Below are 53,779 nucleotides of genomic sequence, written 5' to 3' on the forward strand. Positions count from 1 at the left end.
GTGCGGCCCGCGTGCGGTCGCGATCTGCGGTACGGTTGAGCGCCCGAATGAGTGCCAGTTCGACTTTTGGACCGAACTGAGCGATCAATGGTGCGGGGTCGAATTCGAGGAAAATAGCGGCGGCGCTCACGCGAGAATACCTTCCCATGCGGGACCGGTGGTATTCGTCGCGGCGAGCAGGGCGGCAAGTTCGGCAGCGGGCACCTCGGCGACCTCCACCTGGATGTAGCCGTCGACTTCCGGCTCGGTGGTTCCGGTGCGGTAGGCTTCCGATGCCCCGAGGATGACATAAGCCTTGCTCAGCACTTCGGCGACTTCGATGGTCTGGAAGATAATGCGGTTGGTCTCGTCCTGCAGCGATGCTGTCGGCAGCCAGTCGCGGGACTGCACTTTCGAGAGCACCTGTTTCAGATGCAGACGGACATTGGCGCGAACAGCCACGCCGGCAGCGTGCGTAAGGTACACTGCCGGAATCTCGAAGGTTCGGTGAATGTCACCGCGAGCCTTCCGCTTCTGTTCGCGCCAGCCAGCCATCAGACAAGCGGGGCGTCGACAACGTCGGAATCAACCGGAGCCGGGGTTTCCGGGGCAGCGGGCGCGGCAGGCTCAACCGGTGCCGGAGCCTTGGCGGCTTTGCCCGACAGCTTGGCAACTGGCTTCACGTTCGCAACATCCAGCTTCGCAGGTTCGATCGGACGATGGGTCATGTTGTACAGTTCGACTTCGGTATCGGAGGGCTCGCGGATGGCGCCGACCTTCAGCAGGTCCTCGTAATCCGTGTCGCTGAAATCGATGACGGCGCCCACCGGAAGGGCTTCCTTTGCGCGGTGGATCGTGTGGATGGTGTAGCCGAGATTCATTGGGTATCTCCCGTTGGGTTTGAGGAAAACCAGCCCTCGGTCAGGAGGACTGGTCTTTGAAGTTCACCGCGTAGAGTTACGCGATGACGTTGCCGAGCAGAGTGGCGTTCGGGTTCACCGGAACGTACAGCGGAGCCGACTTGTGGGTGATGAACTCGACCTGGACATCATCCATCGTCACCCAATTCTTCGGGAAGATCGGCAGCGCCTCCCAATTCGCGGCGCGGTCGATGATGCGGCCGTAGGCACGAGTGCCGCCGATCGCTTCGGGAACTGCCGTGAATAGGATTTGCGAATTGCCGATGTAGCGGGTGGCCGCGCCGGTGTCGGGATCGATATAGGTGGAGTTGTCCACCCACAATTCGATCGACTGGCCGGAGCCGCCGCCCAGCAGCATTTCGCCGACCTTGTAGACCAGTTCCTTGGAGGCAACGAGACCGCGTTCGTAGGTGATGTTGCCACCACGGGTCATCACGTCCATGTGCTTCAGGAACTCAGGGTCCTTCCGCATGACCCCCCAAACACCGCCGCCCATCGTAGCGCGAACCGGCACGCCGCCGAAATCGGCCTGACCCATGGTATCCACGACGCCCTGAACGAAGTCGACGATCGAGACACCAGAGTCGCCGAAGCGATTGCCGCCCGTCAGGGTGATCGTGTGACCGGCCGCGCGCTGGAAGTCGATGAGCGTGGTCGGATAGTTCGGCCCCGAGATCGTGCACTTGCCGTCGCGGAGCGAGGTTGCGGCCATCCAGTTCCAGCGACGATGAATCGCACGGACATGGCTTTCGGCCATCGCCGCACGGATCAGCACCAGGCGCTGAGCCGGCGACAACTGCACCGGCATCTGCGTCATGTTCTGATCGATACCGACGCGCCGGATCAGGGGCATCAGCGGATCAATCTGGTCTTCGACCTTGGTGTAGGCCGGCTTGAAACGGAAGCCCTTGCCGGAGTCGTCATAAACCGATGCGCCACGGGCGAGCGGCATGACGAACGGAGCGAGCTTGCGACCCTGGATCGGCAACTTTTCGAAGTCGATCCACTCGGTGTTCGAGCGCAGTTCGTAGGCGAACATGTCGGCCCAATAGAGCGGATCGGGCTTGATGTCGCGGAACACACCGAGGAAGGTGTTCGTGTCCCACAGTTCGTAGTTCTGGCTGTTAGATGGCACAGGAGCCTCCTTTTGGGGTTACACGCCGCGCTTCGCGACGATGATGGTGGTAGGGGTGGGCGCGCCACGGAAAGCCGCCTGCTTCTGCGCATCCGTAGTGAACGAGGCGTCCCAAACGAGGGCGTTCTGGTTGAAGCAGCCCGAATACCAGACCGGGCCGTTGCCCGAACCGGAAGCACCGAGCGAAGACGCATGGGCGAGAACGCCGATTGCCTTGATGTCGTTCGCGGGATCGGCGTTGCCGCGCGTTGCGGGAACCAGCTTGCCAGCGGCGCTCAGGCCGACGACCTGGAACTGCGGATAACTCACGCTGTTCGGCAGCGGGAACGAATAGGCCGGCGCCAGTTCGGGATCGCTGCCTGCAAGCAGATAATTCTGCGTGTAGGTGTCGAGTTCCTGAAAGACAGCGCGGCCCGGATCGGCATAGGGAGGAAGAATGGTGGACATCGCCCGTTACTCCTTGTTGCTGAAGCCGGAGAGACCGAACGAGGTGATCAACGCCCGGTTCTGCTCAAGCTTGTTCGTGGTTTCGTCATCCGCGCCGGTCTCGGCGTTGATGTCGGGGTTCTTGGTGCCGTTCATGGCAGCCGTGAACAGCGCAGCCGGAACGCCTGCACCAGGGGCCGGTGCTTCCGCCGTGGCCTTGGGTTCCTCGGGGAGGTCCGCCAGATATGCGATGGCTTCGTCAGCCGGCATACTGGTCTTGAGGGCGGCGCTGAGCGCTGCCTTCGGGCGAGCCTTGCCGGCGTCGGAGCCGATGATCGCGGTGAGACGCGCCATTGCGGCAACAGCGCCTTCCTTGTGCCCTTCCGCCTTGCCCGCATTGGTGGCTGCGAGGATGCCTGCGTCGTGGTCGGCCTGTGAAATATCGGCCATCTCTTCTTCTCCTTCGGAAAATGTGGCCTCAAAGGCCGTTACTGCGTCGTCCAGGGCGCCGACAGCATCGGCCAACCCATTTTCGATCGCCTGTTGAGCCATGAACGTGTGCGCGTCGGTGTCATCGACCGCCTTCACTTCCAGTGACCGATTCCTCGCCACGCTGGCGACGAACTGCTTGTGGAACTCATCCACGCGCTCTTGAATCCGCTCACGGGCGCCGGGAGAAAGCGCCTCGTATGGGTTGCCCTCCATCTTGTCGGGCTTGGAGCGGATGATGTTGATCGTGATGCCGGAGTTCTCCAGCATCTTCGAATATTCGAAGGCGGTCACAACCACGCCGATCGAGCCGACACCACCGGTGCGGGCGACCGTCACATGATCCGCCGCCGAGATGATGTTGTATGCGGCAGAGTAGGCGTGTTCAGCAGCGAAGCCACGGATCGGCTTGGTGCCGCGCACCGCGAAGATGCGGTCGACGAGATCGAAGTTGCCGGCAACCATGCCGCCGCCCGAGTTGACGATCAGAGCAATGCCCTTGACCGCCGTATCGTCGAGGCCGCGCTTGATCGCCTCCCAAATGTACTCGTAGCCGGTCGCGTAGCCGCTGAAGGCATAGGGAAAGTCATTCAGCAGGACGCCCTTGACCGGGACGTAGAGGATGCCGTTCTTCACGACATAAGGGCGAGCCCAACTGTTGTTGCCCCAAAAGTCGTCCGAGTCGCCGGCCTGCTCAGCCTGCTCGACTTCACCGAGGCGAGCCGCGACGGCCGTCAGGCAGCCTTCGAGCCAGGCACGGTGGCCTTCGTCGATGAGTGCCGGCTGATCCTGGAACCGTGCGAGGATCGGGTTCATTACTTTCCACCTCCGTCGCGCGGCGATGCCGTCAGCGAATTCTGCATATCTTTGCTGTTCTGGTCGTAGATCGAAGGGTTGCCGTAGCTGGCATCCAGCGCACGCTCGCGGCCGATCTGACGGGCGGTCTTGCGCCAATCGCTGCCCGACATCTTCGCGATCTCGACTTCCTTGGTGGACAGGCCGCCCTTGATCTTGAGCAGGGCCGCCTGTGTTTCCTTGAGCGGGTCGATCTGACCCTGGCCGGCGCCAATCCACTCGCAAGCGCTGTACGCTTCGGCGTTCAGGGCCTCGTAGAATTTCGGCACATTGCGGCGCTTGAGGGTTTCCAACTTGTTGTAATTGATGGCTTCTTCGAGCCACAGGCGATAGACGAAGTTGGCCGTGGCATCGGCGACCATTTTCTTCTTGGCCTGCATCGTCTTCCAGGTTTCACCCATCGCGGCGCGCGCCGACGAGTAGTTCGTCTGCGTGTAGTCGCGCGAAAGCTGCTCGTAGGAGACGCCGAGCGCCGCCGCGATGTAGCGCAGCAGGCTCTGTTCAAACTTGTCGCCCATCGGGCCGTTGGCGCCGGGGTTCTGAATCTTGAGATGCGTGCCAGGCGCAAAGATCGGAATCTTCGCTCCGTCCATGTGCAGGTTCGTGGCGCCGCTCGAATACTTGGCAATCGCGGCGAGATAATCGTCCATCCACGCCGTCGTCGGGTTGCCTTCGCCTGCTGCCGAACCCATCGCGGCGGTCACGTCGGTCGGGATTTCCGATTCGATCGAGGCGGCGTAGGTCGCGGAGACCACGGCCCTTTCCAGTTCGGTCTTGCGGAAATGCTTCGTCATCCGCATCTCGGTCAGCGCCGAGACGATTTTCGAGATGCCGCGCGTCTGGTCGGCGCGAAGCTGCTCGAACAGGTGCAGGATCATCGGGCGGCCCCATGACTTGCGGGCCGGGACGCGGGTCCACTGCATCGCGGAAATGTCGAGGGCGTTGAAGAACGGCCCTTCGCTCGGATGCGAATTGCGAATGTGATAGGCAACCGGGGCGCCGCGACGATCGCGCTCGACACCATTGCGAATGAAACTGTTCGACAGGAACGCCTTATCGAGCGGCGTGGACAGCCGGTCGGCGTCGATCATCTGCATGGCCACGCGGAACGGACGGCCGTCATCGGGCATCCATTCGGCCGAGGCGAGCACTTCGCCGCCGCTCATGTCGACGCCAACAGCCAGCCGAATCTGCGAGGTGAAGTTGTTGCGACGTGCGGCGTCGATCCAGTTCTGCGGGCTCTCGGCGAACAGGCTGAATTTGGTCTCGACTTCTTCCTGGTATTCGTTCTCCCAGGTTTCGTCGTCCTTGCCCCAAAGCACCTTCGTCTCGGGCTTCGAGTTCAACTGGAACTGCGCGCCAACGATGGAGTCCTTGTAGATCGCGGCGCCACCGGCCACGTAGGCGTCGTTGCTGAACGTGTCGCGGACGCGGGCATCGAGCGAGGTCTTGGCGGGCAGCAGATCGGCGTCGGCCGACCGCAGCGCCGGCTGCCACCGAGCAAGCCGATCGGTGCGCGAGGCACCATCATAGGCAACACCGCCCGCTGCCACCGCCGAGGCAACGGGCGGCTGCACCGCATGGGACACCGGGGAGACTTCGGCGTCTGGTCCAAGCAGGTCTGTGAGATCGAAATCGGTCATCCCCACGTCGGCCTCAACGGCTTGACGACGGCGGCCGTGCCCGCAAGATCGGCTTCGAGGCGTTTGATATAGGCCCAAAGGCGAGAGGCGTTGGCGCTGGTGTAGCGAATGGATTCGCCGTTGCTGTCGCGAATCTCCGCAGCCGCCTCGCCGATTTGCAATCGGTGATAGGCCGCTCGGGCATCTGCAAGAAGTTCGGCGGTGGTCGCCATTGATCATCCAACGCTGGGTTTCACGTATGAGTAGCCGAAACGTGAAACTTATGCAATATGTAATTGATTATCACTATAAAAGTGAAATCTAAGCGAGCAGTTTCCCTAGCTCAGCGAGGCTGAGCTTCTTCGAGACAACCGGCGCGACTGGAGCCTCGCCGCCGAACACCATGTCGTTGGCGTCCCACTCTGCAGCCCAGGACGGCGGCTCGTCGTAATTGATGCGATCGATGTTGAAGGTCACGTAGGGCACGGTCAACTCGATCGGGCGAATGGCCAGCCCGAGCGCGTAGTAGGCCAAATCGAAAGTCTCGTTGCGACGCTTGCGCGGATTTTCCCAGCCCTTGTCGGTGCGAATTTCCGTGGTCATCTGGTTGTAGAACCAACCCGGCATCCAGTCGGGGTAGCGCAACATCCCACCCACGGTCTCATCCTCTCCGGTGTCCTCGACACGGCGGGCCAGCATCGTGGCGACGCGATCTTTCATCAGATTCGAATGCAGCAGGATCACCGGCACGTCACCCTTGGCAATCGCCAGCTTCCCCTTCTGGCTCGAGTCCGGCCAAGTCGTGCGCGCGTGCGGTGCACCCTTCGAGGACTCACCCTTCACGAGGCAGAACCGACGATGGAGACCATCAGCGCGCTTCCGTAGACGGCGCCAGAAGTTATAGGCGTGACCTGTAACGCCCTCGGCGCCGCCGCTGTCGCCGCCAGTCGCTCGGATGCGCATCCGACGCCCGCTGCCATCCGCCAGTGGATAGGTTTTCAGGATCACCCCGTCGATCAGAACATCCCAATCCTCGGCGAAGGCAGCCGGGTCAATCGGCAGGCGTTCGCCGGCACCGTTCAGACGGTTGGACAGCCGCAGCTTAAAACCGTCGATCACCACCATGTCGCCGGTCGCGGTGAAGCCGTGGACCTGGACGACGAAGGCGGCCTTCTGCACGTCTACCGTAGCGATCTGGAAGCGAACACCGTGCGGAACGGAGGGCTCATCTTCGGTGGAGCCCCAATCCTCTCCCATGTTCTTCAGGTCTTCCGGCGACCGCTCCGACAGGCGACCCTGCGGTATGTAGTAGGAGCCCTGATCGGTCGTGACCGTTTTGCGCAGTGGGCCATCGTCACCGGTGTCTTCAAACGCCTTGAGGGCGCGCAGGTTCTTCTCGACCAGTTGGCCCCAATCCTGGTAGGCGGCGGCCGGCCCTTTCATCCAGAACGACGCGATGCTTGATCGCTCGGCCTTCATGCCATTGCGCTCGACGATCGCACCCTCTGGCGTCCAGATCATGCCCTCCTTGACCCACCGGCCGTTCCAGTTGAGTTCGTCCTTCATGTCCGGTTCGAGGATGCCACCGCAGACGGGGCACGCCATGTAGGTCTGCTCGCGCGCCTCCATGATGCTTGCACCCTCGGGATAGCGCAGCAGCTTGAAGTCGGGCTCGAACGCCTCGGTGCAGTGCGGACATTTCCAATACCAGCGGCGGCGGTCGCCACGGTTGTACAGTTCGAAGATGCCTCGGATCGGCGGCGCCTCATGCGGCGTCGAGGGCGTCCATTTCGGGTCTTGGATTTCTTTGTTCGGATTCGGCGAGGCTTCCGCCACGGTCATGCCGAAGCGCTTGAATGTGGTGGTTCGCATCTGCGCCAAGTCGAACGGGTTACCTTCGCCGTCAACGTTGTCATCCATGCGCTCGTAGTCGATCAACCACACGCGGCCGACCGTGATGCCGGATAGGTTGCTCGATGTCGGGTAGGTCAGGATGAACCGCATTCCCGAATCGAATTCCTTGTCGAAGGTGTTGTCGTCCTTCCGATTGGTCAGTTGGTGCTCACGGATTTTCGTGGACGCCTGCAGGTAGCGTTCGAGATCGCCCTTTGACCACTTGCGCGCATTCTCGCGGTCCATGTGGACATAGAGCATGTCGGCAGGGTCGGTTTTGACGGTGTGGGAAAGCCAATTTAACGACATCATCGTTTTGCCGGTTCTCGCCGGCCCGATGAAGATCATTCCCTGTTTTTCGAGACTGTTTAGTTCGTCCTGCGGCTCTTGGAGGTACGGCGTCCGCCGAAGTGACCATGGCGTGCTGTGGCCGCCCCCGCTGCCGATGCGAGTGTATGCTTCGCCTGCCTCCGTCACGGTCATGCGTGCGGCCGGCTGCAGGCTCTCGAAACCTCGGACGACAATGCTCTCGATGGTCTGGTGCCGGGCTCTGTCGATCAGTTCTTCAACTGACGGCGGCCTCATTCTCGCGGTCATTCGTCACCCAGGTCTGGCCGCGTGTCGGTGCCTGCAAGCTCCTTCTCGACCTCACGGGAATGCGCGTTCGTCTGGAACTCGCGGGGCAGGTCTTCGAGCTTCAACTTGATCTGCGTGTTCATCTCGTTCACGCGGTCGACAAGGAATCGATACTGCTCGTCGGTGAGTTGCTGGCGGCCGGGCATATCCTCGATCCACATCTTGCTTTCCTGGCGGATCAGCATCGAGACGCGGGCGAAGGTCATCAGCACGTCCTCATCGTGCCAAAGCTGGCCGGCGAGAGTCAGGGCGCGGATGCGGGCATTGGTCATTTCCCAATACGCCTTGGAGACGATCGGGGGCAGCGATGCCTGGTTCTGCTGCGCCAGCCAGTCTTCGATGCTGCCCTGCGGGGCGATCAGATACGACATGCCGGTGATGAAGTCGTATTGTGGCTGCTGCTTGTTGCCGTGGGCGCGCCACGCAATGGCCGGGCACTTCTCAAGCCGCTTCTGGATTTGCTTCGGCTGCACGCCGAGGATGTCGGCGAAGAATGTAATGCCTACCGGACGCCGGAACGCCGTGTAGTGCGGCAGTGGGTTTGCCATCTGCTGTTCCAGCTTGGCAGCCGCTTCCTCCCTCGTCGGGCGTCCGCGCTTCGGGCGCAGCGCCTCGGGCTCGTCGCCGAGCAGGTCGCCGAAATCGTCGTCGATCACGCTGAGTCCCTGTCCAATTCATCGAGAAAGCGGGCTCGGGGTTTCCGGCCACCGCTGCCGCACATATCGGGATGGCATCGCTTACCGTATGGGCCTTTGTCGGGGAGCCACCGCAGCCGCCTCGGCTCGCGGATCAGTTCCTGCGACGGCGCATCATGGTCAGCCATGGAGAACGCCGTCGATCCATGTGCCGACCTCGGCCTCGCTCCACCTGGCGACCTTGTGCGAGACACGTCGTTGTTTGGGGAACGCGCCGGCCGCGATGCGCCGGTAGATTTCGGTGCGGGAAAGCCCGGTCAGCGCTTTGACCTGATCGAGCTTCAGTAGACCTTCCAATGCCATTTTCACGTCTCCAGGTGTTGGATACGTTAATATCACTTTTAACGTGACTTTCAAGCGCAAACGGCGTAGATGTCAATTATTGATCCGGGTCACCGGGTTTTCGCATAGCGGTAAATGCCCCACGGCGAAGGGAGGTTGTCATGTAGATCGCGGCGCAAGCGCGCACTTCGGCAGACGGAGACCCATCCTCACATGACTGCACAATACGAACCTGAAATCCGCAAAAGGAGTTTCCCAATGAAGTTTTCTGCCAATCTCTGGCGCTGTGTCTTCTCGACGCTGGCCATCGCGTGTCTGACGCTCAGTTTCTCGATCGGCCGTCTCGCCGACTTCTCCCTTTCGGCAACCGACGAGATCAAGCTCCAGGCAGCCGTGGTCGCCCCGGTTCCGGCCGACACCGCCACGCTCAACGGCGCCCTGCGCTCGATCGAGATCCGCACCGCGCTCGAAGACACTCAGCGACTGCGATTCGAACTCGGCTGATTTCGTCTTTCGACGCTGCTGGTTTACCTGCAGCCCACCCCGCCCATCGTGGCGGGGTTTTTTGTTGCGCCAACTTGACTATTTGCCGCCAACCGGTAAAAGCCGTGTGTCATCGGCGCAGCCCTTTTTGCGTCTGTTGGGGAATAGGTTAACGGTAGACCCGCAGACTCTGACTCTGTTAGTCCTGGTTCGAATCCAGGTTCCCCAGCCATCTCCCCATGGGTTGCCTTTCCCCTCGTCAACGCCGATATAGCGCCTCATAGAGCAGGCGACACAGGCGACCACTGAATGGCAATCATCTATGACGGCAAAAGCACGCGCGGCAATTACACGCCGATTAACCTGGACAACGCGGACGGCACCAGGGGCTTCCTGTCGCATTTCAACAACTACCTGTTTTTGAAATTCGTCGCCAACAACCCGGAGTCCACTCTCAACGAGCGCATCGACGCCGAGAATGAGATGATCCTTTGCGAGAAGAAGCTTGAGTTTTGGGAACGTCATCCGCGCTTCGTTCTGTCGGCCGCCATTCGGCAGATCAGCATTCTGAAATCTCACTACCGCATGGATTTCGGAGACCTGAAATACCCGACGCTGGCGCCGCGAGCGGACGAGAAGAACAAGACCCCGTTCACTGAATTTCGATCCGGCGAGAAGCGTCGAGTTCGAAAGAGATAGTTCAGCCCAGCAAGTCTGTCAGATCGGTGTCCTTGGCCAGCAGAAACTTGCTGTAAAAATCCATCATGCGAATTCTTTCCGGCAGATAGAGCGCCGCGTTGTACGCGGACCTCACCTCGTCGAGCGGCACATGGCTTAGTTGGCGCTCGATCGCATCGGGCCGGAAAAGTCCGCTCTCGTTGAGCACCGTCGAGGCCGTGGTCCTGAAACCGTGAATCGTCGCGCGTGATCGGTAGCCCATCCTATATAAAGCAAACAACAGGGTGTTCTCCGAGATCGGCTTGTAACCTTCGACGCCCGGAAAGACCCACTCGCTGCCGTTCGATTCCTCTCTCAGCTTTTCGAGCAGCCCTTGCACATGCGACGTGAGCGGAACGATGTGCTCCTTCTTCATCTTCATTCGCTCTCCGGGAATGCGCCAGGTGTCACCCTTGAACTCTTCCCACTTGGCATATCGAAATTCAGCGGTCCGGACGAAAGTGTGAGCAACAAATTCTATGCCGAGCGCGGTCTGCTTTTCCCCGTCGTAGGCGTGCAATTTTTTGAAGAACTCGGGCAACGCTTCTTCGCGCAGCGCCGCTCGATGTTTCTGCCGTGGGGCTCTCTTCATCGCGTCACGCAGCGGGGCGGCAGGGTCGATCTTGGCCTTGTTGTCGGCCACCGCCCACCGGAAGATACCGCTCACTGTCTGGCGGACTCGCTTGGCCATTTCCAGTGCACCGCGATCTTCGATGGTCCGCAGCAACGCCAGCACCTCCGAAGGCTCGATCTCAGCCACATCCTTGTCGCCGATCGCCGGCAGCACATCATCCTCGATCCTCGACCAAATGCGATCCGAGTAGGACGACACCCATCCTGACGCGCGGCCGTTGAACCAGGCTTTCGCGACCGTGCGGAACTTCCGGTCGTCGGCAACAATATGATCGCGCATTGGGTCTTTCCCCGCTGCCAGCGTCGCCTTGGCCTCGTCACGCGTCGTCCGCGCAGCGAGCAGGGTGACGCCCGGATAAACACCGATCGAAAGGGTCTTCTGCTTGCCTTCGAAACTGTAGTTCATCCGCCATAGCTTCGATCCTGTCGTCTTCACAAAGAGGTAGAGCCTCCCCGAATCGGAAAGCTTGTAGTCCTTTTCGGCAGGCTTGGCGTTTCGACAGGCGGTGTCGGTCAGGGCCATCGCATTTCTCCCGTGTGGTATCGTTGAATCCAATACCACACCAGATACCACATAGCATATTGGGTTGCATTGGGACGCATGGGAATGCATCTGAACGATTTACCGTGGGTTTGCAAGGAGTTGCGCGGCAGAGTGGGACGCATTGGGAGGCATCGGGACCCTTCGAGAAGGGCGAATGGTGGGCCCGGAGGGACTCGAACCCCCAACCAAGCGGTTATGAGCCGCCGGCTCTAACCATTGAGCTACAGGCCCCACGCGGGCTGGATTAATGTTTTTCATGTCGCGGCACAAGGCTTTCCCGACAGGCTTTCGGAGATCGCCCAAATCAACCCATAATCGCGCTCTACGCGACGCTTGCGACTTGATCGCGGACCAAGGAGATTTTTCATGACCAGACATCTTTTGCCACTCGCGCTCGCCGCCGCAATCGCTTTTCCGGCGATGGCTGGAGCCGCCGATTTGCCGACGCCGCCCCGTATCATTGTGTCAGGCGAAGGCGAAGCAACCGTAGCGCCTGATCTGGCTATCCTGACGCTGAGCGTCATGCGCGAGGCCAAGACCGCGCGCGCCGCCCTTGACGCCAACAACGATGCCATGGCCGCCGTGATCGCGGCGATGAAGTCGGCCGGCATCAAGGACCGCGACCTGCAGACATCAGGCATCCAGATCAACCCGCGCTACAACTACACCAACAAGCCGGACGGCAGCCAGCAGGCCGAACTGATCGCCTACCAGGTGACCAACACGCTGTCGGTGCGTGTGCGCGATGTCGACAAGACCGGCGAGATTCTGGACAAGGCGGTATCGCTCGGCGTCAACCAGGGCGGCGGCATCGCCTTCACCAATGACGACCCGGCGGCCACCGTCACCGAGGCTCGCAAGAAGGCGGTTGCCAATGCCATGGCCAAAGCCAAGACGCTGGCCGAGGCGGCTGGCGTCAGCATCGGCCGGGTGCTCGAGATCACCGACCAGAACATCGCGCCGTCCCCGATGCCGATCAACGCCAAGGCCTTCGATGCCGCGCCGGGCGGTGGAGCTCCGGTGCAGGCCGGCGAGAATTCCTACAATGTCCAGGTCACCGTCACTTTCGAACTGAAGTAAGCGGCTCCTGACGATCCGTGGACGAGCCATGCTCGGCCACGGATCACCAACCAGTACCATCCATGAAAAACCCCGCGGGATTGCTCCCGCGGGGTTTTTTCGAGCCACGCTCAGGCTGATCTTCGAAGGCTGGTCTTCGCAGAAGATCATGCCGCCAAGATCATGCCTCCGAGCTGAACTCAGCGATATATAACCGGGCAGCCGCGCTCATTGGCGAACACGATGACGACGCGGTCGCCGTCCTGGCGGCCCACCACCTTCACCGCCCGACCGTTGACGTCGACGATGCGGGCACGACGGAGGCCCATGCGGTCGGCCTTGTCGAGGGCGCGGTCCGGCGAACAGCCCCGACGCCAGTCGCCACGGCGTTCGTCACGGCGATGGCGATAGCCGTCGTCACCGGCATAGACGCCGAAACGCGTGTCGTTGTTGTTGCCGAAACCGAGATAGAGGCTGTCGGCATGAGCGGGAATGGCCGCCAGCGTGCCGAGGCCGACCAGCGCCGAGAGGGCTGCCGTCTTGATCGTGTTGAACATCGTCTTCTCTCCTTTTCGCGGGCTTTCGCCCGTCCTCGTGAACCGATAGGGGGGGAGAATGCACTTGCCTGTCTGAACTTTTTGCGAACCGGCTGTTCATCTCCGGTTCATGTCGCCTGAGCACCGACGTGGCGCATGGCAACCGACCGCTAAAACGATTTCACCCGCAACGCCAGGCCGCACTGCCGGTTTCGACACCGGCCAATTTGCAATCAGGGCTCGTCGCCTCGGCGCGAGCCCTACGGCTCGTCGTCTCGGCGCGAGCCTCAGGGCTCGTCGTCCAGCATGTAGTCGAAATAGTCTTCCGGCTCGGCAAGATCGGTCTCGCTGGCCTTGACCCGGCCGCGCATCGAGATGCCGGCCTCATGCACGGTCTCGGCACTGCCCGACACCAGCCGGTGCCACCAGTAGAGATCACGGCCCTCGGCCACCAGCCGGTAGGCGCAAGTGCTGGGCAGCCAGCTGATGGTGCGCACATTCTGCGGTGTCAGCCCGACGCAGTCGGGAACGCGCGCCAGCCGATTGGCATAATCCGAGCAGCGGCAGCTCTGCGCGTCGAACAGCCGGCAGCCGACGCTGGTCCAGTAGATCTCGCCGGTGTCCTCGTCCTCGAGCTTCGACAGGCAGCATTTGCCGCAACCGTCGCAGAGCGACTCCCACTCGGCCGGGCTCATCGCCTCCAGCGTCTTGGCTTTCCAGAATGGCGTTTCCATTCCCGGGATGTGGCCCCGGCCGCCGGCAAGGTCAAGCGTGGCAATGGCCCGAATGCGGCACAGCCAGGCGAAAGACACGAAGTTGCCTTCAAAAGGCCGGCCAATCGCCCCGTACGGCCTCTATCCGAAGCAAACTGGAACCAATCGGCCCAAGATCGGTTTCGGCAAGGATGGGACCCCACAAGGAGAGTTTTCGATGAAACGCCAACCACGGATTCTGGCAGGCACCGCACTTGGCCTGCTGATGGCATCCGCGCCGTTGGGCGCGTTCCCGCTTCAGGGAAGTGCCGCGTCCGGCCCCGCCCAGCACACGTCAGCCGCGTTCATTTTGGCGCAAGCAGCGTGCGCCGAGGGTGAATCGGCCGAGGCCTGTGCACAGAAGCAGCAAGCGGAGCCGAAACAAAAGCCCGAGAGGAAGAAGGCCGAGCCACAGCAGCAGGCGGCGCCCGCCCAGAGCGAGCAGCCCGCCGAGCAGAAACAGCCGCGCAAGAAGGCGGCGGAGCAACAACAGACGGCACCCGCCCCTGCCGAGCAGGCCGCTCCGGCAGCCGAAGAGCAGCAGCCGCGCAAGAAGAAGCGTGATCAGCAGCAGACTGAGCAGGCACCGGCGCAAGCGGCCCCCGCAGAGCAGGCCGCGCCAGCCGCGGAGCAGCCGAAGCCGCGCAAGAAGAAGAACGATCAGCAACAGCAGACCGAAGCGCCGGCCGAACAGGCACCCGCCGGCCAGGCAGGACCCGCCAACGACAATCAGCAGGGCGAACAAGCCAAGCCACGCAAGAAACACAAGCAGGACCAGCAGGCGGCGCCGACCGAGGTAGCGCCGGCCGTCGAGCCCGCGCAGAAACCGGCGGTCGAGCCTACGCAGAAGCCCGAAAGGCAGAAGAAGCCTGTTGATGCCGCCAAACCAGCCGTCGTGCCGGAAGCCGCCCCGACGCCGACCGAGAAGGCAGCTCCTGCCGGAGAGGCGAAGCCAAAGGTCGAGCCGGCTCCTGCCGGCGAAGAGCCTGCGGCCCAGGGCGAGCAGCCGCAGGACAAAACCAAGAAGCACGGCAAGAAACCAGCAGGTGAGCAGCCTGCCACTGGCGAGCAGCCGGCAAACGGCGAGAAGCCGGCTGCCGGTGAGCAACCTGCCAATGGCAAGAAACCCGTCACCGCTGAACAACCCGCCACCGGCAAGCAGCCAGCCAATGGCGACAAGGCCGCGCCTGTCCAGGGCGAAAATCCTGTGCAGGGCGAAGCGCCGGCCGATCCGAACGCCGCTCCCCTACTGGACAGCCAGAAGGATGCCGAGCGCAATGGCGGCGGCAGGAAGCGTGGCGACAAGAACGGCCAGCAGCAGAATGGTGGGCAGAATGCCCAGAAAGGCGGGGATCAGGGCAAGAAGCCCGTGGTCGCGCCTGTCGATCAGGGGCCGCCGCCCACCGACGACAAGGCCGCCCAGCAGGAGATCAAGTCTGAAAAGATGGTCCCGGTGACCGAAGAAAAAGGGAAGCGTCTCGATCGTGCGCCCGACGAGAACATCCGCGACCGCCGCCGCCCCAAGGGCGTCGACGTGCTCAAGGAAATCGGCGACCGCGTCATCATCCAGCTCAACGACCAGACGATCGTCCAGAGCAATGACGGCTCGCGCATGAACCGCGGCGCCAAGGATGTCTACTATGAGGATCTGCCGCAAGGCCGCACACGCGAGACCGTCGAGCGCGGCAATGGCGTCCAGATCGTCACCATTCGCAACCGCTACGGCGATGTCATCCAGCGTTCGCGCATCACGCCCGATGGCCGCGAATATGTGCTGAGCTATGTCGACGAGCAGAACTATCAGGATGAGGGCGACTGGCGCGATCCCGGCGACGACCTGCCGCCGATGCGGCTGACCATCCCGCGCCGGCAGTACATCCTCGATTCCGAGAACGTCGAAAGCCCTGATGACTACTACACCTTCCTCGAACAGCCGCCGGTGGAGAAGGTCCAGCGCCTCTATTCGATCGATGAGGTCAAGCGTTCGGCCCGCGTGCGCGACATCGCACGCCGCGTCGACCTCGACACGCTGAACTTCGAATTCGGCTCGGCCTCGATCTCCGACACCGAGGTGCAGAAACTCGAGGGCGTCGCCAACGCCATGGAGAAGCTGTTGAAGAAGAACCCGGCCGAGACCTTCCTGATTGAAGGTCATACCGACGCCGTCGGCACGCCGGAGGCGAACCTGGCCCTGTCCGATCGTCGCGCGGAATCGGTGGCCGAGGCCCTCACCAATGCCTTCGGCATCCCGCCGGAGAACCTGACGACGCAGGGCTATGGCGAGGAGTATCTGAAGGTCAACACGGCGGCGCCCAACCGCGAGAACCGGCGTGTCGCCATCCGCCGCATCACCTCGCTGGTAGCACCTGTCGCCAGCAACAATTAGGTCATGATTTCAAAACCATGACCTAGTTTGCGGACTCCGCGCGAGAAGCAACCATCCCCGGTCCTGCCGGGGATGGTTCGACGTGCCAGGTTAAACAAGAATTGTACCGGCATCAGGCCGGCTCATTGAATCGCGGGCCTGCCCACACCAGATTCTGGACTGGGCATTCCCTGCCCCGTCCCGACTCCAGCGGGATGCATTGAGCCCCGCCGGTCCCTCTCCGGCGGGGTTTTTTGTCTTGCAAACAGGGACGACCTGACTGAAATACGGCCGACGACCTCACGGCCCGCTATCCCAAGAGAACCAACCGGAACCACTCTATGAAGCGTCTCGAATCGAATCGATCATCCTTGCCTCCCGCTGGCTGCTGGTCGTTTTCTATCTCGGGCTGGGCGTGGCGCTGGCCGTCTATGCCCTGTCCTTCGGTAAGAAGCTCTATGAGTTCGTCACCGTGGCCTTCACGCTTGGCGACACCGACACCATCCTGAAAATGCTCGGGCGGATCGATGCCGCGCTGGTCGCCTCGCTGGTGGTGATGGTCATCATCTCGGGCTACGAGAACTTCGTCAGCCGCTTCGACGATCAGGACGGCGGCGTGCATTGGCTGGGCACGATCGACGTCGGTTCGCTGAAGGTCAAGGTCGCCTCGACCATCGTCGCCATCTCGTCCATCCACCTCCTGCAGGTGTTCCTCAACTCGTCCTCTTACACGACCGAACAGCTGATGTGGCTGACCATCATCCACCTCGCCTTCGTCGTCTCGGCCTTCATGCTGGCCTATATCGACCGGCTGATGGGCCTGAGCAAAGGCAAGAAGGACGAGGCGTGAGGCTTGCGCAGTCCTGTGCTTGTTGGCATTCGGGAAAATTGATACCATCTATTGGTATTGGAGATTCATCATGCCCAAGAACACCTCCATCACCCTAGGCGATCAGTACGACGCCTTTATCCAGCGGCAGATAGCGAAGGGCCGTTTTGGGTCGGCAAGCGAAGCCGTTCGGGCCGGTCTTCGTCTTTTGGAAGAACAGGAACTCAAGCTCGAGCAACTCCGGTCTGCCATCGATGAGGGAGATATGTCAGGCGATCCGGAGCCATTCGACTTCGATGCCTTTCTAGAGTCAAAGAAGCGCGGATGAAGCGAACCGTTAGGTTCTCACCAACCCAAGCATCTTTAAAACGTATTCCTGATCTTGGTATCAGAATTCGCGAACACCTCGTCCGGCACAAAAAAATCGCCGGCCAGCGGCCCGGTCGCGCCTGGCGCATAGACCGAAAAGTCGCTGACGCCCTCGGCGCGCAGCACCTCCTCATCAATGTAGAAATGGCCGGTGGCCTCGCGCGATGGCCGCATGAAGATCGCGTGCGCGGCATCGGCCATGATGTCGGGCAAACGGCTCATCGCCGCCACCGTGGCGCCACCGAGCAGATTGCGCACCGCGGCAGTATCGATGGTCGAGATCGGCCATAGCGAATTGACCGCGATGCCGTCCTTGGCAAACTCAGCGCTCATGCCCAGCGTGCACATCGACATGCCGAATTTGGCCATGGTGTAGGCGACGTGGTTCTTGAACCATTTGGCCTTCATGTCGAGCGGCGGCGCCAGATTCAGGATGTGAGGATTCTTGGCTAACTTCAGGTGCGGAATGCACATTTTGGAGACGAGGAACGTGCCGCGCGTGTTGATCTGATGCATCAGGTCGTAGCGCTTCATGTCGGTCTCAAGCGTACCGGTGAGCTGGATGGCGCTGGCATTGTTGACACAGATGTCGATGCCGCCGAATTTTTCCACGGTCTTTGAAACCGCCTCGGCAACCTGCGCCTCCTCGCGGATGTCGCAGAGCACGGGCAGTGCCTTGCCGCCGGCCTGCTCGATCTCTTGCGCCGCCGTGTAGATCGTGCCCGGCAGCTTCGGATGCGGCTCGGCGGTCTTGGCGGCGATCGTTACATTGGCGCCGTCGCGCGCGGCACGCAGCGCGATCGCCAGCCCGATGCCGCGCGACCCGCCGGAGATGAACAGCGTCTTTCCCTTGAGCGACATTTTTCCTCCGCTACCCTTGCACGTCTTTGAGTGATCCTTGCCCGCGTCGCTGCCGGATACAAGAGCTTGCGCGGCGACGCCATGGTGATGCTGCGGAGGCTGGCGTAGGTGAGCACAGGAAACCCTTGGATTTAAAGAGCGACCGATATATATTCTATACAAACAGGTAGATTGTAGAATGGCTCTGTCCATCAAGAACATGGAAGTCGAACAATTGGCACGCGAACTCGCCCGCCGCCGCCGCGTGTCGGTGACGGAGGCGATCCGCCAGAGCCTCGAGCGCGAAGTGGCGCGCGAGCGGCTGGTGCCGCGCGACGAAACCGATGACTTGTTTCAACGGTTGATGGCGATTGCCGATAGCGCCGGAAAAGTTCCCAAGCGCGAGAATGCGATGACCGATGACGAAATCCTCGGATACGATGAGTTCGGAATCCCAACGAAATGATCATCGATTCCTCGGTCTTGGTCGCCATTCTGCGCATCGAACCAGGCTACGAACGTTTCGTTCTGGCGATCGCACAGGCCAAGAGGCGGCTGCTGGCAGCGCCAACCTTCCTCGAAACGACAATGGTGCTCGCAGGGGGCCGGCAAGATGACATCCTGGATCGCCTCGATAGCTTCCTGCGCAGCTCCTCGATTGAGACGATCGCCTTTACCGCCGACCACGCCGCCGTCGCCCGCCAAGCGTTCCTGCGCTACGGCAAGGGTCGGCACCCGGCGGCGCTGAATTTCGGCGACTGCATCGCCTACGCCACTGCGCGGCTCGAAGCCATGCCACTGCTGTTCAAGGGCGATGATTTCCGGCTGACCGACATCGAGGCGGCAATCTGATTAGACCAGCACCAGCCCCTGCCGCATCGCAATGGCAATGGCATCGGTGCGGTTGGCGGCACCGAGCTTGATCAGGATCGCGGCGACGTGGAATTTCGCCGTGTGCACGGAAATGTTGAGCCGCCGCGCGATCACCTTGTTGGGGGCGCCTTCGGCCAGCAGCGCCAGCACTTCCGCCTCGCGCGGCGACAGTGCGGGGCGGGTGGCGGCGCCATCGTCGAGCGGTTCTTCGCCGAACAGCCCGCCGTCGCTTCCGGCTCCGTTGGCTGCATCATCGCGGTCGAAATCGTCATGGCGATCCGGCGTCGAACGCCCGTCGCTGGACACTCGGTAGCCGGCCGCCGCCAATCTGGCGGCGGCGGCGATCAGCGTTGCATCCGCCCCCAGGGGTAGAACGGCAAACACCTGGCCTTCGGGCCGGCCAGCGCGGACCGACAGCAGTACCCGTGGCGCGGCGGTATTGCCGCCACCCCTGGCCCGATCGGTCCATGCCCCGCTGTCCGCAACGGCGTCATCAACGACGGCGACATCGACAATCGCGCCGCCACCAACCAGGACTGGGAGCAGATCGTCAGCCATGGCCAGCGAGGCTGACAAGCGCTCGGCGCGCGCGGCGTCACGGAGCGCGATCAGCACCACCAGCCGTCGCTCGCCGCCCGCCACCTCCTGCCTTGTCAGCGCCTCGCTTTCCATCGATCCTCTCAGCTCAGCGGCTTTTCGCCGATGGTGAGTTGAACATCGCGCTGCTCGCCGCCGCGCACCACTCCAAGCGTCACCGAGACGCCGGCGCTGTCGGGTCCGAGCCTGCGGATCAGGTCGCGCGGGCCATGCACGGCCTCGCCGTTCCACGCCACGATGATGTCGCCAAGCGAAAGACCGGCGGCCTTGGCCGGGCCTTCGTCGTCGAGGCTCATCACCATGGCGCCATGCGCGTCGCGGTCGCGCACCGGATGCAGCCCGGCGCCAAGATAGCCGCGGGCGACATGACCCTTTTCGCGCAGGGTCGCCACCGCCCGTTCGATCGTCTCGTAAGGCATGACCAACGCCCGGTGGCGCGGCCCGAACAACAGCATGCCGATCAGCGCGCCCTTGGCATCGAGCACCGGGCCGCCCTCGAAACGGCCGCCGGCACCGACAGCAAGATTGATGCGCCGGTCGATGGTGCCGCCGCGCATCGAGCGCCAGGCCGGGCCGACCTCGCCCACCGAACCCGACACAGCCAGCGCCGATCCCCGGCTGTTGCCGATGGCGATGGCGACATTGCCGGGCCGTACCGCATCGGCCTTGGCCAGCGACGCGGTATTGGACGCACCGGCCGGCTTCAGCAGGGCGACGCCGGTCGAAGGATCGCGGCCGACGAGTTCGGCCTTCACCGTCTCGCCCGAAGCCAGCGTCAGCTCGATTTCCTCGCCAGCCTCGACGGCCTCCTCGGCGGTGACGAAATAACCGTCGCGCCAATGGAAGGCGCTTGCCGTGCGATGATGATGCGTGGCGAAACTCGCCGTTGCCGGTGTCGCCTTGGCGACGAGATCGGCGATGGACTCGGAAAATGCGCTCAGATTGAATTCGCTCATAGGGGTCTCCTGGGTTTCTTGCATAGCCCAGATATCGCTCGACGGCGCGCTCGGAGGTACTCGCCTGACGGCTAGTTGCCGGCTTGACTGGCCATCTGGTCAGGTCGCGGCGGTTCCAGCCGCTCTGCACATATAGTGCGTGTCGCCCAAAAGTGCTCAGCGGTTTTGGGATAACGACCCGCACAGGAAAAGACCACGTTACGACCGAAAACACGGAGCCCGCCGATGGCCCTCGCCGCCACCAAATTCCAATCCGACGACACATTGCTCGACGCCTATTCGACGACGGTCGCTGATGCCGTCGACCGCATCGGCCCTGCCGTCTGCCGCATCGAGCGCATTGGCGGTCAGGGCGGCCATGGTTCCGGCTTCGTCATCGCGCCGGACGGGTTGGTCGTCACCAATTTCCATGTCGTGGGCGACGCCAAGACGGTGCGTGTCTCGATGCCGGATGGGTCATCCAGCGAAGGCCGCGTGCTTGGCCGCGACCCCGACACCGACATCGCCCTGGTGCGCGCCGACGGCAGCTTTGCCGATGTCGCGCCGCTGGGCGATTCCAAGCGGCTCAGGCGCGGCCAGATCGCCATTGCCATCGGCAATCCGCTCGGCTTCGAATGGACCGTCACTTCGGGCGTCGTCTCGGCCCTCGGCCGCTCGATGCGCGCCTCCACTGGCCGGCTGATCGACGACGTCATCCAAACCGACGCCGCGCTCAACCCCGGCAATTCCGGCGGGCCGCTGGTGTCGTCGGCCGGCGAGGTCATCGGCGTCAACACCGCCATGATCCATGGCGCGCAAGGCATCGCCTTCGCGGTCGCCTCCAACACCGCCAACTTCGTCATTTCGGAGATCATTCGCTTCGGCCGCGTGCGCCGTGCCTTCATCGGCGTCTCGGCCGATACCACCAACCTGCCGCGCCGCGCAGCCCTCCTGTCGCAAGTATCGACCAGCACGGCGGTGCGCCTGCGCAGCGTCGAGAAAGATGGCCCGGCGGCCAAGGCCGGCCTGAGGGAAGGCGACATCATCGCCGCCATCGACGGCCGTCCGGTCACCGGGGTCGACGACCTGGTGCGCATGCTCGACGCCGAACGCATCGGCCGCGAGACGCTGTGCACCGTGGTGCGCCGCACCGGCGTCAGCCAGGTGACGGTGATGCCGGCGGCGCGCAGCTGAGGTCTATCGCCGATCGAGCACCCGCCTGAATGCCGACATCAGATCGCCGGTCGGAGCGAGTCGGGATCGCATCGGCCTGCCCTGATGTCGATGCTTCGCGACGACATCCGAAGGGCTGCCTGCTTTCACACAAGCAGTTACTTGGAATATTTTGCCTTGCAGGCAGGGCTCAACTCGCTGATGTGCTTCTTGAGGCACGACGCGGCCCGACCCACAGGTGTTTTTGAGCAAAGCCGCTTGTAATCGGGAGCACAAGGCGATGCGGTGTGCATCGAGTGACCGCCTTTCGCATCCACCAGTCCGGCTGCGAAGAGACCGATGACGGCGGCAAGGCCTGCAACAGAAACTGCTTTGAACATGGATCCCTACTCCTTGAGACGGGGCAGACAAGCACCTTATCCCCGGGTAAGCTATTGCTAATGGCTTATGCCTGGGTAAGCCATTGCTAATGTTGCACGACTTCGTGATGCTAAGCCGCCGGGCGCGTGCATTGGCAGCAGGACTTTTTTTGCCAGGGCCATTGGTTCAATTCCCAGCCGCACCCTCCGCATATTGCGCCAGGAACGCCTCGCTGGGCGGGATCGGCTTGATGACGTCGATCAGCACGCCATTCGGATCCCTGGTGATGAAATGGCGTTGGCCGAAGGGCTCGTCGCGTAGCGACCGCAGGATCGGCAGGCCGGCCGAGAGGATCCGCTCGTAGACAGCATCCGGATCGCGGACCTCGAAATTGATCAGCAGGCCCGATGCGCGTCCCCGCCCCTCTTCGGGGATCGTCTCATGATCGCCCTGGACGATGCCAAGATTGACTCTGCTGTTGTCCACCGATTGCAGATGCACGTACCAATCGCTCTCGAACAGCGGCTGGAAGCCGAAATGCTCGACATAGAAAGCCGCCGTGCCGGCGACGTCGCCGGTCATCAACACCGGATAATAGCTCGTGGTCTTCATCTTTCCTTCTCCCGTCAAATAACATACAGTCTGCATGTAAATTGAATTAACATACAGGCTGCATGTATGCAACAGGAATCCGCGCGCCGCTCCAACCGCGACCGCACCGAGGCGACGCGCGCCGACCTGATCGCCGCCGCGCGAAAACTGTTCACCGAAAAATCCTATGCCGAGACCGGCACGCCCGAGATCGTCGCTGCAGCCGGCGTCACGCGCGGCGCGCTCTACCACCATTTTGCCGACAAGCAGGCGCTGTTTGCAGCCGTGGTCGAGCAGGAGGCAGCGACCGTGGCTGACGAGATCGAGCGCGCCTCGCCGCCCGCGCTCGATGCCCGCGACGCGCTGATTGCCGGCTCGGATGCGTATCTTGCCGCCATGCGAGCGCCCGGCCGCACGCGGCTGCTGTTGCTCGATGGTCCGGCCGTGCTTGGCCGCGCCGCCATGGACGCGATCGACAACCGCCACGGCAACCGCTCGCTGCGCGAGGGCTTGGTCGCCGCCATGCGGGCGCAGACGATGACGAGATTGCCGGCGGAGGCGCTGACCATGCTGCTCGCTTCCGCCTTCGACCGGGCGGCACTGGCCATCGAGGCCGGTTCGTCGCCCAAGGATTACCGCGTCGTTCTCATGGCGCTGATTGATGGACTGTCTCCGGCTCTTCCTCGGGCACCTCGCCCGGTTCGAACTCGTTGAAGCAGCCGAGTTGGCGCTTGAACTGCTCGATCAGCCAGGCCGCCGCCGGCTTCGGACTGCGATCGTTGCGGTGCATGGCAAACAGTGGCGAACTCACCTCCTTGAAAGGCTCGAGATCGAGTTCCACCAGCCGGCCGCTGGCCAGATCGTCGGCGATCAGCCAGCGCGGTAGCCCGCCCCAACCCAGTCCCTCGCGCATCAGCGTATGCTTGGTGCGCATATCCGTCAGCCGCCATGTGCGGTAGGCAAAGACGCCGTAATCGCGCCCCTTGGTGCGCTCGGACTGGTCGGTGACGACGAGCTGGGTGTGTTCGCGCACATCCTCGATCGCCACCGGTTTCGGTAGCAGCGCCAGCGGGTGGCTGGGTGCCGCGGCCGGCACCATCGACATGAAGCCGATGCGCACAAGATGCACGTCGACCTCGCCGAGCAGACCGCCAATGCCGAGATCGGCCTGTCCATTGACGACATAATCCGGGATCAGGCCGAGCGTGCCCATATGCAGGCGCAGCATCACGGTCGGGAACTGCGCTTCGAACGCCTTCAACACGCGCACCAGCACCGGCGATGGCAGCGCCACATCGACCGACAGCGCGACTTCGGCCTCCAGCCCCTGATGGTGGCCGTCGACGCGCGAACGGATACGCTGCAGCACGCCGACCATGCGCCGCGCATCCTCCAGCATCGCCCGGCCGATCTCGGTCAGCTGCGGCTCGCGCGTGCCGTCGCGCTCGAACAGTTTCAGCCCAAGCTGCGCCTCGAGATTGGCAATGCCATAGCTGATGACGGATTGCGCGCGGTTGAGCTTGCGGCCGGCGGCCGAGAAACTGCCGGTTTCGGCGACGGTCACAAAGATCTGAAGTTGGTCGAGCGTCGGATTGGGCTGCATGATCATATCCACTTTATGGATGGATAGTATAGAAAATATACCAGTTTTTCAAATGGGTCGATGGCCCCATATCCAGCGAGACAAATTATTTCAAACCCCTGGAGAGCCCACAATGTCCATCCTTCTCGTCACATCGAGCCCGCGCGGCGCTGCCTCGCACTCGACCCGCATTGCGACTGAATTCGCTGAAAAGCTTGTCGCCGCCGACCCGTCGAACACGCTTGTCGTGCGCGACCTCGTCGCCAATCCGCTGCCGCATATCGATGCCGACTATGCGACCGGTATCTACACGCCGGCCGAAGCGCGCACCCCGCGCCAGGCTGAAGTGGTCGGCGTCTCCGACGTCGTGCTCGACGAACTGTTCGCCGCCGACACGGTGATCCTCGCCACCGGCTTCATCAACTTCAACATCTCCTCGACGCTGAAGTCATGGGTCGATCACGTAGCCCGCTCCGGCAAGAGCTTTGCCTATGGCGAGAATGGCCCCAAGGGCCTCGTCACCGGCAAGAAGGTCTACATCGTGCTGGCTTCCGGCGGCATCTATTCCGAGGGTGCGGCCGTGCAGATGGATCACGCCATTCCTTACCTGCGCAGCGTGCTCGGCTTCATCGGCATGACCGATGTCGACGTCATCCGCATCGAAGGCGTCGGCATGGGTCCTGACGCGGTGACCGCCGCGCTCGCCAAGGCGACCGCCAAGGTCGATGCCGTGGTGGCGGTGAGCCGGGAAATCGCGGCGGCCGCATAAAGCGCCGATCATCATCCGCATCGAAAGGCAGGCGCCCGCGCCTGCCTTTTTTGTTCTAGCCGATCAGGTGTCTCAAAAGACCCGCCGAAGCGACCCCGATCAGCACGGTCGGCAGCATGGAGAGACGCGTTGCGGCGGCAAAAGTGATGGCCAGCGCCAGAAGGTCGGCGGGATTCCTCGACACGAAGGCCGGCGCGATCACCGAGATCAGCACGCAACCGGGTGCCGCCTCCATCACCGCCGTGGCGCGGGCGCTGAGCGTGCGGTTACACAGCACGACATAGCCGCCGATCCGGGTCAGATAGGTGACGCCGGCCATCAGCACGATGGTAAGAAGCGTCGTCGCGTCGATCATGCTTCTCTCCACAAGAACCAGGCCGAGACCAGTCCCGACAGCGCGCCCGCCGCGACATACCAGGCGCCGGGAACCATGAGATAGGTCAGCGCCGCGACGGCGAGGCTGACCAGCCAGGGCCGCGCGGCGGCCATGCCTTTCCACATGCCGCGCATCAACACCAGGAAGACGGCCGGGAACGCCATGTCGAAACCATAGGTCTCGACATGGCCCAGCATCGGCCCGAGCAAGGCACCCAGCGTGGTGAAGACCACCCAGGTGAGATACATCGCCAGCGCCGCACCCATATAGTAGCGCGGGCTGAAGGCCGGCGTGATGCCCGCCGCGGCCCGCTGCCTGGCGTCGGCAAGGCCGAGCGCCCAGCTTTCGTCGCATAGGAAAAACAACGCCGGGAACATTTTGCGCCGCGGCAAATGGCGCAGGAACGGCGCCAATGCCGCCCCCATCAGCAGATGGCGGCTGTTGACCAGGAAGGTGATGGCAACGATGAGCACGATGTGCGGCGGCGACGTCCACAACTGGATCGCCGCGAATTCCGACCCCCCGGCAAAGTTCAGCCCGGTCATGACAGACAGTTCGACGACGCTCAGGCCTTTCTGGGTGGCCTGGGCGCCGAGCACCAGCGCATAGGGGATGGTGCCCAACAGCACCGGCGCGCATGAAGCCACGCCACGACGGAACTCGGACCCCGAACCGTCGCCCGCCGTCTCGACTGCCTGTGAAATGCTCATGCTTTGCCATCGGCCGGCCTCGCGGCCGCCGCTTCCGGTTGCGTCTGGAATCTCGTGATGTCGGCGGCAAACATACCGATACCCACTCGCAATTTGGTTGCGAAGACTGTTGTATTTCACCGAATTTTGGCATTGAGTGTCACTGATCGCCAAAAAAATGGAATCCACAGCCATGAAGCTGGATGAGATCGACAAGCGCATCCTGCGGGCACTGCAACGCGACGGCCGCATGGCCAACAACGATCTGGCCAATGAGGTCGGGCTGTCGCCGTCGCCTTGCCTGCGGCGCGTGAAGCTGCTGGAGGAAGCCGGCGTCATCGACCGCTATGTCGCCGTGCTCAACCCGGCCAGCATCGGCAAGGGCCTCACCTTCTTCACACGCATCTGGCTGAAGGCGCAGGATGAGGACACGATCGAGCATTTCGCCACCGAAGTGGCCAAGCTGCCCCAGGTGATGGAATGCTATCTGATGCTCGGCGATTGTGATGCCATGGTGCGCGTGGTGGCGGCCGGCATCGACGATTACCGCCGCTTCCAGTCGGAGCATCTGAGCCGCATAAAGGGCGTGCAGAACGTCAAGACCGACGTCCCCAGCCAGACGATCAAGTACACGTCGGAACTGCCGCTCTGACGCATGTCGCCCAAAAGTGTGAAGCGGTTTTGGGACAACGAGATGCGTCCAAAAGAAGACCATATCGCCGGGAAAACAGCGTCATCTCAGACTGGATAAAAAATGCAACCGGATTGTAGGATCGGCCTCCGTGCCGGCGTCCTTCGGGTGCAAGCAGCGCGCAGCGCTGCCCTCTGGCATGGGAGATTTGAATGAACCTTTCCTATCGTTGGGTCATCGTCGCGGCTGGCGCGCTGATGTCCTGTGTCGCCATCGGCACGATGTTTTCGCTGGCGATCTTCCTCGAACCGATGGCGCTCGACACCAACTGGTCGCGCGCCGGCATTTCGAGCGCCATGACGCTCAACTTCCTGGTGATGGGCCTTGGCGGCTTCGCCTGGGGCGCCCTGTCGGACCGCTTTGGCGCCCGCATCGTCGTGACGATCGGCGCCGTGCTGCTCGGCCTGGCGCTGGTGCTGGCCAGCCGCGCAGGCTCGCTGCTGAGCTTCCAGATCACCTATGGCGTGCTCGTCGGCCTCGCCGCCAGCGCCTTCTTCGCGCCGATGATCGCGCTGACCACAGGCTGGTTCGACACCAACCGCAGCCTTGCGGTCTCGTTGGTCTCGGCCGGCATGGGCGTCGCACCGATGACGATCTCGCCCTTCGCCCGCTGGCTGATCTCGGCCTATGACTGGCGCACCGCCATGTTCGACATCGGCATCACCGCCTGGGTGCTGCTGTTGCCGGCGGTGCTGCTGGTCCGTCAGCCGCCAAAGCCGGCAACAGTCGATGCCGGCTCCACGCCGGTTGCCGAGGGCGCCGGCCTGAAGATCGGCCAGGCGCTGCGCTCACCGCAATTCATCGTGCTGGGGCTGACCTTCTTTGCCTGCTGCGCGGCGCATTCCGGGCCGATCTTCCACATGGTGAGCTATGCCATGCTGTGCGGCGTCGCCCCCATGGCGGCGGTCTCGATCTACAGCGTCGAGGGCCTTGCTGGCCTTGGCGGTCGGGCTTTTCTACGGCGTGCTTGCCGACAGGCTCGGCGTCAAGCCGGTGCTGATTGCGGGCCTGACGATCCAGGCGATCGTGATTGCCGCCTATCTCAGCATCAGCCAGCTCGAGCAGTTCTACATGCTGGCCGTCATCTTCGGCGCCACCTATGGCGGCGTCATGCCGCTCTATGCGGTGCTGGCGCGCGAATATTTCGGCCAGCGCATCCTCGGCACGGTGTTCGGCGCCGCCACGATGCTGTCCAGCCTCGGCATGGCGCTCGGTCCGCTGGCCGGCGGCGTGGTGTTCGATGCCTATGCCAATTATTCCTGGCTGTTCATCGGCTCGGCTATCATCGGGCTCGGCGCGGTCGCCATCGCCATCGCCTTCCCGCCACTGCCGCGCCGGGAATTGCAGCCAGCGTAGTCCTGGGAATTTACTCAAAATGGGCTTTCAGCAAGCCACGAAATTTTTGCATCGTCCTTTCGGTCGTCTGCGCATCGGCAGCCGCAAAGCCCATGACAAGCCCGTTTTGTTCCGTGCCGTGACGGTACTGGATAGACAAGGCCGAGACGTTGATCCCGTGTTGGAGCAACGCCTCGGCAATCGCCTTGTCGTTACATCCAGCGCGGAAAATGCCGACAATTTGGATGCCGGATTCCGTGGCATGGAAATCCAGCCATTCTCCGAGATGCCTTTGAGCGCTTTCCAGGAAGAACTGCCGCCTGTCCGCATAGAGACGCCGCATGCGCCTGAGATGGCGGGTAAAGTGCCCCTCGTTCATGAAGTCCGCCAGCGCAGCCTGGGTGAGCAAGGGGGCGAACTGGCCGGTGACGCTCAGCGCCGAGACGATCGTATGGTCTATTGCCTTGGGCGCCACCAGAAAGCCGAGGCGCATCGCCGGAAACAGGATCTTCGCGAAGGTACCGACATAGACCACGCGGTTTGACGCACCGATGCCCTGCAGCGCCGGGATAGGCTGCCCCTGAAAGCGGTATTCGCCATCGTAGTCGTCCTCGATGATCCAGGAGCGCCAGGTCTCCGCCATGTGCAGGAGATTGAGCCGCTGTTCCATCGGCATGGTTATGCCGAGCGGGTGATGGCAGGAGGGCGTCACGAAAATCATGCGCGGAATGACAGGCGGCGGATCAAGGTTCCAGCCTGCATTGCTGACGCGCAGCGGTGCCAGTTTCGCTCCGGCCGAGACAAAGGCCGAACCCGCCCCATAATATCCCGGCTCCTCCATCCACACCGTGTCGCCATCATCGATGAGCAGCCGGGCCAGAAGGTCGAACGCCGACTGGGCGCCATTGGTGACGACAATCTGCTCGGCGGTGCACTTAACGCCCCGCGACGCGGTGAGATAGCGGGCAATGGCCTCGCAAAGCGGTGGATAGCCTTTGACGTGATAGGTGCCGAACAGGTCGATATGGGCGAATTTTGCCCGGCGACTAAGCAGTTTCGACCAGGTGGTGAATGGAAAATTGTCCGGGTCCGGCATGCCCGGATGAAACGCAAGTATGCCGGGCCGGCCATGATGATAGGGTTGGGCGAGCATGGTCTGCCCGCGCAGCGATATCGGATTCTCGCCCTCGGCCGACACATGCTCCGCAGTGGCCGAACGGGTCGGCAGATCCATGACCACCGAGGGCCTGCGTGGCCGTATGGCCAGATAGCCCTCCAGCGCCAGCTGGTCGCAAGCGGCAATCACCGTGTTGCGGCCCACCTGCAGATCCCGCGCCATGACCCGTGTCGAGGGCAGCGCGTGGCCGCTCGGCAGCACGCGCCGCTCGATCAGGTCGCGCAACTGGACATAGAGCTGCCGGTGCAGGTTGGCGGGACTTTCGCGATCCAGGGCGATGCCGTCGATTGGAAAACTGGTCTTCATCGTGGTTCCGAAAAATCAATGCAATCTGGTTCTAACAATGGAACCAAAGCAGCCCTAGGCTCAAGAAAAAAGCGTTCAGGTTCAGATGGGGCTGACCGATGCAGTGCATAAGGGTGGGAGTGATCGGTGCGGGCGGCGTCGCCCAGGTCGAGCACATTCCCAATCTGCTCAAATTGCACCGGCAGTTCGAGATCCTCGGTGTCTATGATCCTTCGCGCAAAGTCCGCGACTTTGTCGGCGAGGAATTCTGCCTTAACACATTCGCCGATCTCGATGCGCTTCTTGCCATGCCGCTTGACGCCGTGATCATAGCCTCGCCGGATGCGTTGCACCGGGAACAGGCACTCGCCGCCCTCGCCGGGGGGCTGCACGTCTTCTGCGAAAAGCCGCTTTGCTACGGCGCCGGGGACATCGACGAATTGATCGCCGCCAGGGATCGCGCCGGCAAGGTGCTTCAGGTCGGCTACATGAAGCGTTTCGATCCAAGCTACGAGGCGGCACTGAAAATGCTGCCGGGCACGGCGCGGACGCTTCGCTATGTTTCGGTCGAGGTCAATGATCCCGATGCGTGGCCGTTCGTGCGGCACCACTCCACATGCCGGGGCGACGACGTGGCAGCGGGGTTGGTTGCCTCGACCGAGGCCAGGCAGCGTGAGCAGGTGGACCGCGCGGTGCCCGGATTGGACGATCCCGACGCCTTCCGTGGCTTTGTCGGCGCCTACTGTTCAGCGATCGTGCACGACGTGAACGCCATCCACGGGTTGCTCGATGCGCTCGGCGTCGCCGATGGTGACATTGTCGGCGCCTCGCTTTTTGCCAAGGGCGAAGGCGGCCAGGGTGCGGTCAGGCTGCTCGGCGGCCAGGCACTGTGGAACATGGTGCATCTGGCCGTACCTGGGCTAGCCGACTACCGCGAGCGCATCACGCTCTACTTCGACCACGCCTCGCTCGAACTGGAATTCCCCTCGCCCTATCTCAACCACCAGCCGACGCGGCTGACCGTCCGCACCAGCGATGGCCACACGCTTTCCAGCCGCGATATCCGCAGCGGCTACGAAGAGGCGTTTGTCGAGGAATTGAAAGGTTTCTGGTCGGCGATCGTCGAAGGCACGCCGGTGCGCAACACCGCCGAGCACGCCCGTCGCGACATGACGCTGCTGGCCGGCCTCGCCCGGTATCACCTTGCCCAGCTCAAGCAATCAGGAGTTCGCCCGTGACGGTTCGCATCGGCATCAATCCGATCACCTGGAGCAACGATGACGTGCCGGAACTCGGCGGCGATACGCCGCTTGAGGTCTGTCTCGGCGAAACCAAACAGGCCGGCTATTCCGGCACCGAACTTGGAGGCAAGTTTCCGCGCCGGTCGGCTGAACTGAAGCCGATCATGGAGCGCTATGGCCTTGCCGTGATTTCCGGCTGGTATGATGGCCGCTGCGACGAGAAGGACGTCAGCGCGGAAATGGATGCGATCATGCCGCATCTCCAGCTGTTGAAGGATATGGGCTCGACCCATGTCGTCTATGCCGACACCTCGCGCGGGCGCCACAACGCCATCTGGGGACCGATCTCGCAGCGCCCGGCCTTGAGCCCGGAGGAATGGCCGGCCTACGGCAGAAAACTGACCGCGCTGGCCGAGCGGATGGCGGATTTCGGCGTACGCATGGCCTTTCACCACCATATGGGGACCATCGTCGAGACCGACGCCGAGGTGGGCCTGCTGATGCGGCACACCGGCGAGGCGGTCGGCCTGCTCTACGACACCGGCCATTCGACATTTTCGGGCGGCGACCCGCTGGCCTTGATCAAGGCGCACGTCAAGCGCGTCGTGCATGTGCATTGCAAGGACGCGCGCAAAGCCGTCCTCGATCGTGCCCGCGCCGACGACATGAGTTTCATGGGCGCGGTCATGGAAGGGATATTCACGGTTCCCGGCGACGGGTCCATCGACTATCCCTCGATTTTGCGCGTGCTTGCCGACAACGGCTACAGCGGCTGGCTGGTCGTCGAGGCCGAGCAGGATCCCAGCAAGGCCAACCCGCTGACCTATGCGACAATGGGATTCCGGAATCTGTCGCGCATGGCCAGGGAGGCCGGATTTACCGTCATGGAATGATCGAGGCCGCCATGCGGCCTCCAGGGAACCAGTGCTGATGAATGAAACTGGAATAAAGGGGCAACTGGACTGCCGACCGTAACTGCGGCGGCGGAAAACAAACAGGAGGTTGTTATGTTTTCGCTTGCGAAATTAATAAAGCCTGCACTCGGCCTGCTGGCCGGCGTAACACTGATGACGGCGGCCACGAGCCTTGCGGCCGCCGACGAAACGCGCGTTGTGTTCGTAACCCATGGCCAGAGCGGCGATCCCTACTGGTCGGTGGTGAAAAACGGCATGGACGATGCCGCCAAGACGCTGGGCGTCAAGGCCGAATATCTGGCGCCCGAAACCTTCGACATGGCCAAGATGGCGCAGATGATCGACGCCATTGCCGCCTCGAAGCCCGACGGGATGGTTGTTTCGATCCCTGACGCCGCGGCCCTTTCAGCTCCGGTCAAGAATGCCATTGCCGCCGGCATCCCGGTTGTTGTCATCGATTCCGGCGGCTCGAAGCTGACCCATGATCTTGGCGGCCTGCTGTTCATGGGCCAGGACGAATTCCAGGCAGGTGTCATGGCAGGCGAGCGCATCAAGGCGCTCGGCCTCACCAAGGCGGTCTGCGCCAATCACGAGGTGGGCAATTCCAGCCTCGACGACCGCTGCGCCGGCTTTGCCAAGGGTATGGGCGTCGACGTTCCGGTGATGAACGGCGTCATCGACCCGACTGAAATGAAGAACCGCATGATCGCCTACATGACCGCCCATGCGGATACGCAGTTCATTCTCGCTGTCGGCGCCAGCGGTGCCGAACCGACGCTGGCCGCGCTTGATGAAATGGGCCTCGCGGGCAAGGTGAAAACCGGCACGTTCGATTTGTCTCCCACCATCCTGCAGGCCGTTGTTGCCGGCAAGATGGAGTGGGGCATCGACGCCCAGCAATATGCCATGGGCTATATCCCGGTCGCGATGTTCGACCTTTGGAAGAAGTACAAGATCATGCCGATCGCCGACTATCCGACGGGACCCGGCTTCGTCACCAAGGACACTGCCGCCTCGGTCATCGAGCTGGCAAAACTGGGCAAGCGTTGACCGCTCGCGGCCGGGCTTCGTCCCGGCCGCTTTCACTGATGAAGGTGACGCATCCATGGCTGCAGAGATACGCGACGAGCGGGTCCGGTCCGTCTCCCGCCTGAGCCGCCTGCTGAGCAGGCCGGAGCTTGGCGCGGCGGCAGGAACCGTTCTGGTCTTTGTGTTCTTCGCCATCACGGCGGGAAATACGGGACTTTTCAGTGCCAAGGGGATCATCAATTTCCTCGAGGTCTCGGCCCAACTTGGCATTCTCGCCGCGCCCGTGGCCCTGTTGATGATCGCCGGCGAGTTCGACCTGTCGGTTGGCTCGATGATTGGCTTTGCCGGAATCCTGATCGCCATCCCCTCCGTGTTCTGGGGCTGGCCGATCTGGCTTTCGCTGCTGTTTACCTTCGCTGTTTGCGGCGGCATCGGCGCGCTCAACGGGCTCGCCGTCGTCAGGACCGGACTGCCCTCCTTCATCGTGACGCTCGGCAGCCTGTTCATGCTGCGCGGCCTCACGCTCGGTCTCACGCGCGGCATATCAGGGCGAACCCAGGTTTCGGGCGTGCATGAACTGGCGTTGCACGATCCTCTCAACAGCCTGTTTTCGGGACAGGTGTTGTCCAGCCTGATCACGTGGCTTTCGGACATCGGCCTGATCGGCAAGCGTGCCGACGGCCTGCCGTCGATCTCAGGCATTCCGGTGTCGATCGTCTGGTGGATCGTCTTGACCTTGCTCTGCACCTGGCTGCTGACGCGCAGCCGCTTCGGCAACTGGATCTTCGCCGCCGGCGGCGAAGCCAATGCCGCGCGCAATCTCGGTGTGCCGGTAGCGCGCACCAAGATCACGCTGTTCGTCATGACGGCCATGGCGGCCGCGCTCTTTGCGGCGATCCAGGTCCTGGTCACGGGTTCGGCCGACACGCTGCGCGGCACCCAGAAGGAATTCGAGGCCATCATTGCCGTCGTCATCGGCGGCACGCTGCTCACCGGCGGCTATGGATCGGCCATCGGCGCCATGTTCGGCGCATTGATCTTCGGTGTGGTGCAAATGGGCATCTTCTACACCGGCATCGACACCGACTGGTTCAAGCTGTTCATGGGCGCCATGATGGTCATCGCGGTGCTGTTCAACAGCTATGTGCGCAACCGCGCCATGAGGAGCCGGTGATGGCCGAGCCCTATGTCGAACTGAGGTCGGTCAGCAAGTATTTCGGGTCGGTCGTTGCGTTGAAGGATGTGTCCTTCGACGTCTGTCCCGGCGAGGTGCATTGTCTGCTTGGCGACAATGGCGCCGGCAAGTCGACGCTGATCAAGACGCTGTCCGGCGTCTACACGCCCGACGAGGGTGAAATCCGCGTCCAGGGCAAGCCGACAAGGTTTGCGTCGCCGGCCGATACGCGCAACAGCGGCATCGCAACGGTCTATCAGGACCTGGCGCTGGTGCCGCTCATGAGCGTGGCGCGAAACTTCTTTCTCGGGCGCGAGCCGATGCGCAAGTTCGGCCCGATCAGCCAGTTTGACGCCGAGTTCGCCAATCGCACCGCGTACGACGAATTGTCGGCGATGGGGATCCAGCTGCGCGATCCCGAACAGCCCGTCGGCACGCTTTCGGGCGGGGAACGGCAGTGCCTGGCCATCGCTCGCGCCGTCTATTTCGGCGCCAAGGTGCTGATCCTGGATGAGCCGACATCGGCGCTCGGGGTCCATCAGGCATCCGTGGTTCTAAAGCTCATCGTTCAGTCCAAGGCGCGCGGCATCGGCGTTATCTTCATTTCCCACAACGTTCATCACGCCTACGTGGTTGGCGACCGCTTCACGCTGCTGAAACGCGGCAGAAGCACCGGCACCTACGCGAAAAGCGAAATCGATCGCGATCAGCTGCTCAATCTGATGGCGGGCGGCAAGGAACTGGTGGATCTGGAGCAGGAACTGAGCAAAGTCGCAAAAAGCAGCCCGGCATAAGCAAAGCAGAAGGTCGAGAGTTGAACAGGATTGGCGTCGCTCCGATTTGAACCGGCTTGATGGGACTTTTCGGTGCCGTCCTGTTCAACGGGCCGCGCCAAGCCCGGCACGACCTGTCTTGAACCAGTCGATGAAGGCCCGCAGTTTTGCCGGCTGAAGGTCGCGCGACGGGAAATAGATGTGAAACTGTTGCGGTTCCGGCTCATAGGCGTCCAGCACGCTGACCAATGCGCCTGAGGCTATGGCCGCCTCCTCGGTGGCCCGAAACCGCTGGGCAAGTCCCAGTCCGGCGCGCGAAGCCAATGCGAAATGTCCGTTGTCATCCAGGATGAGGACTGCCGGTGGATCTAGCTGGATGGTTTCCTCGCCACGACGCAGCATGAGTGGTTCCAGCCGACCACTTCCGGGAAAGCGATAGCGGATGACCGCATGCCGCGACAGGTCTTCTGGCGTTTGCGGCTCGCCTGCCCGCGCAAGGTAATCCCTGCTGGCGAGCATGGAACGGCGCAGCGGCGGTCCAAGCGGCACCGAGATCATGTCCAACTCCAGAGTGCCTCTGAAGCGTATGCCTGCATCGAAGCCGCCGCTGACGATGTCGGTCAGCCGGTCGTCGGTCGACAATTCCAGCCGGATCGCCGGATAGCGCCTGACGAAATCGGCCATTGTCGGCAAGATGCAGATCTCCGCCGCCAGTCTCGACAGTGTAATCCTGAGGTGACCGGACGGCTCGCCGTCCATCTCCCTGGCCGTCTCGATGGCCCCCGAAAGCAGACCGATCGGTCCCTCGATCGCTTCCAGCAATTTGCGGCCGCGCTCGGTAAGCCTCACGCTGCGGCTCGTTCGGTCGAACAGACGTATTCCCATGCGAAGCTCAAGCTGCCGGATCGACTGGGACACCGCCGACACCGAGATACCGAGCCGGCCTGAGGCCGCGGTGAACCCGCCAACCCGCGCCACCATGCGGAAGACAGGCAATCCCGCCAGAATGCTGCTGTCCATCGTTAAGTCTGCCTTCATGATGCTTGCGCGAATGTGCCCATTTTTATGGAGGGTTGTCGAGGCTATTTCTCGGTTCGGGTCCGAAACGGAGATTGAACCATGCCGCAAGAAACCACTCTCCCATCGCAGACACGGGGGCTCGCTGGGCCTGGTCGACCCCACGGTGGAATGATTGGCGCCCTTGATGACGCCATCGACAGCGCGCTCGCGGCCGCGCGCGTCGTCGGATGTGTTGTCCTGGTTTCAGAGCGGGGCCGTATCGTGTTCGATCGTGCCGCCGGCCTGGCCGACCGTGAGGTGGGACGGCCGATGAAAATGGACACGCCGTTCCGCTATGCATCCGTCACCAAACCGTTCACGACCATGGCGGCGTTGAAGCTGATCGAGGCCGGGGCGCTGTCGGCCGAAGATCCGGTTGAAAAATGGCTGCCGGACTTCGCGCCCAGAATGATTGATGGAACATCGGCACGGATAACCGTGGATCAGCTGATGTCTCACACGGCGGGGCTCGACTATCGCTTCCAGCAGAACGACAATGGCCCCTACGCCAGAGTTGGCGTTTCCGATGGGCTCGATGATGCCGATATCTCGCTTGCCGAAAACCTGGCGCGCATCGCCTCGGTCCCGCTGAGCGGTACACCCGGCTCTGCTTGGCGCTACTCGATCGCCACCGATGTGCTGGGTGCCGTCGTCGAAGCGGCAGCCGGAAAGCCGTTGCCACAGGCGATAACCGATCTGGTCGTTGCTCCGCTCGGCCTGACTGCGTCCTTCCGAGCCGAGCCTGGCGAACTCGCAACGCCCTATTACGATGGGGCGACGGCACCTCGGCTTATGACAGGTCCAACGGAAGTGCCATTGCCCGAATATCTGGGCTCGTCGGTGCGGTTCGACCCGTCGCGGATTGGACGCGATCACGCTTTCCCGTCCGGCGGTGCCGGCATGGCGGGAACGGCGCAGGACGTGATGCGGCTGCTCGAAGCGTTTCGCCAGGGAGATTTCCTGTCCGCGACGTGCCGGGAAGAGGCGCGCCGCCCCGGGTTGGCGCCGAAGCGATGGCACAGGGACCCGGATGGGGCTTTTCCTGGACGGGTGCCGTGCTTGTCGATCCTGCCACGGCGAACTCAACGCTCTCTCCCGGAACTATATCGTGGGGTGGCGTCTACGGACACTGGTGGTGCATCGACCACCGGCGCGAACGCATCGCCGTGCTGCTCACCAACACCGCCTACGAGGGGATGCTCGGTCGCTTGCCTCAGGAGATCGCCATGGCGGTCGGCCGTTGATGCTGCCCGCCAGGAGCGGATCGGCGCGCCGTCGATTCCGCATGGGCGCGATACGTGCTGCATCCCAAGGAAAACTCAGGAGACGGATATGACGGCATTGATTGATCTTACCGGCAAGGTCGCGCTCGTGGTTGGCGCCAGCAAGGGAATCGGCGCCGCGACGGCCAGGGCGTTCGGCCGGGCCGGAGCAGTGGTCGTGCTCGCGGCGCGGGATCAGTCGGCCATCGACGATGTGGCGCTGCAAATCCAGGCCGCGGGAGGCCGCGCCCTCGCTGTCCGGGCTGATGTCACTGATCCCCACAGCATGCAAATCCTCGTCGCCAGGACGATTGAAGCGTTCGGTCGGCTGGATGCCGCGTTCAACAACGCCACCGATGGACCGAGGCCCGCACCACTTGCGCAGATCGATGCGGAAGCGTTCGACAGAGGCATTCGCACCAACATTCACGGAACGTTTCATGGCATGAAGTTTCAGATCGCGGCCATGCTTGAAAATGATGGCGGCACCATCGTCAACATGGCCTCGACGGCTGGTGTCGAAGGTGTCTCGGGGCTCTCGGCCTATGTGGCGGGCAAGGCCGGCATCATCGGATTGGGCCGCGTCGCGGCGCTCGACTATGCCGACAGCAACATCCGCGTGAATGTGATAGCGCCTGGACCTATCCTGACCCATCATCTGGAGGCAGCCGGAGAGCAAGCGCAGCAAATGGCCGCGATGGCTGTTCCGATGGGCCGGTTGGGGACCGTCGCGAACATCGCCGACGCCGTGCTGTGGCTTTCGTCGCCATCCTCCGGCTTCATAACCGGAGCCGTCATCCCCGTGGATGGCGGGCAGCTTGCTGGTCGCATCATCAAATCGGCTGTCAAGCGTGACGGGTGACGCCGGGCATGTCGAATTTCGGCCGGGATGAACCTGGCCGACACCGCCCTACCCGAATATCCGCTCGCCCTGCTCGTCGACCAGCTGGATGCCCTTCTTGATCGAGATGTCTATGGCGTCGTCGAGCCCGGCGAAGCGGTCGGCGCGGATGAATTTGTGCTCCTTCACCACGCCGTCGATCTCCTTGGAGACGACGCCGCAGGTCTGGTACTGGCCTTCTGTCTTGTAAGGCGTGGCGCTGATCAGAAAACCCTTGTGCTCGACCTGCTTGGCTGGGGCCGCACTTTTTGGCTCGCCCACCTCGGCATCGCCGCCGCCGAAAAGGCGTTTTAGAAAAGACATCGCTCAAATCTCCCTGTTGCCCTGCGATCGCGGCCTGCCCTGTTCGCGATTCACGACGCTGTTGCCCCAGCATGCGCGAATGTGCCGCCGCGTTCCAGCCCTCTGATGAAGACGGCGACCGGAAGATCGATCCGCCGACAGCGGCGGGGGATGCCTCGCGCTATCGCCGCTTTCACGCTCCGGCCACGCAAGCCTGTCGGCGCGAGACCCACTCGCCCGCGGTCGCCTTGCCGCGGGCGAGCGCGAGGCTTCGTCCCAGACGAATCCCGATTTCAAGGTAATGCGAGGGGTGCAGATCGCGATGCAGGCGGTCGAGGACAGCGAGATAGTACACCTTGCCGGCGACGCGTTCCTCGGCCTCCGCGCCAGGAAGGCCGTTCCAAAGTCCCGCGACTGGAATTGATTCCGACAGAGCTTTACCCCGATAAGCCGACGTGGCATTTGAACCAAGGCAACGGTCCGTCGCGCCATACTCATTGCGCATTTTAACTTTGCTTGCCGATTACCTGCAAGCCTTCAAACGTTTCGAAAGCCGCTCTCAAAAGCCAAAACCGGACACAAACGCAGCCTCATCCCTGGTCAGGCTGTCACAAACCCGAGCAGCTTCGCCAGGTCGCGCGCCTGTTCTCGCGCTCTTCGCGTCAAGCCGTATCACTTTCGCGCGAGAACACAGGGGCCTTGGGTCACGATTCCCAGAATTGACGTTTTCGCCCGCCCTTGATTTATGCCCATAGACCCTTGCCAGGACCAGAATGCAGAAGCCCCTTCAGACGATAGCCAAGACAGCCGAGTTACCATCGTCGCCGAAGCGTCAGGCCATCCTTGTCTTGGGAATGCATCGAAGCGGAACCTCGGCGCTCGGCGGCGTGGTCAACGCATTGGGAGCAGCCGGGCCGAAAACCTTGATGTCCCCACATGCCTCCAATCCACGCGGATTGTTCGAGAGTCTGCCCCTTGTCGCCGCGCACGACGAACTGCTCCTATCGGCAGGCTCTTACTGGCTTGACTGGCGTCGACTCGATCAGGAAAGGGTTCACTCGAAGGCAGCAGAACCGCATCGTCAAAAGATAAAAGAGCTGCTCGTCGACGAGTTTGGCGACGAGCCATTGATCGTCATCAAAGACCCGCGGATATGCCGATTTGTTCCGTTCATCTCCTCGATCTTGGCCGAGTTGAATATCAGCCCTGTCGCTTTTCTGCCGGTGCGCAATCCTCTTGAGGTCGCATATTCGCTGCGGCGGCGAGATAACATCGCGCTGCCGAAGTCACTTCTGTTGTGGCTTGGGCACGTGCTCGAAGCCGAATATCATTCGCGACACATGCCGCGATACTTCCTGCCATATGAAGGACTTCTGATCGACTGGCGAAATCATATGGACCGTGCGGCGGAAAAAACCGGTGTCGTCTGGCCAGCTTTGTCAGACCGCGCGGGCATCAAGATCGAGCAATTTTTGACGACGGACCTTTACCATGAAAGGTCCACGCTCGAGGACATGCGGAACCATCCGGATGTTACGTCATTGGTCCGCGAGACCTACGAGATTCTGACCGCCATCGTTGACGACGGTGAAAACAAGGATTTGCTTGATCGGTTGGACCTTGTGCGAACGAAATTCAATGAAGGCTGCGAAACATTTGGGACGGCCATAATAACGGAGGAATTGGCGGTTGCGCGATTGCGTGGTGAACTCAGTGCGCGTGACGCCGAGACGGAGCGGGTCCGTCAAGAGAATTCGAACCTTGCGAGCTTTTTGGAGCAGCGGTCCATGGAAGTTATCGGCCTGGCGGCCGAACGTGATGCCCTCGCCGGCGCCCATGACGCCCTGGTTGCCGAGCGGGATGGGCTTGCCCAGGCCCACAACAACCTGCGCGCCGAGCGTGACGCGCTCGCTCAAGCCCACCACAATCTGAGTGCCGAGCGCGACGCGCTTGCCCAGGCCCATCACAATCTGAGTGCCGAGCGCGACGCGCTTGCCCAGGCCCATCACAATCTGAGTGCCGAGCGTGACGCGCATGCCCAGGCCCATCACAATCTGAGTGCCGAGCGTGACGCGCATGCCCAGGCCCACAACCATCTGATCAATGACCGGAACAATCTCGCGGCAGCCCAAGACAGCTTGATCGCCGAGCGCGATGGCCTTCTGCGCGAGCGCGAGGCCCTGCTCGCGTCGAGCAGTTGGCGGGTGACGGCACCTATACGGTGGATAAAAACGCTGTCCATCCGCTGATCACCCCGCAGCCTGGCGAACCCGGTCAAGCTCCGCACCGACGAGCGCCTCCGGCCGACATCACGCCAAGATGGAAAAGACCGCGCAACGAAAAGCGGATCAGGAAGACGAAAAAAGCCCGGGTCTCCCAGAGGGATCCCAGGCTTTTTTGCCTGTGTGTTGCGCGCCTCAAGAGACGTTTGCGTGCTCAGGAGACGCGCGGCGCCACGAGATCAGCGCTGCGACAGCGCTTCCAGTGCCTCGGCGGCTGCTTCGAGAATGGCGATCGCCTCGGCCTGCTTGTCGGCCGGGGCATCGACGAAGTCACCCAGAGCCGCGCGCAGCCGGTGTCGGACGGCGCGGAATTCATCGCGCGCTTCCGAACGGCCACCACGACCGCCACGACGCCCGCCCTCATCGCTTTCGTCGTTCCAGCCGAACCAGTCGCGCGCCTTGGCCATCTTGCGGCCGAAGCGCTCGAGATGGTCGAGCACGCCGTCGATCATCTCGCGGTTGTCGGCGAGATGCGCCTGCCCGGCCTCGGTGATCGAAAACACCTTCTTGTTGCCTTCGCTCGATGACACGGCATAGCCTGCCTCTTCCAGGAAGGTCAGCGTCGGGTAGATCACGCCCGGGCTGGGGCTGTAGATGCCGCTGGTGCGCTCTTCCAGCGCCTTGATGATGTCGTAGCCGTGGCGTGGCGCCTCGGCCAGCAGCGACAGCGTGATCAGCTTGAGGTCGCCGTCGGCCAGCATGCGCCCGGCGCGGAACATGTCGCCCGGGCCACCGCGCCCGCCGCCACGACCACCGTGCCCGAACGGACCAAAGCCGCCGCCACGGCCACCAAACTTGCCGGCCATGTGCATGAACATGCGCTCGCCGAAATGATTGTGCCCAAAATGATTGTGCTTGTGCATTGATTGCTCCTTGAGTTCTATCTTACGATATATCTTAATTAGGCGCACATGGCCGCAGAGTCAAGATATATCTTACGATATATCTGAGTTCGACGCCAGGGGCTTGCTTTCGTCGGAACGTGCCGCTCGAAGGCCCGCGAGCGCCACGGCTGCTCCGTAAGCGTCTGACCTCAAACAAGGCATCCAACCCGGTCTTTCCCGGCATTCCGCCGGTCACCGGCGAATGGATGCCAATGCGACGGACCTAACACGTCAGGGAACGCCCAAAATGGCTGCAAGACATCAGCGCGGGAAGCTGCCTGCGCACTCTGGGTGTCGGATCCGGGCTTCCCCTTCTCGTAATGAACCACGCCTGTTCACAATCGCGTGCGGTCCCGCCGACGCCGGAAACAAACAAAGCCTGCGGTGCGAAGCCCAAGCAAGGCTCCCATGATGGGACCGGAGCGAGGTGGCGCCATGCCGTCAGGAACAGATCGCAGGACGGCGCTGGTGCTGGCGGGAGGCGGTAGCTTCGGTGCCGTGCAGGTCGGCATGCTGAAGGCGTTGGTCGCGGTCGGCGTCACCGCCGACTTCGTCGTCGGTTCCAGCGTCGGCGCCATCAATGGCGCCTATTACGCCGCCGCCGCCACGGTCGAAAACATGGCGCGGCTGGAAACCCTTTGGCGCGGCATTACCCGCAATGATGTCTTTCCGGTCAGTTGGCGGTCGATGCTGGGCTTCGCGGCACGGCGGGATTTCCTCTCCGCCTCGCACGGCATTCGCAATCTCATCGAACGCAACCTGCCCTATCGCGATCTCGAGGATGCGCCGATCCCGATCCACATCATCGCCACCGATCTCTTTTCCGGCGAGGCAGTGATTTTGTCACAGGGCAACGCGGCCGATGCGATAGCCGCCAGTTGCGCCATTCCGGTGGCGTTTGCACCGGTGAGCATCGGCGACCGGTTCCTGATCGACGGTGCCGTCACTTCTAACACTCCGGTCCGCGTCGCCGTTGGCCTTGGCGCGCGCCGCCTGATCGTGCTGCCGACTGGTTTTGCCTGCAATCTGGACACGCCGCCGCGAGGGGCGGTCGCCAATGGCCTGCATGCGTTGACACTGCTGATCGCCAGGCAGTTGGTTCGGGAACTGGACACGTTGGCGAGCGACATCGACTACGCGATCGTGCCGTCACTGTGTCCGTTGGCGGGATCGGCTTATGACTTCACCCACACCGCCGCGCTGATCGACGACGCCGAAACATCGACGCTGGCCTGGATCGAGGCCGGTGGCTTGTCGGCGCGCGTGGTTCCCGATCAGCTACGCGCCCATTCGCATCATTCCGGGAAAGTGTGAAACGGTTTTCCGTCCGGAATTGCGTCTGAACAAGGAGATAGGTCGGTTCGGCGTCTCCGTGAAACGGTGAACCGCTCTGGAAGCAAAACGAGAACCGGCTTCGGAAAAGTCATGCTCAATCAGGAAGATGGGACCGCATCCCGATTCAAGTTCTGAGCGGCGGATCAGCCGCTACCAGCGGCTCTTGCGCCGGTTCCAGGCGTAGAGCAGGTCGGCGAAACGGTCGTAGCCAAAACGCGTCAGCGGCAAGGCAACCGGATTGCCGAACACCATCGCCAGCCAGCCCTCGCCCGGCGTTGCGTGCCAGACGGCAATCGCGACATCGGCGCCGACCAGCAGTCGGCCGTCCGCATCGGTGGCGTGCAGCCGGCGACGGATGTCTTCCAGGGATGCGCCAAATCCGGCAAGTGCTGACGGTTCAAAGTTGATGTCGCGAAACTCGATCCGCCCGGTCTTGATCGCTTCGATCAGCCGCCGCTTTTGCCGGCTGATGCCGGCATCGCAAACCGGACAGCGCGTGTTGTACCAAACGATCAGCATAGCCCCGGCACTTGGTTGAAAATGCAATCCGAAGGACCACGGACGATCGAGCGCCGTCAAGACGGCGCTCGATCAGTTGTGCGCAAACGAGAACGTCTCAGACCAGCCGGTCCGGCCCCTTTCACTACAGTGACTATCCGAGCGAGGTGATGATCTCGCGGTAGGCGAATTCGGGGAAGGCTTTCAGCGTCCGCGTCCTGACATTGCCGCTCGCCGCCAGCATCAGCGAGAAGCGAGCCAGGACCGCGTCGTCGGGCGCCTCGACCACCGCCACCATGTCGTATTCACCCATGGTCAGGTAGAATGCCTTGAACGATCCACCCATGTCTCCCAGCTGCTTCCTGGCGGCGTCGAGCCGCTTCGGTGAATCACGCACATTTCTGGCGCCCTGCTCCGTCCAGTTCATCAGCACGATGTAGCTTGTCATGGCACACCTCCCTCCGGGCCACGGAGCACGGCGGCTTCGCCGGGGCGGGCGTCCGGGTTTGTCGCCCAGAAAATGCATCCGACACGAAATTATCCTCCCGAAAGATACGAGCCGCAAGAGCGTGCCATGAACGAAAAAGGGCGCCAACGCGGCGCCCTTGATCTCTTGCAATCGGTAAGCCTCAGCTGTCGAGGAAGCTCCTCAGCTTGCGGCTGCGGCTCGGATGCTTCAGCTTCCTGAGCGCCTTGGCCTCGATCTGACGAATACGCTCGCGGGTAACCGAGAACTGCTGGCCGACCTCTTCCAGCGTATGGTCGGTGTTCATGCCGATGCCGAAGCGCATGCGCAGCACGCGCTCCTCGCGCGGCGTCAGCGAGGCCAGCACGCGCGTCGTGGTTTCGCGCAGATTGGCCTGGATCGCGGCGTCGATCGGCAGGATCGCCATCTTGTCCTCGATGAAATCGCCCAGATGCGAATCCTCCTCGTCGCCGACCGGCGTTTCGAGCGAGATCGGCTCCTTGGCGATCTTCAGCACCTTGCGCACTTTTTCGAGTGGCATGGCGAGCTTTTCGGCCAGCTCTTCCGGCGTCGGCTCGCGGCCGATCTCGTGCAGCATCTGGCGCGAGGTGCGCACGATCTTGTTGATCGTCTCGATCATGTGCACCGGAATGCGGATGGTGCGCGCCTGGTCGGCGATCGAACGGGTGATCGCCTGGCGGATCCACCATGTCGCGTAGGTCGAGAACTTGTAGCCGCGGCGGTATTCGAATTTGTCGACCGCCTTCATCAGGCCGATATTGCCTTCCTGGATCAGGTCGAGGAACTGCAGGCCGCGATTGGTGTATTTCTTGGCGATAGAGATGACGAGGCGCAGATTGGCCTCGACCATTTCCTTCTTGGCGATCGCGGCTTCGCGCTCACCCTTCTGCACCTGGTTGACGATCTTGCGGAATTCCAGGATCGAGATCGCCGTTTCGGTGGCCAGATGCTGGATCTCGGCGCGCAGGTCGCGGATGGCGTCCTTCTCGTTCTTGGTGAATTCCTTCCAGCCGCGCGAGGTCAAATTGCCGATCGCGCGCGTCCAGTTCGGATCGAGCTCCGAGCCCTGATATTCCTTCAGGAACTCCTCGCGGCGCACGCCGTAGCTTTCGGCCAGCCTCAGCAGCTTGCCTTCGTTCTGCACCAGGCGCTTGTTGATGTCGTAGAGCTGCTCGACCAGCGCCTCGATGCGCGCCGTGTTGAGCGACAGCGACTTCACCGCCTTGATCAGCTGGTCCTTCAGCTCTTTCAGCCGGCGGTCCTGGCTGGGCGACAGCGTACCGGCGGCGGCCAGCCGGTTCTCGACCTGCTGGTCCTGCAGCTTGCGCAGCTTCTTGTAGGTGTCGGCGATGACGTCGAGCGTCTCCATCACCTGCGGGCGCAATTCGGCTTCCATCGCCGCCAGCGACAGGCTCGCCTCGTCCTCGTCTTCCTCGTCGTCATCGACCAACCCGCGCGTATCGACGCCGACATTGGTGATGTCTTCTTCCTCGTCGCGCGAACGGCGCGGCTTTTCCTCGACCTTGGCTTCCTCGATGCGCTCGACCACCGGCGCCTGCTTGGCCTCGGGGCCGGCATAAGTGGCTTCCAGATCGATGATCTCGCGCAGCAGGATCTTCGATTCGTTGAGCTCGTCGCGCCAGATGATGATGGCCTGGAAGGTCAGCGGGCTTTCGCACAGGCCCGCGATCATCGTCTCGCGGCCAGCCTCGATGCGCTTGGCGATGGCGATTTCGCCCTCGCGCGACAGAAGCTCGACCGAGCCCATCTCGCGCAGATACATGCGCACCGGATCGTCGGTACGATCGGTCGGCTCTTTCTTGGTGGTGGTGGCGGCAACCGCGGTGCCGGTCTGCTCGGCCAGCTCGTTGGCGTCTTCCTCGGCGTCGGCGGCGGTGTCGGCGGCCTCGGGCTCCTCGCCCTGCTCGTCGTCCTCGACCACGTTGATGCCCATGTCGGACAGCATCGCCATCGTGTCCTCGATCTGCTCGGAGGTCACTTCCTCGGAGGGCAGCACCGAATTCAGCTCGTCCATGGTGACATAGCCGCGCTTCTTGGCGGCCTTGATCATCTTCTTGACAGCATCATCGGAAAGGTCGAGCAGAGGCCCATCGGTGGCGCCTTCGCGTTCGGTTTCGACCTCTTCCTTTTCCTTTGTCGCCATAGTCTTTATCTTCTCCTAGCGGCCGAACATCAAGCCGCTTAAGCTGTCGGACCAGTCAAATCGGATGCGCTCGCTTAGGAAACGCGCTTCACCGGGCCAGTAACTGCATCAACTCGTTTGTTGGTGCATGTCGTTGTCCCAAAACCGTTTCCACTTTTGGGCGACATGCATTAAGTCCAGATTAACCCTGATATCTGTGGCAGGCAGCCTGCCTGTCCAGTGACCAGTACCTCACATCGCTTATTTCCCGTCGACGCGGGTGCGGGTTAACGTTTCGAATCGTCCTGATTCCGCCATTCTGCCAGAAGGTCAAGCGCCTCTCGCATGATTCGCCTTAAAAAAGCGAATCAATTACCCGACTTAGCCCGCCACGCGCCGATTGGACGCGCAACAACGCTTTCACGTTTCACTCTCTCACCGAGCCCGTCCCGCCCCTATCGGCCGGCAAGGGCTCTGTCTTTCTTTTGGTGGAAGCATGATCTCTGGACAAACGGTTTCCGTTTGTCCGAGAAAACCGGTTCCCACTTTTCGGGATCATGCTTTAAGCCCGCCCGGCCCTGCCCGAGGACACGCCAAATCCTTCGATCAGCGCTTCCGTCGCCTGTACATCCTGAAATTGCGCCTGAATTTCGATCAGGTGCCGATAGTTTTCGTCTGTGGGATCGGTGGCGAGCGCCGCTTCCGCCTGTTTCAGTTCCTTATGTAAGGTGCGCGCGCTGCGCTGCAAGTGCAACGCCTGGCTGAAAGCGTCGCGGGCATCCTCGAGCGCGGCGGTCTCCAGCGCCGGCCAATGCCGCATGCGCCGGATCAGCCCGACCGCACGCTCCCATATCTCGGCGCAGCCGGCGCGCTCGATCGTCGAGATAACGGCCTGGCGGTCATTGGCCATGTCATGCGCCATCGCGTCGAGGATGGCGCCGTGCAGCCGCCTCAGATCGGAGTTGGCGAGATCGAGAAACTCGATATGGGCGAAATTCTCGTCGATCAGCGCCGGGTGGTTGACCAGGGCTACGATGATCGTCGCTTCGCGCATCGACATCATCTCGCCGCCGCGCTTGACCAGCGCCGACTGGCCGAGGCTTTCGGTGATGGCGATGCGGCCACCGCCGGGCTTGGCGAACTGTCCGCCGGGCGCGGCCTTTCCCTGGCCGCGATCGCCCGGCCTGCTCCCATCTTGCCGACCTTGGCGCGAACTGCGCTGGTTGCCGAAGAAGCTCAGCACGCGCTCGCGCATCTCCTGTTGATAGTGATAGCGCAGGCGTTCATCGCGAATGCGGCTGGTCAGCTCGCGCAGCGTCTTTTCGAGCTCAGCCCGCCGCTCCGGCGTGTCGAAGACGCCACCCGCCGTCTCGCGCATCCACAGCAGATCGGCCAGCGGCCGCGCCTCGGCCAGCACGATCCGGAACGCATCCGGCCCTTCGGCCTTGACCAGGTCGTCGGGGTCCTTGCCCTCGGGCAGCAGCGCGAAGCGCGCCGAGCGCCCGGCCTGCACCGACGGCAGCGCCATGTCGGCGGCGCGCCATGCCGCCTTCAGCCCGGCCTTGTCGCCATCGAAGCACAGCATCGGTTCAGGGGCCATGCGCCACAACAGTTCGAGCTGGTTTTCGGTGAGCGCGGTGCCGAGCGGCGCCACGACGTTCTCGAAGCCGGCCTGCGCCAGCGCGATCACGTCCATATAGCCTTCGACGGCGATGACCGTGCCGCCCTTGGCCAATGCCTTGCGGGCACGTGCGAAATTATAGAGCACGTTGCCCTTGTGGAAGAGCTCGGTGTCGGGCGAGTTCATGTATTTGGCTAGTGCGTCGGGTGCCAGCGCGCGGCCGCCAAAGGCGATGATCTTGCCGCGCGAATCCGGGATCGGGAACATGATGCGGTCGCGGAACCAGTCATAGGAAACCGGAATGTCGTCGCCGTGGCGCACCAGCCCGCAGGCCTCGATATCAGCCTTCGGGACGCCCTTGGCCGCGAGATGCTCTTTCAGCGCGTTGCGGCTGTCGGGCGCGAAGCCGAGCCGGAACGATTGCTGCGTCGCCGGCGTCAGCCCGCGGTCGCGCAGATAAGCGCGGGCTTTCGCGCCCTCCGGCCCTTGCAGTCGTTCCTGGAAAAAGGCGGTCGCCATCTCCATGACATCGGTCAGGCTGGCGCGTTCCTTTTCGCGCCGCTCCTCCTGCGCATCGCGAACCGGCATCGGCACGCCGGCCATGTCGGCGATCTTCTCGACCGCCTCGGGAAAGCTCATGCCGTCGAGTTCGGTAAGGAACTTGAAATGATCTCCCGAGACCGAGCAGCCGAAACAATGGTAGCGGCCCTTCTTGTCCTCGCAGTGGAAGGACGGGCTCTTCTCGCCATGGAACGGGCAGCAGGCCCAATAGTCGCCGCGCGGCGCGTTGGTCTTCTTCCTGTCCCACGCGACGCGCTGGCCGATGACCGATGAAATCGGCACGCGGTCGCGGATCTCGTCGAGGAAGGCGGGCGGAAAGCGCATCGGGGAACTCGTTTCCCCACCATATAATCATGCCGGCGAAGTCCGACGACCCCTAATGCGGACCATACCCGGTTTCCACAGGGCAAAAAGGAGGCGGCCGTTGCGGGCCGCCTCCTGTCAAATTCCAGCATGGTTGCTGGTCCGGCCAGGATTTACTGCGCGGCGATGGCGCCGAAGATGATGCCCGACAGGACGCTCACCAGCACATAGTCGTTGCCGACGCGGATCCATTCCTGACCGCGGCCGGGACGATGCAGGCCATAGCGGCCATAGTCGCGGATCGGCTGGTGACGCTTCCAGCTGGAATATTTCTGGCCATTGCGCCAATGGCTGCGCTTCACGACGACCTTCTTCTTCGCGACGCGCTTCCTCACGTCGTCATGCTTGCCGGGCTTCTGCCAGTCGACCTGGCTGTAGTTCGACTGCGGAGCGTTCGGTGCATTCATCGGCGCGGCCTGGCCGGTGAGTGAGGTGGCGGCCAGCATCGAGAAAGCGAGGGCGGAAAGGACAATGCGTTTCATAAGAAGTCTCCTTGGTTGTCGATGTCCAAGGAATAGTGGCCCAGCGATGAACTGAAACTGAACGCCTGTATTACAGTTGTTTAATGAATTCCTTCGTTTACCCTAGGGAATTGAACATCATCGCGAAGACCGCGGCCAAGCGCGCGGCAACACGCGCGATCCGCCCTGCCACAGCGGCCTGGCAATGCAGCCATTTGCGCGTCCGTCCATTTTCCGACACCGCCTGTCGCGCCGCAACGGCCCTTGAAATCGACAAATTTTTATTATCCGGCTAAAGTATTCCTGTCGTTACCGGTCACTGCCATGAACATGATTCGCACCCCCGTCTTCCCCACCGATCGCCGCGCTGTTCGCGTCGCGCGCGCTGTTCGCATGCGGGCGGCGACATGAGCGGTTCCGTCGTCCTTCTGCATCTGGCCGGTGCCGTGGCGCTGATGCTGTTTGCCACCCGCATGGTGAAGACCGGCGTCGAACGCGCCTATGGCGACGTGCTGCGCCATAAATTGCGCGCCACCATGCGCAATCCGATCATGGCGGTGCTGGCCGGCACCGGCCTCGCCATCGCCCTGCAGAGCTCCACCGCCGTCACGCTGCTGGTCGGCTCTTTCGCCGGCTCCGGCATCGTCTCGGGCGCAGCCGGCCAGCTTGCCGTGCGCGGCGCCGAGATCGGCTCGGCACTGGTGGTCAAGCTGCTGACCTTCGATCTCACCCTGCTTGTGCCGCTCTGCCTGATCACCGGCACGGTGATGTTCATGGCCACCGAGCGGCGCGACTGGCGCCAGTCCGGCCGCATCCTGGTCGGCATCGGCCTTTTGATCCTGTCGCTGGAAATGATCGGCCAGGCATCGGAGCCGCTGCGCAACAGCCAACTCATGCCGGTCATCATCAATTACTTCTCCGGCGATTCCATCACCGCCTATCTGCTGGCGGCGCTGATCACCTGGCTGTTCCAGTCGAGCATCGCGGCGGTCCTGCTGATGGCGACGCTGGCCGGCCGTGGCCTGATCAGCCCCGAACTCGGCGTCGTCCTCATCCTCGGCGTCAATCTCGGGTCGTCGATCATCGCGCCGATGCTGACCCGCTCGGCCGGACCCGAAGTGCGCGTCGTACCGATCGGCAACCTCTTGATGCGCGGGCTTGGCTCGCTGGTCATGCTGATCCTGTTCATGACCTTCAGGCCGCATGTCGCCTTTCTCGGCGCGACGGCGGCGGACCAGATCGTCAACGCCCACATCCTGTTCAATGTGCTGATCCTGCTCGCCGGCTTGCCGCTGGCCGGTTTCGTCTACCGCGCTTCCGAAAAGATCGTGGCGCTCGGCACCAAACCCGTGCCGGCCGCATCGCTCGACGTCGTCGAGCTCTCCGCGCTCAACGAAAGCGCGCTGGACGTGCCCAGCCAGGCATTGGCCAATGCCACGCGCGAGGTGGTGCGGGTCTGCGAGACCGTCGAGATCATGCTCAAGCGCATCATCGAGCTCTATGAGAGCGCCGACGCCGACAAGATCAAGGCGCTGGCGGCACTCGACGACCGCGTCGACAGGAAACATGCGGCGATCAAGCTCTATCTGGCCAAGCTGACCAGGAACCCGCTGACCGAGGACGAGGCGCTGCGCTGCCAGGAACTGATCGGCGCCTGCGTCAAGCTGGAGCAGGTCGGCGACATCATCGTTCGCAACATGCTGGTGCATGTGAAGAAGAAGTTCGAGCGTGGGCTGGAATTCACCGACGAGGGCTGGAGCGAGTTGTTCGCCTTCCACAGCTCGGTGCTTGCCAATGCGCGGCTTGCCTTCAACGTGCTGGTGTCGCGCGACCCGGAAACCGCCCGCCAGCTGGTGCTGGAAAAGGACCAGCTGCGCGACCGCGAAAAGGAAACCAGCGCCAGCCATTTCGTGCGGCTGCGCGACGGCACCGCCAAGAGCGTCGAGACCAGCTCGATCCATCTCGATACCATCCGCGACCTGAAGCAGATCAACTCGCTGCTGGCGTCGATGGCCTATCCGGTGCTGGAAGAACGCGGCCTGCTCACCGGATCGAGGCTGAAGGCGAGCTGATTCACAGCGCCACCACACATCGTCCTCGTTTCGGCGGCAAAATACCTTTGCTCTGTTTCCACCAGTCGGGATAAGGGTCGGTTGGCCCAGACTTTCGGAGGAAACCGATGGACACCCATTCGCGCAGTTTTGCCAAGGCGCTGTCCTGGCGCGTGACCGGCAGCATCGACACGATGATCATTTCGCTGATCGTGACCGGAAGCATCAAGCTCGCTGCGACCATCGGCATGACCGAGGTCGTCACCAAGTCGCTGCTCTACTATCTGCACGAGCGGGCGTGGCTGCGAATTCCCTACGGTCGCAAGACGCCGCTCTAACGCCCTCCCCACTCAAGAAAACCTAAACCGGCGCCAACAATTTCTGGATTGCCCCGAGCCCTCATCCGTGGTTTGAGGCCGTTCCAGCTAGGGCCTTCCCCATGTCGCTTCCGCTCATCGCCCTGTTCATTGCCGCCTTCGCTTTCGGCACCACCGAATTCGTCATCGCCGGCGTGCTGCCGCAGGTGGCCGAAGGGCTTGGCGTTTCGGTGCCATCGGCCGGCTATCTCGTCTCCGGCTACGCCTGCGGCATCGCCGTCGGCGGTCCGCTGCTGGCGCTCGCCACCAAGTCGCTGTCGCGCAAGACCCTGCTGCTCGGCCTTGCCGTCGCCTTCACCATCGGCCAGGCGGCCTGCGCGCTGGCGCCAGACTTCACCTCGATGCTGCTGCTGCGCATCGCCGTGGCGATAGCCCATGGCGCCTATTTCGGCGTCGCCATGGTGGTTGCGGTCGGCCTCGTGCGCGAGGACCAGCGCGGCATGGCGGTCGCGGTGATCCTGTCCGGTCTCACCGTCTCCAACGTCATCGGCGTGCCGGCCGGCACCGCGATCGGCAACATCTGGGGCTGGCGCGCGACCTTCTGGGTGATGTGCGCGCTGGGTGTGGCGGCAACGCTTGCCATGGCGGCGCTTCTGCCGCGCACCACGGGATATCAGGCCAAGCCCGTCGGCCTGGCTCGCGAGGTCCGCGTGCTGGCCCGCCAGCAGGTCTGGACCTCGCTGATCCTGATGCTGATGCTGATGATCGGCCAGTTCGGCCTGTTCACCTACATCACGCCGACATTGCTGGAGGTCACTGGCCTTGATGAAAGCCTGGTGCCGTGGGTGCTGCTGCTCAATGGCGTCGGCGCCACGCTCGGCGTCTTCCTCGGCGGCAAGCTCTCCGACTGGAAGCTGATGCCGTCGCTGATCACCATGCTGGCCCTGCAGGCGGTGACGCTGGCGGTGATCTATGCCGTCAGCCCCTACCCCGTGCCGATGATCGTGGCGATCGTCGTCTGGGGCGGTCTCAACTTCGCCATCGGCACGCCGATCCAGACCCGCATCCTGGCCTGGACCGCCGATGCATCGAACCTTGCCTCGTCGCTCATCCCGTCCGGCTTCAATGTCGGCATCGCGCTTGCCGCATCGCTGGGCGCCGCGATGCTCAATGGCGGCTATGGCTATCGCAGCCTGCCGCTGCTTGGCGCCATCGCCATGCTGGTCGCCGTCGCCGTGGCGCTCGCCTCTTATGTCTGGGAAGGGCGCAGCAACGCCACGCCGCCGCTGACGGCCCCTGCCGAGTAGACCACGATCCGGAAAAGTGGGCGCCGGTTTTCCGGAAAATCGTGATCAAGCAAATAACTTCACCCGCGCCAGCGCAGCAGGCGCATGGCGTTGGCGGTGACCAGCACGGTGGCGCCGGTATCGGCCAGGATCGCCGGCCACAGGCCGGTGATGCCGGCAATGGTGGTGACCAGGAACACCGCCTTCAGCCCGAGTGCCACGGTGATGTTCTGGCCGATGTTGGCCATCACCGCCCGCGACAGCCGCACCATGCGTGCGACATCCATGACCCGGCCATGCAGGATCGCCGCATCGGCCGTCTCCAAGGCCACATCAGTGCCGCCGCCCATGGCGATGCCGATATCGGCGGCGGCGAGCGCCGGCGCGTCGTTGATGCCGTCGCCGACCTTGGCCACCTTCAGCCCCTCGCGCTGCAACTCGCCGACGATGCGCTGCTTGTCCTGAGGCAACAGCTCCGCCCGCGCCTCGATGCCGAGCGAAGCGGCAATCGCGTCAGCCGTGCGGCGGTTGTCGCCGGTCAGCATCACCGCGCGGATGCCCTGCGCCTTCAGCGCCATGATACCGGCTGCCGCATCCGGCCGCGGCTCGTCGCGCATGGCGATCAGCCCCGCCACCACGCCATCGGCCACCAGCACCGAGACGGTCTTGCCCTGGCCGTTGAGGCTGTCGATGGCAAGGCGCTGCGCTTCGGTCATCACGGCACGTTCAGCCGCCGCCTGGCCGGAACCGAGGAACACCGCGACACCACCGACGCTGCCCTCGACGCCCTTGCCTGAGATCGCTTTGGCGGCCAAGGCAGGCGGCACCGGTGCCTTCTCGGCCTGGGCCTTGGCCAGGATCGCCACCGCCAGTGGATGGCTGGAGCCTTGTTCCAGTGCTGCCGACAGCGCCAGCACGGTGCGCTCGTCGCGCCCATACGCCACGATATCGGTGACGTCAGGCTTGCCCGCGGTCAGCGTGCCGGTCTTGTCGAAGGCGACCGCGGTGATCCGGCGAAAGCCTTCCAGCACAGCACCCCCCTTCATCAGCAGGCCGCGCCGCGCACCGGTCGCCAGGCCCGCGGCGATCGCCGCCGGGGTCGAGATGACCAGCGCGCAGGGGCATCCGATCAACAGGATCGCCAGGCCTTTGTAGATCCATTCGCTCCGGTCGCCGCCAGCGACAAGCGGCGGCAGCAGCGCCACCAGCGCACCGACCGCCAGCACTGCCGGTGTGTAGCTGCGCGAGAAGCGATCGATGAAACGCTCGGTCGGCGCCTTGGCCTCCTGTGCCTCCTCCACCAGCCGCACCACCCGGGCGATGGTGTTGTCGGAGGCCGCCGCCGTCACCCGCACCTTGAGCA

General features: G+C 62.8%; 56 protein-coding genes, 2 tRNA genes and 1 pseudogene (2 of these 59 running past the window's edge). 25 read left to right on the forward strand and 34 right to left on the reverse strand.

All coding sequences use genetic code 11. The features are described from left to right. The 11 genes from BPNPMPFG_RS12775 to BPNPMPFG_RS12825 all read right to left on the reverse strand — a co-directional run. Positions 1-130: the 5' portion of a phage tail protein gene (locus tag BPNPMPFG_RS12775; RefSeq protein ID WP_258595732.1), read on the reverse strand. Its footprint begins 485 nt before the window's first position; the window shows 130 of its 615 coding nt (coding positions 1-130); its start codon is at positions 128-130; its stop codon lies off the left edge, out of view. After that, entirely contained in the window at positions 127-534 is a 408-nt protein-coding gene (locus BPNPMPFG_RS12780; RefSeq protein WP_258595733.1) for a hypothetical protein, read from the reverse strand. Before BPNPMPFG_RS12780 ends, BPNPMPFG_RS12775 begins: the two co-directional genes overlap by 4 nt. After that, a complete protein-coding gene (locus tag BPNPMPFG_RS12785) occupies positions 534-860 on the reverse strand; it encodes a hypothetical protein (RefSeq protein ID WP_258595734.1) in 327 nt (108 codons plus the stop codon). Before BPNPMPFG_RS12785 ends, BPNPMPFG_RS12780 begins: the two co-directional genes overlap by 1 nt. A 76-nt stretch (positions 861-936) precedes the next feature. Further along, positions 937-2,034, reverse strand: coding sequence for a major capsid protein (locus BPNPMPFG_RS12790; RefSeq protein ID WP_258595735.1), 1,098 nt, complete (start codon positions 2,032-2,034; stop codon positions 937-939). An 18-nt stretch (positions 2,035-2,052) separates the two neighbouring features. Then, a complete protein-coding gene (locus BPNPMPFG_RS12795; RefSeq protein ID WP_258595736.1) occupies positions 2,053-2,481 on the reverse strand; it encodes a head decoration protein in 429 nt (142 codons plus the stop codon). Positions 2,482-2,487: 6 nt separating this feature from the next. Further along, positions 2,488-3,765 carry a S49 family peptidase gene (locus BPNPMPFG_RS12800; RefSeq protein ID WP_258595737.1) on the reverse strand — a complete coding sequence of 426 codons (1,278 nt, stop codon included), beginning with the start codon at positions 3,763-3,765 and terminating at the stop codon, positions 2,488-2,490. Continuing rightward, on the reverse strand, positions 3,765-5,447 hold the full coding sequence (locus BPNPMPFG_RS12805; protein WP_258595738.1) for a phage portal protein: 1,683 nt from the start codon (positions 5,445-5,447) through the stop codon (positions 3,765-3,767). The genes BPNPMPFG_RS12800 and BPNPMPFG_RS12805 overlap by 1 nt, the downstream gene beginning before the upstream one ends. Then, positions 5,444-5,659, reverse strand: coding sequence for a gpW family protein (gpW, locus tag BPNPMPFG_RS12810; RefSeq protein WP_258595739.1), 216 nt, complete (start codon positions 5,657-5,659; stop codon positions 5,444-5,446). The genes BPNPMPFG_RS12805 and gpW overlap by 4 nt, the downstream gene beginning before the upstream one ends. Before the next feature lie 88 nt (positions 5,660-5,747). Continuing rightward, complete coding sequence (locus tag BPNPMPFG_RS12815) at positions 5,748-7,916, reverse strand: terminase gpA endonuclease subunit (RefSeq protein WP_258595740.1); 2,169 nt, start codon at positions 7,914-7,916, stop codon at positions 5,748-5,750. Beyond that, on the reverse strand, positions 7,913-8,611 hold the full coding sequence (locus BPNPMPFG_RS12820; RefSeq protein WP_258595742.1) for a DUF1441 family protein: 699 nt from the start codon (positions 8,609-8,611) through the stop codon (positions 7,913-7,915). Before BPNPMPFG_RS12820 ends, BPNPMPFG_RS12815 begins: the two co-directional genes overlap by 4 nt. Before the next feature lie 159 nt (positions 8,612-8,770). Further along, positions 8,771-8,953: a helix-turn-helix transcriptional regulator gene (locus BPNPMPFG_RS12825; protein WP_258595743.1), complete on the reverse strand. Its 183-nt coding sequence runs from the start codon at positions 8,951-8,953 to the stop codon at positions 8,771-8,773. Between the two features lie 237 nt (positions 8,954-9,190). Between BPNPMPFG_RS12825 and BPNPMPFG_RS12830 the strand changes: the two genes are divergently transcribed. The 3 genes from BPNPMPFG_RS12830 to BPNPMPFG_RS12840 all read left to right on the forward strand — a co-directional run bounded on the left by BPNPMPFG_RS12830 (position 9,191) and on the right by BPNPMPFG_RS12840 (position 10,114). Beyond that, positions 9,191-9,436 carry a hypothetical protein gene (locus BPNPMPFG_RS12830; protein ID WP_258595744.1) on the forward strand — a complete coding sequence of 82 codons (246 nt, stop codon included), beginning with the start codon at positions 9,191-9,193 and terminating at the stop codon, positions 9,434-9,436. Positions 9,437-9,573: 137 nt separating this feature from the next. Further along, a tRNA-Gln gene (locus BPNPMPFG_RS12835) sits at positions 9,574-9,647 on the forward strand. A gap of 77 nt (positions 9,648-9,724) precedes the next feature. Beyond that, entirely contained in the window at positions 9,725-10,114 is a 390-nt protein-coding gene (locus BPNPMPFG_RS12840; RefSeq protein WP_258595745.1) for a hypothetical protein, read from the forward strand. 1 nt (position 10,115) lies between these two features. Here BPNPMPFG_RS12840 and BPNPMPFG_RS12845 read toward each other — a convergent pair whose 3' ends face one another. Continuing rightward, the gene (locus tag BPNPMPFG_RS12845) at positions 10,116-11,288 is read right to left on the reverse strand and encodes a tyrosine-type recombinase/integrase (protein WP_258595746.1); all 1,173 of its coding nucleotides are present in this window, start codon (positions 11,286-11,288) and stop codon (positions 10,116-10,118) included. A 176-nt stretch (positions 11,289-11,464) separates the two neighbouring features. Further along, positions 11,465-11,540: transfer RNA gene (locus tag BPNPMPFG_RS12850), tRNA-Ile, on the reverse strand. Between the two features lie 135 nt (positions 11,541-11,675). Between BPNPMPFG_RS12850 and BPNPMPFG_RS12855 the strand changes: the two genes are divergently transcribed. Beyond that, positions 11,676-12,389 carry an SIMPL domain-containing protein gene (locus BPNPMPFG_RS12855; protein ID WP_258595747.1) on the forward strand — a complete coding sequence of 238 codons (714 nt, stop codon included), beginning with the start codon at positions 11,676-11,678 and terminating at the stop codon, positions 12,387-12,389. A gap of 179 nt (positions 12,390-12,568) precedes the next feature. On the opposite strand, the gene BPNPMPFG_RS12860 is transcribed toward BPNPMPFG_RS12855, so the two are convergent. After that, positions 12,569-12,925, reverse strand: coding sequence for a hypothetical protein (locus BPNPMPFG_RS12860; protein ID WP_258595748.1), 357 nt, complete (start codon positions 12,923-12,925; stop codon positions 12,569-12,571). A 266-nt stretch (positions 12,926-13,191) separates the two neighbouring features. Then, on the reverse strand, positions 13,192-13,638 hold the full coding sequence (locus BPNPMPFG_RS12865; RefSeq protein WP_258596730.1) for a YcgN family cysteine cluster protein: 447 nt from the start codon (positions 13,636-13,638) through the stop codon (positions 13,192-13,194). 196 nt (positions 13,639-13,834) lie between these two features. Between BPNPMPFG_RS12865 and BPNPMPFG_RS12870 the strand changes: the two genes are divergently transcribed. The 3 genes from BPNPMPFG_RS12870 to BPNPMPFG_RS12880 all read left to right on the forward strand — a co-directional run bounded on the left by BPNPMPFG_RS12870 (position 13,835) and on the right by BPNPMPFG_RS12880 (position 17,178). Beyond that, a complete protein-coding gene (locus tag BPNPMPFG_RS12870; RefSeq protein ID WP_258595749.1) occupies positions 13,835-16,042 on the forward strand; it encodes an OmpA family protein in 2,208 nt (735 codons plus the stop codon). A gap of 394 nt (positions 16,043-16,436) precedes the next feature. Beyond that, complete coding sequence (locus BPNPMPFG_RS12875) at positions 16,437-16,871, forward strand: YqhA family protein (protein ID WP_258595750.1); 435 nt, start codon at positions 16,437-16,439, stop codon at positions 16,869-16,871. A 70-nt stretch (positions 16,872-16,941) separates the two neighbouring features. Beyond that, on the forward strand, positions 16,942-17,178 hold the full coding sequence (locus BPNPMPFG_RS12880) for a type II toxin-antitoxin system ParD family antitoxin (protein ID WP_258595751.1): 237 nt from the start codon (positions 16,942-16,944) through the stop codon (positions 17,176-17,178). Positions 17,179-17,213: 35 nt separating this feature from the next. Here BPNPMPFG_RS12880 and BPNPMPFG_RS12885 read toward each other — a convergent pair whose 3' ends face one another. Next, positions 17,214-18,080 (reverse strand): SDR family oxidoreductase, encoded by an 867-nt coding sequence (locus tag BPNPMPFG_RS12885; protein ID WP_258595752.1) that lies wholly within the window; start codon positions 18,078-18,080, stop codon positions 17,214-17,216. A 214-nt stretch (positions 18,081-18,294) separates the two neighbouring features. Here BPNPMPFG_RS12885 and BPNPMPFG_RS12890 point away from each other — a divergent pair, with 214 nt between their 5' ends. Both BPNPMPFG_RS12890 and BPNPMPFG_RS12895 read left to right on the forward strand, forming a co-directional pair. After that, positions 18,295-18,525 (forward strand): type II toxin-antitoxin system VapB family antitoxin, encoded by a 231-nt coding sequence (locus BPNPMPFG_RS12890; protein ID WP_258595753.1) that lies wholly within the window; start codon positions 18,295-18,297, stop codon positions 18,523-18,525. Further along, complete coding sequence (locus BPNPMPFG_RS12895) at positions 18,522-18,911, forward strand: type II toxin-antitoxin system VapC family toxin (RefSeq protein ID WP_258595754.1); 390 nt, start codon at positions 18,522-18,524, stop codon at positions 18,909-18,911. The genes BPNPMPFG_RS12890 and BPNPMPFG_RS12895 overlap by 4 nt, the downstream gene beginning before the upstream one ends. On the opposite strand, the gene BPNPMPFG_RS12900 is transcribed toward BPNPMPFG_RS12895, so the two are convergent. Both BPNPMPFG_RS12900 and BPNPMPFG_RS12905 read right to left on the reverse strand, forming a co-directional pair. Further along, positions 18,912-19,604 carry a response regulator transcription factor gene (locus BPNPMPFG_RS12900; protein WP_258595756.1) on the reverse strand — a complete coding sequence of 231 codons (693 nt, stop codon included), beginning with the start codon at positions 19,602-19,604 and terminating at the stop codon, positions 18,912-18,914. A gap of 8 nt (positions 19,605-19,612) precedes the next feature. Beyond that, positions 19,613-20,485, reverse strand: a complete 873-nt coding sequence (locus tag BPNPMPFG_RS12905; RefSeq protein ID WP_258595758.1) for a S1C family serine protease — start codon at positions 20,483-20,485, stop codon at positions 19,613-19,615. Between the two features lie 225 nt (positions 20,486-20,710). Between BPNPMPFG_RS12905 and BPNPMPFG_RS12910 the strand changes: the two genes are divergently transcribed. Then, positions 20,711-21,658 carry a S1C family serine protease gene (locus tag BPNPMPFG_RS12910; RefSeq protein ID WP_258595759.1) on the forward strand — a complete coding sequence of 316 codons (948 nt, stop codon included), beginning with the start codon at positions 20,711-20,713 and terminating at the stop codon, positions 21,656-21,658. 137 nt (positions 21,659-21,795) lie between these two features. Here BPNPMPFG_RS12910 and BPNPMPFG_RS12915 read toward each other — a convergent pair whose 3' ends face one another. Then, entirely contained in the window at positions 21,796-22,017 is a 222-nt protein-coding gene (locus BPNPMPFG_RS12915) for a hypothetical protein (protein ID WP_258595760.1), read from the reverse strand. A gap of 166 nt (positions 22,018-22,183) precedes the next feature. Then, positions 22,184-22,609, reverse strand: coding sequence for a VOC family protein (locus BPNPMPFG_RS12920; RefSeq protein ID WP_258595761.1), 426 nt, complete (start codon positions 22,607-22,609; stop codon positions 22,184-22,186). A 66-nt stretch (positions 22,610-22,675) separates the two neighbouring features. Between BPNPMPFG_RS12920 and BPNPMPFG_RS12925 the strand changes: the two genes are divergently transcribed. After that, complete coding sequence (locus tag BPNPMPFG_RS12925) at positions 22,676-23,302, forward strand: TetR/AcrR family transcriptional regulator (protein ID WP_258595762.1); 627 nt, start codon at positions 22,676-22,678, stop codon at positions 23,300-23,302. Here the strand turns inward: BPNPMPFG_RS12925 and BPNPMPFG_RS12930 are convergent. Continuing rightward, a complete protein-coding gene (locus BPNPMPFG_RS12930; protein ID WP_258595763.1) occupies positions 23,235-24,191 on the reverse strand; it encodes a LysR family transcriptional regulator in 957 nt (318 codons plus the stop codon). The two genes, BPNPMPFG_RS12925 and BPNPMPFG_RS12930, sit on opposite strands and share 68 nt — an antisense overlap. Positions 24,192-24,303: 112 nt before the next feature. Here BPNPMPFG_RS12930 and BPNPMPFG_RS12935 point away from each other — a divergent pair, with 112 nt between their 5' ends. After that, on the forward strand, positions 24,304-24,939 hold the full coding sequence (locus tag BPNPMPFG_RS12935; protein WP_258595764.1) for an FMN-dependent NADH-azoreductase: 636 nt from the start codon (positions 24,304-24,306) through the stop codon (positions 24,937-24,939). 55 nt (positions 24,940-24,994) lie between these two features. Here the strand turns inward: BPNPMPFG_RS12935 and BPNPMPFG_RS12940 are convergent, their stop codons facing one another. Both BPNPMPFG_RS12940 and BPNPMPFG_RS12945 read right to left on the reverse strand, forming a co-directional pair. Further along, positions 24,995-25,294: an AzlD family protein gene (locus tag BPNPMPFG_RS12940; protein WP_258595766.1), complete on the reverse strand. Its 300-nt coding sequence runs from the start codon at positions 25,292-25,294 to the stop codon at positions 24,995-24,997. Then, the gene (locus BPNPMPFG_RS12945; protein WP_258595768.1) at positions 25,291-26,025 is read right to left on the reverse strand and encodes an AzlC family ABC transporter permease; all 735 of its coding nucleotides are present in this window, start codon (positions 26,023-26,025) and stop codon (positions 25,291-25,293) included. The genes BPNPMPFG_RS12940 and BPNPMPFG_RS12945 overlap by 4 nt, the downstream gene beginning before the upstream one ends. 172 nt (positions 26,026-26,197) lie before the next feature. Between BPNPMPFG_RS12945 and BPNPMPFG_RS12950 the strand changes: the two genes are divergently transcribed. After that, positions 26,198-26,656, forward strand: a complete 459-nt coding sequence (locus BPNPMPFG_RS12950; protein ID WP_258595769.1) for an Lrp/AsnC family transcriptional regulator — start codon at positions 26,198-26,200, stop codon at positions 26,654-26,656. A 191-nt stretch (positions 26,657-26,847) separates the two neighbouring features. Continuing rightward, a pseudogene (locus BPNPMPFG_RS12955) lies at positions 26,848-28,051 on the forward strand (MFS transporter). A gap of 10 nt (positions 28,052-28,061) precedes the next feature. Here the strand turns inward: BPNPMPFG_RS12955 and mocR are convergent. Continuing rightward, positions 28,062-29,513 (reverse strand): rhizopine catabolism transcriptional regulator MocR, encoded by a 1,452-nt coding sequence (mocR, locus tag BPNPMPFG_RS12960; protein ID WP_258595771.1) that lies wholly within the window; start codon positions 29,511-29,513, stop codon positions 28,062-28,064. 98 nt (positions 29,514-29,611) lie between these two features. On the opposite strand from mocR, the gene BPNPMPFG_RS12965 reads away from it, so the two are divergent. The 5 genes from BPNPMPFG_RS12965 to BPNPMPFG_RS12985 all read left to right on the forward strand — a co-directional run bounded on the left by BPNPMPFG_RS12965 (position 29,612) and on the right by BPNPMPFG_RS12985 (position 34,644). After that, on the forward strand, positions 29,612-30,730 hold the full coding sequence (locus BPNPMPFG_RS12965; RefSeq protein ID WP_258595772.1) for a Gfo/Idh/MocA family protein: 1,119 nt from the start codon (positions 29,612-29,614) through the stop codon (positions 30,728-30,730). After that, positions 30,727-31,626 (forward strand): myo-inosose-2 dehydratase, encoded by a 900-nt coding sequence (iolE, locus tag BPNPMPFG_RS12970; protein WP_258595773.1) that lies wholly within the window; start codon positions 30,727-30,729, stop codon positions 31,624-31,626. The genes BPNPMPFG_RS12965 and iolE overlap by 4 nt, the downstream gene beginning before the upstream one ends. A 114-nt stretch (positions 31,627-31,740) precedes the next feature. Then, positions 31,741-32,697: a rhizopine catabolism ABC transporter substrate-binding protein gene (locus BPNPMPFG_RS12975; RefSeq protein WP_258595776.1), complete on the forward strand. Its 957-nt coding sequence runs from the start codon at positions 31,741-31,743 to the stop codon at positions 32,695-32,697. A gap of 55 nt (positions 32,698-32,752) precedes the next feature. Beyond that, positions 32,753-33,850, forward strand: coding sequence for an ABC transporter permease (locus tag BPNPMPFG_RS12980; RefSeq protein WP_258595777.1), 1,098 nt, complete (start codon positions 32,753-32,755; stop codon positions 33,848-33,850). Further along, entirely contained in the window at positions 33,850-34,644 is a 795-nt protein-coding gene (locus BPNPMPFG_RS12985) for an ATP-binding cassette domain-containing protein (protein WP_258595778.1), read from the forward strand. The genes BPNPMPFG_RS12980 and BPNPMPFG_RS12985 overlap by 1 nt, the downstream gene beginning before the upstream one ends. Positions 34,645-34,728: 84 nt before the next feature. On the opposite strand, the gene BPNPMPFG_RS12990 is transcribed toward BPNPMPFG_RS12985, so the two are convergent. Continuing rightward, positions 34,729-35,643: a LysR family transcriptional regulator gene (locus tag BPNPMPFG_RS12990; protein WP_258595780.1), complete on the reverse strand. Its 915-nt coding sequence runs from the start codon at positions 35,641-35,643 to the stop codon at positions 34,729-34,731. Positions 35,644-35,811: 168 nt separating this feature from the next. Here BPNPMPFG_RS12990 and BPNPMPFG_RS12995 point away from each other — a divergent pair, with 168 nt between their 5' ends. Then, a complete protein-coding gene (locus BPNPMPFG_RS12995; protein ID WP_258595782.1) occupies positions 35,812-37,806 on the forward strand; it encodes an SDR family oxidoreductase in 1,995 nt (664 codons plus the stop codon). Positions 37,807-37,854: 48 nt separating this feature from the next. Here the strand turns inward: BPNPMPFG_RS12995 and BPNPMPFG_RS13000 are convergent, their stop codons facing one another. Both BPNPMPFG_RS13000 and BPNPMPFG_RS13005 read right to left on the reverse strand, forming a co-directional pair. Beyond that, the gene (locus BPNPMPFG_RS13000; protein WP_258595783.1) at positions 37,855-38,148 is read right to left on the reverse strand and encodes an HlyU family transcriptional regulator; all 294 of its coding nucleotides are present in this window, start codon (positions 38,146-38,148) and stop codon (positions 37,855-37,857) included. 172 nt (positions 38,149-38,320) lie between these two features. Continuing rightward, on the reverse strand, positions 38,321-38,632 hold the full coding sequence (locus tag BPNPMPFG_RS13005) for a hypothetical protein (protein WP_258595784.1): 312 nt from the start codon (positions 38,630-38,632) through the stop codon (positions 38,321-38,323). Positions 38,633-38,900: 268 nt separating this feature from the next. Here BPNPMPFG_RS13005 and BPNPMPFG_RS13010 point away from each other — a divergent pair, with 268 nt between their 5' ends. Continuing rightward, complete coding sequence (locus BPNPMPFG_RS13010; protein WP_258595785.1) at positions 38,901-40,376, forward strand: sulfotransferase family protein; 1,476 nt, start codon at positions 38,901-38,903, stop codon at positions 40,374-40,376. A gap of 212 nt (positions 40,377-40,588) precedes the next feature. Here BPNPMPFG_RS13010 and BPNPMPFG_RS13015 read toward each other — a convergent pair whose 3' ends face one another. Then, positions 40,589-41,272 (reverse strand): PadR family transcriptional regulator, encoded by a 684-nt coding sequence (locus BPNPMPFG_RS13015; protein WP_258595786.1) that lies wholly within the window; start codon positions 41,270-41,272, stop codon positions 40,589-40,591. A gap of 456 nt (positions 41,273-41,728) precedes the next feature. Between BPNPMPFG_RS13015 and BPNPMPFG_RS13020 the strand changes: the two genes are divergently transcribed. Further along, complete coding sequence (locus BPNPMPFG_RS13020; protein WP_258595787.1) at positions 41,729-42,607, forward strand: patatin-like phospholipase family protein; 879 nt, start codon at positions 41,729-41,731, stop codon at positions 42,605-42,607. A gap of 171 nt (positions 42,608-42,778) precedes the next feature. Here the strand turns inward: BPNPMPFG_RS13020 and BPNPMPFG_RS13025 are convergent, their stop codons facing one another. From BPNPMPFG_RS13025 to BPNPMPFG_RS13045, 5 genes are all read right to left on the reverse strand, one after another. Continuing rightward, positions 42,779-43,147 carry a thiol-disulfide oxidoreductase DCC family protein gene (locus tag BPNPMPFG_RS13025; protein WP_258595788.1) on the reverse strand — a complete coding sequence of 123 codons (369 nt, stop codon included), beginning with the start codon at positions 43,145-43,147 and terminating at the stop codon, positions 42,779-42,781. Between the two features lie 133 nt (positions 43,148-43,280). Further along, positions 43,281-43,574, reverse strand: coding sequence for a GYD domain-containing protein (locus BPNPMPFG_RS13030; protein WP_258595790.1), 294 nt, complete (start codon positions 43,572-43,574; stop codon positions 43,281-43,283). Between the two features lie 181 nt (positions 43,575-43,755). Then, a complete protein-coding gene (gene rpoD / locus BPNPMPFG_RS13035) occupies positions 43,756-45,777 on the reverse strand; it encodes an RNA polymerase sigma factor RpoD (RefSeq protein ID WP_258595791.1) in 2,022 nt (673 codons plus the stop codon). 541 nt (positions 45,778-46,318) lie between these two features. Continuing rightward, complete coding sequence (dnaG, locus tag BPNPMPFG_RS13040) at positions 46,319-48,262, reverse strand: DNA primase (protein ID WP_258595792.1); 1,944 nt, start codon at positions 48,260-48,262, stop codon at positions 46,319-46,321. Between the two features lie 152 nt (positions 48,263-48,414). Next, positions 48,415-48,783, reverse strand: a complete 369-nt coding sequence (locus tag BPNPMPFG_RS13045; RefSeq protein WP_258595793.1) for an RcnB family protein — start codon at positions 48,781-48,783, stop codon at positions 48,415-48,417. Positions 48,784-49,169: 386 nt separating this feature from the next. On the opposite strand from BPNPMPFG_RS13045, the gene BPNPMPFG_RS13050 reads away from it, so the two are divergent. From BPNPMPFG_RS13050 to BPNPMPFG_RS13060, 3 genes are all read left to right on the forward strand, one after another. Next, positions 49,170-50,834: a Na/Pi cotransporter family protein gene (locus BPNPMPFG_RS13050; RefSeq protein WP_258595794.1), complete on the forward strand. Its 1,665-nt coding sequence runs from the start codon at positions 49,170-49,172 to the stop codon at positions 50,832-50,834. Positions 50,835-50,941: 107 nt separating this feature from the next. Then, positions 50,942-51,151 (forward strand): DUF2061 domain-containing protein, encoded by a 210-nt coding sequence (locus BPNPMPFG_RS13055; protein ID WP_258595795.1) that lies wholly within the window; start codon positions 50,942-50,944, stop codon positions 51,149-51,151. Between the two features lie 101 nt (positions 51,152-51,252). Beyond that, a complete protein-coding gene (locus BPNPMPFG_RS13060; RefSeq protein WP_258595797.1) occupies positions 51,253-52,437 on the forward strand; it encodes an MFS transporter in 1,185 nt (394 codons plus the stop codon). Positions 52,438-52,496: 59 nt separating this feature from the next. Here the strand turns inward: BPNPMPFG_RS13060 and BPNPMPFG_RS13065 are convergent, their stop codons facing one another. Beyond that, positions 52,497-53,779, reverse strand: the 3' portion of a protein-coding gene (locus BPNPMPFG_RS13065; protein ID WP_258596731.1) for a heavy metal translocating P-type ATPase. It continues 946 nt past the right edge of the window; 1,283 of the gene's 2,229 nt are visible here — the last part of the coding sequence; its start codon lies beyond the right edge, outside the window; the stop codon is at positions 52,497-52,499.

Origin of the sequence: Mesorhizobium sp. AR07 (genome assembly GCF_024746815.1) — a bacterium.
GTDB lineage: Bacteria > Pseudomonadota > Alphaproteobacteria > Rhizobiales > Rhizobiaceae > Mesorhizobium.

What these genes read in the sequence shown, in the direction of transcription:
- BPNPMPFG_RS12950 (WP_258595769.1), top strand. Translation starts at nt 26,198, where the DNA reads ATGAAGCTGGATGAGATCGACAAGCGCATCCTGCGGGCACTGCAACGC.
- BPNPMPFG_RS12895 (WP_258595754.1), top strand. Translation starts at nt 18,522, where the DNA reads ATGATCATCGATTCCTCGGTCTTGGTCGCCATTCTGCGCATCGAACCA.
- BPNPMPFG_RS12815 (WP_258595740.1), bottom strand. Translation starts at nt 7,916, where the DNA reads ATGACCGCGAGAATGAGGCCGCCGTCAGTTGAAGAACTGATCGACAGA.
- BPNPMPFG_RS13060 (WP_258595797.1), top strand. Translation starts at nt 51,253, where the DNA reads ATGTCGCTTCCGCTCATCGCCCTGTTCATTGCCGCCTTCGCTTTCGGC.
- BPNPMPFG_RS12845 (WP_258595746.1), bottom strand. Translation starts at nt 11,288, where the DNA reads ATGGCCCTGACCGACACCGCCTGTCGAAACGCCAAGCCTGCCGAAAAG.
- BPNPMPFG_RS12930 (WP_258595763.1), bottom strand. Translation starts at nt 24,191, where the DNA reads ATGCAGCCCAATCCGACGCTCGACCAACTTCAGATCTTTGTGACCGTC.
- BPNPMPFG_RS12995 (WP_258595782.1), top strand. Translation starts at nt 35,812, where the DNA reads ATGATTGGCGCCCTTGATGACGCCATCGACAGCGCGCTCGCGGCCGCG.
- BPNPMPFG_RS12885 (WP_258595752.1), bottom strand. Translation starts at nt 18,080, where the DNA reads ATGTCGCTCAAGGGAAAGACGCTGTTCATCTCCGGCGGGTCGCGCGGC.
- BPNPMPFG_RS12795 (WP_258595736.1), bottom strand. Translation starts at nt 2,481, where the DNA reads ATGTCCACCATTCTTCCTCCCTATGCCGATCCGGGCCGCGCTGTCTTT.
- BPNPMPFG_RS13015 (WP_258595786.1), bottom strand. Translation starts at nt 41,272, where the DNA reads ATGCACAAGCACAATCATTTTGGGCACAATCATTTCGGCGAGCGCATG.
- BPNPMPFG_RS12920 (WP_258595761.1), bottom strand. Translation starts at nt 22,609, where the DNA reads ATGAAGACCACGAGCTATTATCCGGTGTTGATGACCGGCGACGTCGCC.
- BPNPMPFG_RS13055 (WP_258595795.1), top strand. Translation starts at nt 50,942, where the DNA reads ATGGACACCCATTCGCGCAGTTTTGCCAAGGCGCTGTCCTGGCGCGTG.
- BPNPMPFG_RS12780 (WP_258595733.1), bottom strand. Translation starts at nt 534, where the DNA reads ATGGCTGGCTGGCGCGAACAGAAGCGGAAGGCTCGCGGTGACATTCAC.
- BPNPMPFG_RS12905 (WP_258595758.1), bottom strand. Translation starts at nt 20,485, where the DNA reads ATGAGCGAATTCAATCTGAGCGCATTTTCCGAGTCCATCGCCGATCTC.
- BPNPMPFG_RS12800 (WP_258595737.1), bottom strand. Translation starts at nt 3,765, where the DNA reads ATGAACCCGATCCTCGCACGGTTCCAGGATCAGCCGGCACTCATCGAC.
- BPNPMPFG_RS12940 (WP_258595766.1), bottom strand. Translation starts at nt 25,294, where the DNA reads ATGATCGACGCGACGACGCTTCTTACCATCGTGCTGATGGCCGGCGTC.
- BPNPMPFG_RS13025 (WP_258595788.1), bottom strand. Translation starts at nt 43,147, where the DNA reads ATGCTGATCGTTTGGTACAACACGCGCTGTCCGGTTTGCGATGCCGGC.
- BPNPMPFG_RS12935 (WP_258595764.1), top strand. Translation starts at nt 24,304, where the DNA reads ATGTCCATCCTTCTCGTCACATCGAGCCCGCGCGGCGCTGCCTCGCAC.
- BPNPMPFG_RS12830 (WP_258595744.1), top strand. Translation starts at nt 9,191, where the DNA reads ATGAAGTTTTCTGCCAATCTCTGGCGCTGTGTCTTCTCGACGCTGGCC.
- BPNPMPFG_RS12925 (WP_258595762.1), top strand. Translation starts at nt 22,676, where the DNA reads ATGCAACAGGAATCCGCGCGCCGCTCCAACCGCGACCGCACCGAGGCG.
- BPNPMPFG_RS13005 (WP_258595784.1), bottom strand. Translation starts at nt 38,632, where the DNA reads ATGCGCAATGAGTATGGCGCGACGGACCGTTGCCTTGGTTCAAATGCC.
- BPNPMPFG_RS12915 (WP_258595760.1), bottom strand. Translation starts at nt 22,017, where the DNA reads ATGTTCAAAGCAGTTTCTGTTGCAGGCCTTGCCGCCGTCATCGGTCTC.
- rpoD (WP_258595791.1), bottom strand. Translation starts at nt 45,777, where the DNA reads ATGGCGACAAAGGAAAAGGAAGAGGTCGAAACCGAACGCGAAGGCGCC.
- BPNPMPFG_RS12985 (WP_258595778.1), top strand. Translation starts at nt 33,850, where the DNA reads ATGGCCGAGCCCTATGTCGAACTGAGGTCGGTCAGCAAGTATTTCGGG.
- dnaG (WP_258595792.1), bottom strand. Translation starts at nt 48,262, where the DNA reads ATGCGCTTTCCGCCCGCCTTCCTCGACGAGATCCGCGACCGCGTGCCG.
- BPNPMPFG_RS13045 (WP_258595793.1), bottom strand. Translation starts at nt 48,783, where the DNA reads ATGAAACGCATTGTCCTTTCCGCCCTCGCTTTCTCGATGCTGGCCGCC.
- BPNPMPFG_RS12900 (WP_258595756.1), bottom strand. Translation starts at nt 19,604, where the DNA reads ATGGAAAGCGAGGCGCTGACAAGGCAGGAGGTGGCGGGCGGCGAGCGA.
- BPNPMPFG_RS12870 (WP_258595749.1), top strand. Translation starts at nt 13,835, where the DNA reads ATGAAACGCCAACCACGGATTCTGGCAGGCACCGCACTTGGCCTGCTG.
- BPNPMPFG_RS13030 (WP_258595790.1), bottom strand. Translation starts at nt 43,574, where the DNA reads ATGACAAGCTACATCGTGCTGATGAACTGGACGGAGCAGGGCGCCAGA.
- BPNPMPFG_RS12965 (WP_258595772.1), top strand. Translation starts at nt 29,612, where the DNA reads ATGCAGTGCATAAGGGTGGGAGTGATCGGTGCGGGCGGCGTCGCCCAG.
- mocR (WP_258595771.1), bottom strand. Translation starts at nt 29,513, where the DNA reads ATGAAGACCAGTTTTCCAATCGACGGCATCGCCCTGGATCGCGAAAGT.
- BPNPMPFG_RS12910 (WP_258595759.1), top strand. Translation starts at nt 20,711, where the DNA reads ATGGCCCTCGCCGCCACCAAATTCCAATCCGACGACACATTGCTCGAC.
- BPNPMPFG_RS12980 (WP_258595777.1), top strand. Translation starts at nt 32,753, where the DNA reads ATGGCTGCAGAGATACGCGACGAGCGGGTCCGGTCCGTCTCCCGCCTG.
- BPNPMPFG_RS12805 (WP_258595738.1), bottom strand. Translation starts at nt 5,447, where the DNA reads ATGACCGATTTCGATCTCACAGACCTGCTTGGACCAGACGCCGAAGTC.
- BPNPMPFG_RS12855 (WP_258595747.1), top strand. Translation starts at nt 11,676, where the DNA reads ATGACCAGACATCTTTTGCCACTCGCGCTCGCCGCCGCAATCGCTTTT.
- BPNPMPFG_RS13000 (WP_258595783.1), bottom strand. Translation starts at nt 38,148, where the DNA reads ATGTCTTTTCTAAAACGCCTTTTCGGCGGCGGCGATGCCGAGGTGGGC.
- BPNPMPFG_RS12880 (WP_258595751.1), top strand. Translation starts at nt 16,942, where the DNA reads ATGCCCAAGAACACCTCCATCACCCTAGGCGATCAGTACGACGCCTTT.
- BPNPMPFG_RS13020 (WP_258595787.1), top strand. Translation starts at nt 41,729, where the DNA reads ATGCCGTCAGGAACAGATCGCAGGACGGCGCTGGTGCTGGCGGGAGGC.
- BPNPMPFG_RS12840 (WP_258595745.1), top strand. Translation starts at nt 9,725, where the DNA reads ATGGCAATCATCTATGACGGCAAAAGCACGCGCGGCAATTACACGCCG.
- gpW (WP_258595739.1), bottom strand. Translation starts at nt 5,659, where the DNA reads ATGGCGACCACCGCCGAACTTCTTGCAGATGCCCGAGCGGCCTATCAC.
- BPNPMPFG_RS12975 (WP_258595776.1), top strand. Translation starts at nt 31,741, where the DNA reads ATGTTTTCGCTTGCGAAATTAATAAAGCCTGCACTCGGCCTGCTGGCC.
- BPNPMPFG_RS12945 (WP_258595768.1), bottom strand. Translation starts at nt 26,025, where the DNA reads ATGAGCATTTCACAGGCAGTCGAGACGGCGGGCGACGGTTCGGGGTCC.
- BPNPMPFG_RS12990 (WP_258595780.1), bottom strand. Translation starts at nt 35,643, where the DNA reads ATGGACAGCAGCATTCTGGCGGGATTGCCTGTCTTCCGCATGGTGGCG.
- BPNPMPFG_RS12860 (WP_258595748.1), bottom strand. Translation starts at nt 12,925, where the DNA reads ATGTTCAACACGATCAAGACGGCAGCCCTCTCGGCGCTGGTCGGCCTC.
- BPNPMPFG_RS12785 (WP_258595734.1), bottom strand. Translation starts at nt 860, where the DNA reads ATGAATCTCGGCTACACCATCCACACGATCCACCGCGCAAAGGAAGCC.
- BPNPMPFG_RS12825 (WP_258595743.1), bottom strand. Translation starts at nt 8,953, where the DNA reads ATGGCATTGGAAGGTCTACTGAAGCTCGATCAGGTCAAAGCGCTGACC.
- BPNPMPFG_RS12865 (WP_258596730.1), bottom strand. Translation starts at nt 13,638, where the DNA reads ATGGAAACGCCATTCTGGAAAGCCAAGACGCTGGAGGCGATGAGCCCG.
- BPNPMPFG_RS13050 (WP_258595794.1), top strand. Translation starts at nt 49,170, where the DNA reads ATGAGCGGTTCCGTCGTCCTTCTGCATCTGGCCGGTGCCGTGGCGCTG.
- BPNPMPFG_RS13010 (WP_258595785.1), top strand. Translation starts at nt 38,901, where the DNA reads ATGCAGAAGCCCCTTCAGACGATAGCCAAGACAGCCGAGTTACCATCG.